General features: G+C 73.8%; 55 protein-coding genes (1 of these 55 cut by a window edge). 32 read left to right on the plus strand and 23 right to left on the minus strand.

Annotation, left to right across the window (positions count from 1 at the left end):
• The 5 genes from C1I92_RS12400 to C1I92_RS12420 all read left to right on the plus strand — a co-directional run.
• Positions 1–1,563, plus strand: a 1,563-nt coding sequence (locus tag C1I92_RS12400; protein WP_111254973.1) for a sensor histidine kinase, incomplete at its 5' end; no start/stop codon positions are given.
• Complete coding sequence (locus tag C1I92_RS12405; protein ID WP_111254974.1) at positions 1,560–2,276, plus strand: response regulator transcription factor; 717 nt, start codon at positions 1,560–1,562, stop codon at positions 2,274–2,276. The genes C1I92_RS12400 and C1I92_RS12405, both read left to right, overlap by 4 nt.
• A 75-nt stretch (positions 2,277–2,351) precedes the next feature.
• A complete protein-coding gene (locus C1I92_RS12410) occupies positions 2,352–2,771 on the plus strand; it encodes a response regulator (protein WP_111254975.1) in 420 nt (139 codons plus the stop codon).
• 52 nt (positions 2,772–2,823) lie between these two features.
• Positions 2,824–4,500 (plus strand): ABC-F family ATP-binding cassette domain-containing protein, encoded by a 1,677-nt coding sequence (locus C1I92_RS35595; protein WP_111254976.1) that lies wholly within the window; start codon positions 2,824–2,826, stop codon positions 4,498–4,500.
• Positions 4,500–5,351 (plus strand): GNAT family N-acetyltransferase, encoded by an 852-nt coding sequence (locus C1I92_RS12420; RefSeq protein ID WP_111254977.1) that lies wholly within the window; start codon positions 4,500–4,502, stop codon positions 5,349–5,351. The genes C1I92_RS35595 and C1I92_RS12420 overlap by 1 nt, the downstream gene beginning before the upstream one ends.
• On the opposite strand, the gene C1I92_RS12425 is transcribed toward C1I92_RS12420, so the two are convergent.
• Genes C1I92_RS12425 through C1I92_RS12435 form a run of 3 tightly spaced genes read right to left on the minus strand, consistent with a single transcriptional unit; the run spans position 5,336 to position 7,128 of the window.
• Positions 5,336–5,734: a type II toxin-antitoxin system VapC family toxin gene (locus C1I92_RS12425; protein WP_111254978.1), complete on the minus strand. Its 399-nt coding sequence runs from the start codon at positions 5,732–5,734 to the stop codon at positions 5,336–5,338. The genes C1I92_RS12420 and C1I92_RS12425 overlap by 16 nt on opposite strands.
• A complete protein-coding gene (locus C1I92_RS12430) occupies positions 5,735–5,968 on the minus strand; it encodes a hypothetical protein (protein ID WP_146605116.1) in 234 nt (77 codons plus the stop codon).
• Between the two features lie 50 nt (positions 5,969–6,018).
• Entirely contained in the window at positions 6,019–7,128 is a 1,110-nt protein-coding gene (locus C1I92_RS12435; RefSeq protein ID WP_111254980.1) for an NAD(P)/FAD-dependent oxidoreductase, read from the minus strand.
• Positions 7,129–7,216: 88 nt separating this feature from the next.
• Between C1I92_RS12435 and C1I92_RS12440 the strand changes: the two genes are divergently transcribed.
• On the plus strand, positions 7,217–7,579 hold the full coding sequence (locus C1I92_RS12440) for a winged helix-turn-helix transcriptional regulator (RefSeq protein WP_111254981.1): 363 nt from the start codon (positions 7,217–7,219) through the stop codon (positions 7,577–7,579).
• Here the strand turns inward: C1I92_RS12440 and C1I92_RS12445 are convergent.
• Complete coding sequence (locus C1I92_RS12445; RefSeq protein ID WP_111254982.1) at positions 7,568–8,815, minus strand: citrate synthase; 1,248 nt, start codon at positions 8,813–8,815, stop codon at positions 7,568–7,570. The two genes, C1I92_RS12440 and C1I92_RS12445, sit on opposite strands and share 12 nt — an antisense overlap.
• 70 nt (positions 8,816–8,885) lie before the next feature.
• Between C1I92_RS12445 and C1I92_RS12450 the strand changes: the two genes are divergently transcribed.
• Entirely contained in the window at positions 8,886–10,037 is a 1,152-nt protein-coding gene (locus C1I92_RS12450) for a citrate synthase (RefSeq protein WP_111254983.1), read from the plus strand.
• 13 nt (positions 10,038–10,050) lie between these two features.
• Here C1I92_RS12450 and C1I92_RS12455 read toward each other — a convergent pair whose 3' ends face one another.
• Positions 10,051–10,614 carry a hypothetical protein gene (locus tag C1I92_RS12455; RefSeq protein ID WP_111254984.1) on the minus strand — a complete coding sequence of 188 codons (564 nt, stop codon included), beginning with the start codon at positions 10,612–10,614 and terminating at the stop codon, positions 10,051–10,053.
• A gap of 142 nt (positions 10,615–10,756) precedes the next feature.
• Between C1I92_RS12455 and pulA the strand changes: the two genes are divergently transcribed.
• Positions 10,757–16,513, plus strand: coding sequence for a pullulanase-type alpha-1,6-glucosidase (gene pulA / locus C1I92_RS12460; protein WP_111254985.1), 5,757 nt, complete (start codon positions 10,757–10,759; stop codon positions 16,511–16,513).
• On the opposite strand, the gene C1I92_RS12465 is transcribed toward pulA, so the two are convergent.
• Positions 16,470–17,594 carry a flavin-containing monooxygenase gene (locus tag C1I92_RS12465; protein ID WP_111254986.1) on the minus strand — a complete coding sequence of 375 codons (1,125 nt, stop codon included), beginning with the start codon at positions 17,592–17,594 and terminating at the stop codon, positions 16,470–16,472. The two genes, pulA and C1I92_RS12465, sit on opposite strands and share 44 nt — an antisense overlap.
• A 509-nt stretch (positions 17,595–18,103) precedes the next feature.
• A complete protein-coding gene (locus C1I92_RS12470; protein WP_111254987.1) occupies positions 18,104–19,744 on the minus strand; it encodes a helix-turn-helix domain-containing protein in 1,641 nt (546 codons plus the stop codon).
• A 64-nt stretch (positions 19,745–19,808) separates the two neighbouring features.
• Here C1I92_RS12470 and C1I92_RS12475 point away from each other — a divergent pair, with 64 nt between their 5' ends.
• The 4 genes from C1I92_RS12475 (at position 19,809) to glmM (ending at position 23,194) form a co-directional block, all read left to right on the plus strand.
• On the plus strand, positions 19,809–20,669 hold the full coding sequence (locus tag C1I92_RS12475; protein WP_158564102.1) for a GNAT family N-acetyltransferase: 861 nt from the start codon (positions 19,809–19,811) through the stop codon (positions 20,667–20,669).
• 140 nt (positions 20,670–20,809) lie between these two features.
• Positions 20,810–21,253, plus strand: coding sequence for a 50S ribosomal protein L13 (gene rplM / locus C1I92_RS12480; protein WP_111254989.1), 444 nt, complete (start codon positions 20,810–20,812; stop codon positions 21,251–21,253).
• An 8-nt stretch (positions 21,254–21,261) separates the two neighbouring features.
• Positions 21,262–21,741 (plus strand): 30S ribosomal protein S9, encoded by a 480-nt coding sequence (gene rpsI, locus C1I92_RS12485; RefSeq protein WP_111254990.1) that lies wholly within the window; start codon positions 21,262–21,264, stop codon positions 21,739–21,741.
• A 103-nt stretch (positions 21,742–21,844) separates the two neighbouring features.
• A complete protein-coding gene (gene glmM, locus C1I92_RS12490; RefSeq protein WP_111254991.1) occupies positions 21,845–23,194 on the plus strand; it encodes a phosphoglucosamine mutase in 1,350 nt (449 codons plus the stop codon).
• Positions 23,195–23,243: 49 nt separating this feature from the next.
• Here the strand turns inward: glmM and C1I92_RS12495 are convergent, their stop codons facing one another.
• Positions 23,244–23,534, minus strand: a complete 291-nt coding sequence (locus tag C1I92_RS12495) for a hypothetical protein (protein WP_111254992.1) — start codon at positions 23,532–23,534, stop codon at positions 23,244–23,246.
• A gap of 116 nt (positions 23,535–23,650) precedes the next feature.
• Between C1I92_RS12495 and C1I92_RS12500 the strand changes: the two genes are divergently transcribed.
• Entirely contained in the window at positions 23,651–24,643 is a 993-nt protein-coding gene (locus C1I92_RS12500) for a GNAT family N-acetyltransferase (RefSeq protein ID WP_158564103.1), read from the plus strand.
• A gap of 19 nt (positions 24,644–24,662) precedes the next feature.
• Positions 24,663–25,661, plus strand: coding sequence for a GNAT family N-acetyltransferase (locus C1I92_RS12505; protein ID WP_158564104.1), 999 nt, complete (start codon positions 24,663–24,665; stop codon positions 25,659–25,661).
• On the opposite strand, the gene coaA is transcribed toward C1I92_RS12505, so the two are convergent.
• Positions 25,658–26,605 (minus strand): type I pantothenate kinase, encoded by a 948-nt coding sequence (gene coaA / locus C1I92_RS12510; protein ID WP_233506944.1) that lies wholly within the window; start codon positions 26,603–26,605, stop codon positions 25,658–25,660. The two genes, C1I92_RS12505 and coaA, sit on opposite strands and share 4 nt — an antisense overlap.
• 72 nt (positions 26,606–26,677) lie before the next feature.
• Here coaA and glmS point away from each other — a divergent pair, with 72 nt between their 5' ends.
• Positions 26,678–28,525, plus strand: a complete 1,848-nt coding sequence (gene glmS / locus C1I92_RS12515; protein ID WP_111255034.1) for a glutamine--fructose-6-phosphate transaminase (isomerizing) — start codon at positions 26,678–26,680, stop codon at positions 28,523–28,525.
• A 53-nt stretch (positions 28,526–28,578) separates the two neighbouring features.
• Here the strand turns inward: glmS and C1I92_RS12520 are convergent, their stop codons facing one another.
• The gene (locus tag C1I92_RS12520; protein WP_111254996.1) at positions 28,579–29,070 is read right to left on the minus strand and encodes a GNAT family N-acetyltransferase; all 492 of its coding nucleotides are present in this window, start codon (positions 29,068–29,070) and stop codon (positions 28,579–28,581) included.
• A 75-nt stretch (positions 29,071–29,145) separates the two neighbouring features.
• Here C1I92_RS12520 and C1I92_RS12525 point away from each other — a divergent pair, with 75 nt between their 5' ends.
• From C1I92_RS12525 to C1I92_RS12550, 6 genes are read left to right on the plus strand one after another with little or no spacing between them, the layout of a single operon-like run.
• On the plus strand, positions 29,146–29,505 hold the full coding sequence (locus C1I92_RS12525; protein WP_111254997.1) for a holo-ACP synthase: 360 nt from the start codon (positions 29,146–29,148) through the stop codon (positions 29,503–29,505).
• The gene (locus tag C1I92_RS12530; protein WP_199521172.1) at positions 29,502–30,956 is read left to right on the plus strand and encodes an NAD(P)H-hydrate dehydratase; all 1,455 of its coding nucleotides are present in this window, start codon (positions 29,502–29,504) and stop codon (positions 30,954–30,956) included. Before C1I92_RS12525 ends, C1I92_RS12530 begins: the two co-directional genes overlap by 4 nt.
• A 13-nt stretch (positions 30,957–30,969) precedes the next feature.
• Complete coding sequence (alr, locus tag C1I92_RS12535) at positions 30,970–32,145, plus strand: alanine racemase (RefSeq protein ID WP_233506946.1); 1,176 nt, start codon at positions 30,970–30,972, stop codon at positions 32,143–32,145.
• Positions 32,142–33,272 (plus strand): alpha/beta fold hydrolase, encoded by a 1,131-nt coding sequence (locus tag C1I92_RS12540; protein WP_199521173.1) that lies wholly within the window; start codon positions 32,142–32,144, stop codon positions 33,270–33,272. The genes alr and C1I92_RS12540 overlap by 4 nt, the downstream gene beginning before the upstream one ends.
• Complete coding sequence (gene tsaE, locus C1I92_RS12545; RefSeq protein ID WP_233506949.1) at positions 33,269–33,748, plus strand: tRNA (adenosine(37)-N6)-threonylcarbamoyltransferase complex ATPase subunit type 1 TsaE; 480 nt, start codon at positions 33,269–33,271, stop codon at positions 33,746–33,748. Before C1I92_RS12540 ends, tsaE begins: the two co-directional genes overlap by 4 nt.
• On the plus strand, positions 33,745–34,479 hold the full coding sequence (locus C1I92_RS12550) for a pentapeptide repeat-containing protein (RefSeq protein WP_111254998.1): 735 nt from the start codon (positions 33,745–33,747) through the stop codon (positions 34,477–34,479). The genes tsaE and C1I92_RS12550 overlap by 4 nt, the downstream gene beginning before the upstream one ends.
• Positions 34,480–34,485: 6 nt before the next feature.
• Here the strand turns inward: C1I92_RS12550 and C1I92_RS12555 are convergent, their stop codons facing one another.
• Both C1I92_RS12555 and C1I92_RS12560 read right to left on the minus strand, forming a co-directional pair.
• Complete coding sequence (locus C1I92_RS12555) at positions 34,486–34,926, minus strand: PIN domain-containing protein (RefSeq protein ID WP_111254999.1); 441 nt, start codon at positions 34,924–34,926, stop codon at positions 34,486–34,488.
• Complete coding sequence (locus C1I92_RS12560) at positions 34,916–35,149, minus strand: FitA-like ribbon-helix-helix domain-containing protein (protein WP_111255000.1); 234 nt, start codon at positions 35,147–35,149, stop codon at positions 34,916–34,918. Before C1I92_RS12560 ends, C1I92_RS12555 begins: the two co-directional genes overlap by 11 nt.
• Positions 35,150–35,232: 83 nt before the next feature.
• On the opposite strand from C1I92_RS12560, the gene tsaB reads away from it, so the two are divergent.
• Genes tsaB through tsaD form a run of 3 tightly spaced genes read left to right on the plus strand, consistent with a single transcriptional unit; the run spans position 35,233 to position 37,420 of the window.
• A complete protein-coding gene (gene tsaB, locus C1I92_RS12565; RefSeq protein ID WP_111255001.1) occupies positions 35,233–35,883 on the plus strand; it encodes a tRNA (adenosine(37)-N6)-threonylcarbamoyltransferase complex dimerization subunit type 1 TsaB in 651 nt (216 codons plus the stop codon).
• Positions 35,880–36,362 carry a ribosomal protein S18-alanine N-acetyltransferase gene (gene rimI, locus C1I92_RS12570; RefSeq protein WP_233506951.1) on the plus strand — a complete coding sequence of 161 codons (483 nt, stop codon included), beginning with the start codon at positions 35,880–35,882 and terminating at the stop codon, positions 36,360–36,362. The genes tsaB and rimI overlap by 4 nt, the downstream gene beginning before the upstream one ends.
• An 8-nt stretch (positions 36,363–36,370) precedes the next feature.
• A complete protein-coding gene (gene tsaD / locus C1I92_RS12575; protein ID WP_111255002.1) occupies positions 36,371–37,420 on the plus strand; it encodes a tRNA (adenosine(37)-N6)-threonylcarbamoyltransferase complex transferase subunit TsaD in 1,050 nt (349 codons plus the stop codon).
• Here tsaD and C1I92_RS12580 read toward each other — a convergent pair.
• From C1I92_RS12580 to C1I92_RS12595, 4 genes are all read right to left on the minus strand, one after another.
• Positions 37,417–38,064, minus strand: a complete 648-nt coding sequence (locus C1I92_RS12580) for an HAD family hydrolase (RefSeq protein ID WP_111255003.1) — start codon at positions 38,062–38,064, stop codon at positions 37,417–37,419. The two genes, tsaD and C1I92_RS12580, sit on opposite strands and share 4 nt — an antisense overlap.
• A 10-nt stretch (positions 38,065–38,074) precedes the next feature.
• Positions 38,075–38,647: a nucleotidyl transferase AbiEii/AbiGii toxin family protein gene (locus C1I92_RS12585; RefSeq protein WP_199521174.1), complete on the minus strand. Its 573-nt coding sequence runs from the start codon at positions 38,645–38,647 to the stop codon at positions 38,075–38,077.
• Between the two features lie 2 nt (positions 38,648–38,649).
• Positions 38,650–39,207 (minus strand): hypothetical protein, encoded by a 558-nt coding sequence (locus C1I92_RS12590; RefSeq protein ID WP_199521175.1) that lies wholly within the window; start codon positions 39,205–39,207, stop codon positions 38,650–38,652.
• Between the two features lie 128 nt (positions 39,208–39,335).
• Positions 39,336–40,622, minus strand: coding sequence for a cytochrome P450 (locus C1I92_RS12595; RefSeq protein ID WP_111255005.1), 1,287 nt, complete (start codon positions 40,620–40,622; stop codon positions 39,336–39,338).
• Between the two features lie 81 nt (positions 40,623–40,703).
• On the opposite strand from C1I92_RS12595, the gene C1I92_RS12600 reads away from it, so the two are divergent.
• Positions 40,704–42,323, plus strand: coding sequence for a glycoside hydrolase family 3 protein (locus C1I92_RS12600; RefSeq protein ID WP_199521176.1), 1,620 nt, complete (start codon positions 40,704–40,706; stop codon positions 42,321–42,323).
• Here the strand turns inward: C1I92_RS12600 and C1I92_RS12605 are convergent.
• The gene (locus C1I92_RS12605; protein ID WP_233506952.1) at positions 42,320–43,492 is read right to left on the minus strand and encodes an amidohydrolase; all 1,173 of its coding nucleotides are present in this window, start codon (positions 43,490–43,492) and stop codon (positions 42,320–42,322) included. The two genes, C1I92_RS12600 and C1I92_RS12605, sit on opposite strands and share 4 nt — an antisense overlap.
• Positions 43,493–43,496: 4 nt before the next feature.
• Positions 43,497–44,627, minus strand: coding sequence for a glutamate--cysteine ligase (locus tag C1I92_RS12610; protein WP_111255006.1), 1,131 nt, complete (start codon positions 44,625–44,627; stop codon positions 43,497–43,499).
• Between the two features lie 269 nt (positions 44,628–44,896).
• Here C1I92_RS12610 and C1I92_RS12615 point away from each other — a divergent pair, with 269 nt between their 5' ends.
• On the plus strand, positions 44,897–45,595 hold the full coding sequence (locus C1I92_RS12615; protein WP_111255007.1) for a glycerophosphodiester phosphodiesterase: 699 nt from the start codon (positions 44,897–44,899) through the stop codon (positions 45,593–45,595).
• Here the strand turns inward: C1I92_RS12615 and C1I92_RS12620 are convergent.
• Positions 45,588–46,052, minus strand: a complete 465-nt coding sequence (locus C1I92_RS12620; protein WP_111255008.1) for an NUDIX hydrolase — start codon at positions 46,050–46,052, stop codon at positions 45,588–45,590. The two genes, C1I92_RS12615 and C1I92_RS12620, sit on opposite strands and share 8 nt — an antisense overlap.
• Positions 46,053–46,065: 13 nt before the next feature.
• Positions 46,066–47,238: a class I SAM-dependent methyltransferase gene (locus C1I92_RS12625; protein WP_199521177.1), complete on the minus strand. Its 1,173-nt coding sequence runs from the start codon at positions 47,236–47,238 to the stop codon at positions 46,066–46,068.
• Between the two features lie 181 nt (positions 47,239–47,419).
• On the opposite strand from C1I92_RS12625, the gene groES reads away from it, so the two are divergent.
• From groES to C1I92_RS12645, 4 genes are all read left to right on the plus strand, one after another.
• Positions 47,420–47,719, plus strand: coding sequence for a co-chaperone GroES (gene groES / locus C1I92_RS12630; RefSeq protein ID WP_111255010.1), 300 nt, complete (start codon positions 47,420–47,422; stop codon positions 47,717–47,719).
• Between the two features lie 91 nt (positions 47,720–47,810).
• Positions 47,811–49,424, plus strand: a complete 1,614-nt coding sequence (gene groL / locus C1I92_RS12635) for a chaperonin GroEL (RefSeq protein WP_111255011.1) — start codon at positions 47,811–47,813, stop codon at positions 49,422–49,424.
• A 77-nt stretch (positions 49,425–49,501) separates the two neighbouring features.
• Complete coding sequence (locus C1I92_RS12640; protein WP_111255012.1) at positions 49,502–50,023, plus strand: hypothetical protein; 522 nt, start codon at positions 49,502–49,504, stop codon at positions 50,021–50,023.
• The gene (locus tag C1I92_RS12645) at positions 50,020–51,015 is read left to right on the plus strand and encodes a DUF2891 family protein (protein WP_111255013.1); all 996 of its coding nucleotides are present in this window, start codon (positions 50,020–50,022) and stop codon (positions 51,013–51,015) included. Before C1I92_RS12640 ends, C1I92_RS12645 begins: the two co-directional genes overlap by 4 nt.
• A gap of 61 nt (positions 51,016–51,076) precedes the next feature.
• Here the strand turns inward: C1I92_RS12645 and C1I92_RS12650 are convergent, their stop codons facing one another.
• Entirely contained in the window at positions 51,077–52,291 is a 1,215-nt protein-coding gene (locus C1I92_RS12650; protein WP_111255014.1) for a galactose oxidase, read from the minus strand.
• A 96-nt stretch (positions 52,292–52,387) separates the two neighbouring features.
• Here C1I92_RS12650 and C1I92_RS12655 point away from each other — a divergent pair, with 96 nt between their 5' ends.
• Both C1I92_RS12655 and C1I92_RS12660 read left to right on the plus strand, forming a co-directional pair.
• Positions 52,388–54,223, plus strand: coding sequence for a sialidase family protein (locus tag C1I92_RS12655; RefSeq protein WP_111255015.1), 1,836 nt, complete (start codon positions 52,388–52,390; stop codon positions 54,221–54,223).
• A gap of 42 nt (positions 54,224–54,265) precedes the next feature.
• Positions 54,266–55,255 (plus strand): TIGR03557 family F420-dependent LLM class oxidoreductase, encoded by a 990-nt coding sequence (locus tag C1I92_RS12660; protein WP_111255016.1) that lies wholly within the window; start codon positions 54,266–54,268, stop codon positions 55,253–55,255.
• Positions 55,256–55,267: 12 nt separating this feature from the next.
• Here C1I92_RS12660 and C1I92_RS12665 read toward each other — a convergent pair whose 3' ends face one another.
• Both C1I92_RS12665 and C1I92_RS12670 read right to left on the minus strand, forming a co-directional pair.
• Positions 55,268–55,492, minus strand: coding sequence for a hypothetical protein (locus tag C1I92_RS12665; RefSeq protein ID WP_111255017.1), 225 nt, complete (start codon positions 55,490–55,492; stop codon positions 55,268–55,270).
• A protein-coding gene (locus tag C1I92_RS12670; protein ID WP_146605117.1) for a hypothetical protein crosses the window boundary here: on the minus strand, positions 55,489–55,639 show its 3' portion. 50 nt of this gene lie beyond the right edge of the window; 151 of the gene's 201 nt are visible here — the last part of the coding sequence; its start codon lies off the right edge, out of view; its stop codon occupies positions 55,489–55,491. Before C1I92_RS12670 ends, C1I92_RS12665 begins: the two co-directional genes overlap by 4 nt.

Raw genomic sequence — 55,639 nt, forward strand, 5'->3', positions numbered from 1 at the left:
GGGTGGGCGGGCCGGCTGACGGTGGCGGCCGGCGTGCTGAGCGTCGCGCTGGTGCTGGTGGCGCCGGCGAACGCGGAGCCGCCGCTGGCCGAGCTGACGAACCCGCTGGCGCCGTCGGGTGGGTGGACGGACGTGATCGAAGTGGCGCGGGCCGCGGCCGTCGTGGTGACCGGCGCCGGGCTCCTGGCCGCCGCGGCGTCGCTGCTGGTGCGGTTCCGGCGGGCCACGGGGGCGGCGCGGCGGCAGCTGCTCTGGCTGGCGCCCGCGGCGGTGCTGATCCCGGCGCTCGTGGTGGCGTCGTTCGTCGCGGCGTACCTGGACTCGGTGACGGTGCTCGGCGTCGTCGCCGGGCTGTTCGTCGTGCTGCTGCCGATCGCGACGGCGCTGGCGATCACGCAGTACCACCTGTACGACGTCGACCGGATCCTCGGCCGGGCGCTGACGTACGCGCTGCTCACCGCGGTCCTGGCGATCGTGTACGTGGTCGTGGTGGTCGCCGTCGGGGCCGCGGTCGGCGAGTCGCAGCTGTCCGCCGTCATCGCGACGCTGGCCGCGGTGAGCGTCGCCGGGCCGGCCCGCCGGCGGCTGCAGGACGCCGTCGACCGCCGCTTCAACCGGCGCCGGTTCGACGCGGTGCGGCTGGTCCGCGACCACGTCCGCGCGCCCGCGCCGGGCGTGAGCGTCGAGCACGTGCTGCGCAGGGCCCTCGGCGACCCGGACCTGCGGGTCGCCTACTGGGTCGAGGACCGCCGCGAGTGGGTCACCGGCGACGGCCGGCCCGCGGCGCCAGGTGGTGACGACCTCGTGCTGGCCGGCCCGGACCGGCCGATCGCCGCCGTCTTCGCCGCGCCGTCCGTGCCGCGGGAGCTGCTGCGCGCCGTCGTCACGGAGGCCCGGCCCGAGCTGGACAACGCCGGGCTGCGGGCGGCCGTCGCGCTGCAGCTGGTGGAGGTGCGCGAGTCGCGGGCCCGGATCGTCTCCGCCGCCGACGCGTCCCGCCGCGAGATCGAGCGGAACCTGCACGACGGCGCGCAGCAGCGGCTGGTCGCGCTCGCGGTGAAGCTGGGGCTGGCGCGCCGGCTCGCGACCGGCGACTCCGCGGCCGTGCTGGAGGAGCTGCGCACCGACGTGCAGGAGACGCTGGTCGAGCTGCGCGAGCTGGCGCACGGCATCTATCCGCCGCTGCTGCGTGAGCACGGCCTCGGCGAGGCGTTGCGCACTGCCGCCCGGCACGCCGTCCGCCCCACCACCGTCGACGTCACGACGTCGCGCCGGTTCGCGCCGGGTGCGGAGGCCGCCGTCTACTTCTGCTGCCTGGAGGCCATGCAGAACGCCGGCAAGCACGCGGGAGCGGACGCGTCGGTCACGGTGCACGTCGGCGAGAACGGCGGCGGGCTGGAGTTCGAGGTGTGCGACGACGGCGCCGGCTTCGACCTCGTCACGGTCGGCGAGAGCCAGGGATTCGTGAACATGCGCGACCGCCTCGGCGCGCTCGGCGGCCGGCTCACCGTCGACAGCGGGCCGGGCCGCGGCACCGTCGTGCGCGGGAGCCTGCCCGGATGACCGCCTCCCCGCTGGCGACACCCGGTACGCTCCCACCCGTGACCACAGGCGGGCGGGTCCGGGTCGTCGTCGCCGACGACGCCCTGCTGGTGCGCGAGGGCGTCCAGCGCGTCCTCGGCCTGTTCCCCGACCTCGAGGTGGTCGGCGTGGCCGGCGACCTTGACGGCCTGCTGGCCGCGGTCGACGAGCACCGGCCCGACGTCGTCGTCACCGACATCCGGATGCCGCCCACCTCCAGCGACGAAGGCATCCGCGCGGCCACCCAGCTGCGGCGGACCGCGCCGGAGACCGGTGTCGTCGTGCTGTCGCAGTACGCGGCGCCCGCGTACGCGCTGGAACTGCTCTCCGGCGGCTCGCAGCGGCGCGCCTACCTGCTGAAGGAACGCGTCAGCGAGCCCGACCAGCTGGCCGCGGCGGTCCGCGAGGTGGCCCGCGGCGGCAGCGTCGTCGACCCGCGCGTCGTCGAGGTGCTGGTCGCCGGCGCCCGCCCGGCCGGCGACCCGCTGGCCGGGCTGACCCGCCGCGAGCTCGAGGTGCTGGAGCAGATCGCGCAGGGCAAGAGCAACGCCGGCGTCGCCGCCACGCTGGTGCTCACCGAGCGGGCCGTCGAGAAGCACATCAACGCGCTGTTCGCCAAGCTCGGCCTCACCGCCGAGCCCGAGGTGCACCGCCGCGTCAGCGCCGTCCTGCTGTACTTGGCCTCGCTGCGGTGACGGTGGTGCTGGCACCCCCGCGGCACGGGTGTTGACCGGATGGCAATGCGGCGCGGCGGGGACGATGCTGGTGTCATGGCCGGTAGTGCGCAATCCCCCCAGGCCGAGGCCCCGCCAGCGGTCGTCGACGTGCTCGTGGTCGACGACCAGGAGACGTATCTGTCCGTGGCCCGGTTCGTCGTCGGCTCGACACCGGGTTTCCGGGTGGCCGGCGAGGCGACCAGCGGCGAGGACGCGGTGCGGCTCGCGGCGTCGCTGCGGCCCGGGCTGGTGCTGATGGACATCAACCTGCCCGGCATCTCCGGCATCGAGGCCACCCGCCGGGTGGTCGCCGCGCACCCGGACGCCGTCGTGCTGCTGATGTCGACCTATCCGGCGTCGGACCTGCCGCAGGACGCCCGGACCAGCGGCGCGCGCGCCTACGTCCACAAGGAGGACCTCGCGCCGGACGTGCTGGTCGCCGTCATGGCGGGTGAGCTGCCGGCCGGCTTCTGACCGGGCCGGAAAACCCCTCGACCGGTGGCGCCCGTTCGTGCACGCTGGGGCGATGGGCCACGTCGACCTCAACGCCGTCTCCTTCACCCTGCCCGACGGGCGGGTGCTGCTGGACGACGTCTCGTTCCGGGTCGGCGACGGCGCCAAGGTCGCGCTGGTCGGTGCGAACGGGTCGGGCAAGACGACGCTGCTGCGCATCGTCGCCGGCGACATCGCCGCGCACGGCGGCGCCGTCACCCGCAGCGGCGGGCTCGGCGTCATGCGCCAGTTCGTCGCCCGCGACGCGCAGGACGTGCGCGACCTGCTGCTGTCGGTGGCGCCGCCGCGGGTGCGGGCCGCCGCTGCCGCCGTCGACGCCGCCGAGCTGGCCATGATGGACCGCGACGACGAGCCGACCCAGATGCGGTACGCCACGGCGCTGGCCGAGTGGGCCGACGCCGGCGGGTACGAGACCGAGGTGCTGTGGGACGTGTGCACCACGGCCGCGCTGGGCATCCCGTTCGAGCGGTGCCGCTGGCGCGAGGTGTCCACGCTGTCCGGCGGCGAGCAGAAGCGGCTGGTGCTCGAGGCGCTGCTGCGCGGGCCCGACGAGGTGCTGCTGCTGGACGAGCCGGACAACTTCCTCGACGTGCCGGCCAAGCGGTGGCTGGAGGAACGGCTGGTCGAGTCGGCGAAGACGGTGCTCTACGTCAGCCACGACCGTGAGCTGCTGCACCGCACCGCCACCCGCGTGGTCACCGTCGAGCTGGGCGCGGCCGGCAACACCACCTGGGTGCATCCGGGCGGGTTCGGCAGCTACCACGAGGCCCGGCGCGAGCGGTTCGCCAAGCTGGAGGAGCTGCGCCGGCGCTGGGACGAGGAGCACGCGAAGCTCAAGGCGCTGGTGCTGATGTACAAGCAGAAGGCCGCCTACAACGACGGCCTGGCGTCGCGGTACCAGGCGGCGCAGACCCGGCTGCAGAAGTTCGAGGAGGCCGGCCCGCCGCAGGCCATCCCGCGCGAGCAGAACGTCCGCATGCGGCTGCGCGGCGGGCGCACCGGCAAGCGCGCCGTCGTCTGCGAGTCGCTGGAGCTGACCGGGCTGATGAGGCCGTTCGACCTCGAGGTCTGGTACGGCGAGCGGGTCGCCGTGCTCGGCTCCAACGGCTCGGGCAAGTCGCACTTCCTGCGGCTGCTGGCGGCCGGTGGGTCCGACCCGGAGCCCGAGCACGAGCCGGTCGACGACGTGCCGATCGCTCCCGTGGCGCACACCGGCCTGGCCCGGCTGGGCGCGCGGGTGCGGCCGGGCTGGTTCGCCCAGACGCACGACCATCCGGAGCTGGTCGGCCGCACGCTGCTGGAGATCCTGCACCGCGGTGACGGCCACCGGGCCGGGATGCCGCGCGAGGAGGCCAGCCGGGCGCTGGACCGGTACGAGTTGGCGCACGCCGGTGAGCAGGCGTTCGAGTCGCTGTCCGGCGGGCAGCAGGCGCGGCTGCAGATCCTGTTGCTGGAGCTGTCCGGCGCGACGTTGCTGCTGCTGGACGAGCCGACCGACAACCTCGACCTGGTGTCGGCCGAGGCGCTGCAGGACGGGCTGGCCGCGTTCGACGGCACCGTGCTCGCGGTCACCCACGACCGCTGGTTCGCCCGCGACTTCGACCGGTTCCTGGTGTTCGGCGCCAACGGCAGCGTCTACGAGGCGCCCGAGCCGGTCTGGGACGAGGGCCGCGTCACCCGGGTGCGCTGATGGCGTCGGTCTCGATCGGCGCCGACGCCGAGGAGTTCTGGCGGCTGGCGGGTGCGTGGCTGGTCGCCGAGCCGGTGCTGCACTCGGTGCTGCTCACGACCGTCGAGCGGGAACGGCGCGGCGGGTCGGGCGGCGTCTTCGCCCTGCTCACCGAGGACGGAGGCGCCGGCCCGGCCGGCGTCGCGGTGTGGACGCCGCCGTTCCGCGCCTACGTCTCGGCGGCGCCGGCGGACGCGGAGCTGCTCGCGCTGGCGCTGCTGGACTCGTCGCCGGAGATCACCGGCGTCACCGGCGGCAGCGACGAGGCGGCGGCGTTCGCCCGGGCGTGGACCGGCCGCACCGGCGGGACGGCGACGGTGGCGATGAACCAGCGGCTGTTCGAGCTCTCCGCCGTCGTGCCGCCGCCCCGGCCGGCGCCCGGCGTTGCTCGGCTGGCGGGTCCGGGCGACCGGGAGCTCCTGGTGGCATGGACGGTGGCGTTCGAGCAGGAGTCCAACGCCGCGCCCGGCGCCAGCGTCGCCGAGCGCGTCGTCGACCTGATGCTGGCCGACGGGCGCGCCTGGCTCTGGGACGACGACGGCCCGGCCTGTTTCGTCGGCGTCTCACCCACCGTCGCCGCCGTCGCACGGGTGGCGCCGGTCTACACGCCGCCGCAGCGGCGCCGCCGCGGCTACGCGTCGGCGCTGGTGGCGGCGGTCAGTCAGGCGGTGCTCGACGCGGGGGCGCGGCGCTGCGCCCTCTACACCGACCTGGCCAACCCCACCGCGAACCACGTCTACACCGCCCTCGGCTACCGCCCCGTCGCCGACGTGACGGCGTACGAGTTCGGCCCCGCTCAGGGAGTCGGGTAAAGCTCGATCTCCGCCTGGTGGGCGCCCATCAGCTTCGCGTCGCCGGTGAGCAGCGGGCAGGCGAGCAGTTCGGCGAGCGCGATGTAGGCGGCGTCATAGGCCGTGTAGTTGTGGCGGAGCTCCCACATGCGACCGGTCAGAACCGCTCCGGGGAAGCGCTCGATGCGCAGCTCGGCGAAGTCGGCCCTGATGCCGTCGGCCTGAGCCAACGTCAACTTGCCGCCCAGGGTCAGCCCGCGCAGCGCGTTGCCGATCTCGAAGTCGATGAGGTGCGGCGCATGCAGGATCCGTGGTGCGGACAGCCGCTTGCGTAGCACGTCGTCGTGCTGCGCCTCGCTCAGTGCGTAGAGGATCAGCGAAGTGTCGACGACGAGTGCACTCACTCATTCACCTCGCCCGGCGCGGGTCGCCGCGACGATGTCGGCCATCGTCAGACCCGCCGCCGGTCGCTGGGCCGCCCGGGCGAGGACCTCGGCGACCGTGGGCTGCGCCGCCGCCTCGATGACCATCCGGCGCAGATACGCCGCCAGGCTCATGCCTTCGGCAGCGGCGCGCACGCGCATGACGTCGAGCGCGTCGACCGGGACGTCCCGGATCTGAATGGGCTTGGTCTCCATGCATGCGATGCTATCAATCTGCATGCATGGAGACCACCGTGAGTGGAGGATCAGGCCGCCGGCTCGACGTTGAAGAGGTCGTCGTAGGCCTCCATGAGCATCGAGCGGCCCTTGACCTGCGCGATCACGTCCGGTCCGGCCAGGCCCTCGATGCCGGGGAGCTGGCCGGCGCCGCCCTCGGGGCCGAGCGGGATGGCGACCATCGGCGGCAGCTTCTCGTAGCCGGTCACCTCGCCCGCGCCGGTGATCCGCGCGACCAGGTTCGCCGCGACCAGCTGGGCCTGCAGCCGGGCGGTCGCCGCCATGTTGCGGTCGGCGTCGCCGATGTCGCCGATCGCGTACACGTTCTCGTGCCCGACGACCCGCAACTGGTCGTCGACGCGGAGGTAGCCCTGGTCGTCACGGGCGTTTGCGAGGGAGCCGGTCACGAACCCGGTCGCCGGGGTGACGCCGAAGGCGCGGAACCAGATGTCCGCGCTCAGCTCGTCACCGGCCTCGGTCGTGACGGTGACCGGCGCGGCCGTGGCGGCCGGCGTGTCCGGCAGCGCCCGCAGCGGGCTGCCGAGCACCAGCCGCACGCCGAACCCGTCGAGCTGACGGCGCAGCTCGGTGCGCAGCTCCTGGTCGTACGGGCCGGGCAGGATGTCGTCGGCCAGGTCGACCAGCGTGACGTCCTTGTCCGGATAGGCGGTCTTGATCTCGCCGGCCAGCTCCAGCCCGGCTGCGCCGGCGCCGATCACCAGAGCACTGGCCGACGCGTGCAGCGCGTGGTGCGCCGCCAGGAACCGGCTGCGGGCGACGTCGACGTCGGTCTCGTCGGTCTTGGCGGGGAACGGGTACGACGAGCCGGTCGCGAGGATGACGTAGTCGGCGGCCAGCCGCTCGCCGGAGGCCAGCGTGACACCGGTGCCGTCTGCGTCGACGGCGCGGTCGCGGACGAACCGGCCGTGGGCGAGCAGCCGGTCGTACGGCAGGAAGATCCGGTCCAGCCACTCCGGCTGGACCAGCGCGCGCCAGGACGCGAGGTTGTGCAGGAACGTGTCGGACGGGTCGACCAGGGTCACGTCGGCCACCTCGTCGAGCGCCTTCGCCGCGTGGATGCCGGCGAAGCCGCCGCCGACCACCACGACGGAGGGGCGCGAGCCGTTGGTCTCGGTCACTGGATACTCCTTGGAGAGTCGAAGCTACGAGCTGTCTCGAAGCTACTTCGAAAATCGAAGCAACGCGGTTCGCGTTAGTATTCCAGGCATGACCGCGAGCGTCCGCGCCCAGGCCGACGCCGAGGCCTGCGTGCGCACCGACGAGGCGCTCACCCGGGCCTTCGGCATCCTCGGCAAGCGCTGGAACGCGCTGGTCCTGGGCGGTCTGCGGACCGGCCCGGCTGGGTTCCGCGAGCTGTCGCGCGCCATCGGCGGCGTCAGCGACTCCGTCCTCGCCGACCGGCTGGCCGAGCTGACCAAGAATCACCTGGTGCACCGCCAGGTCGACGAGGGCCCGCCGGTCGCCGTCTCCTACGAGCTGACCGACCGCGGCCGCGCGCTGATGCCGGCGCTGGACCAGATCTCCGCCTGGGCCGTCGAGCACCTGCCGCCGGAGCCGTCAGCTCCCTGACGGCAGCGGCTGCGGCGGCGGTGGCCCCTCGTACCGCCCGGTGACCCGCACCCGCAGCGCGCGCTCGTCGTACTCCTCGAGCGCGTGGGCGATCCAGCCCGCCGTCCGCGCCACCGCGAAGATCGTCTCGCCGGCCTCTGGCGGCATCCCGGTCGCGACCGAGAGCGTGGCCAGCGCGAGGTCGACGTTCGCCGGTAGCGGCAGGTGGGTGGCGGCGGTCTCGGTGACGGCGTGCGCGGCGGCCAGCGCGGGCGCCGCCTCCGGTACGGCCTCGAGCAGGTCGAACAGCACCTGGGCACGCGGATCGACGGTGCGGTAGAGCCGGTGTCCGAGGCCGGGCAGCCGCCGGCCGGCCCGCAGGTGCTCGGCGACGACCGGCCCGGCGCCGCGCTCCAGCACGTCGGCGAGCATGCGATGGGCCAGGCCGCTGGCCGCGCCGTGCAGCGGTCCCTCGACGGCGCCGAGCGCGGCGGAGACGACGGCATACGGGTGCGCCCGCGCCGACGCCGCCGCCCGCGCGGTGACGGTGGACGCGGCCAGGCCGTGGTCGATGAGCAGGACCAGCGCCGTGTCCAGCGTCGTGACGGCGTCCGCGTCGGCCGGCCGGGTGGTGAGCCGGGGCCACAGGCGCGCGGCGACGGAGTCGTCCGGCGCGGAGGTCGCGTCGTCGCGACGCGGGAGCGCGTCGACGAAGGTCGCGATGAGGCCGCGAGCGGTCGCCGCGACGGTGCGCGGGCGCAGGTCGAACCGGACCGGATCGACCGCGGCCGCCGCGATCGCCGCCACCCGGAGGCGGTCGACGAGTCCGGCCTCCGGCGGCAGGGCGTCGCCGACGGCCCTGGCCGCGGCCAGCCCGGCCTCCGGCGCGGCGAACGGCGGGCCGGGCCGCTGATCGCCGGTCCAGAGCCACCACGCGACCTGCTCGAACGAGGCCCGCCGGGCCAGCTCGACCGGGTCGACGCCGCGGTAGAAGTACCGGTCGTCCTCGATCAGCGTGACGGCGCTGTAGACCGGGTCGGCGGCGTCCTGCCCGCGGGCCGGCGGCGGGCCGTCGGACCGGCCGCGACGCCGGTGCACGAGCCGCTGCACCTCGTCGGGGTCGAACGTGCTGACCCGCCCGCCGGGACCGCGACGGCTGCCGAGCAGTCCGCGGCTGACGTACGCGTACACCGTCTCAGGCTTGACGCCCAGGCGGGCCGCCACCTGCTGCGTCGTCAGCCGGCGCTTCTCCGCCACCGCTCACCCCAAAGTTGACTGAAATCAACATATCTACCATGCCATCAACCATTGATGCGAGGAGGACGCCATGACTGCACAGGTGCCGCGTGGGCTGGCCGGGGTCGTCGTCACGGAGACGACCTTGGGCGATGTCCGCGGCCGCGAGGGCTTCTACCATTACCGCGAGTACTCCGCCGTCGAGCTGGCCGCGACCCGGAGCTTCGAGGACGTCTGGCACCTGATGATCGAGGGCCGGCTGCCGACGAGCACCGAGAGCGCCGAGTTCGCCCGCCGGGTCGCCGAGCTGCGGACGCTGCCGGACGAGGTGCGCGCAGCGCTGCCGGCGATCGCCCGGGCGAGCGCGTCGGCCGGGCCGGACGCCGGGCCGATGGCCGGGCTGCGCTCGGCGCTGTCGCTGACCGGCGCCGCCGCCGGATTCCGGCCGCTCTACGACCTCACCGCCGACGAGCGCCGCGACGACGCACTGCTGATCAGCGCGGTGGTGCCGACGCTGCTGGCGGCGCTGTACCGGCTCGGCCAGGGGCTGGAGCCGGTCCCGCCGCGCGCCGACCTCGGCCATGCCGCTCACTACCTCTACCTGCTGACCGGCGAGGAGCCCGCGCCGGAGTACGCCCGCGCCGTCGAGCGGTACCTCGTCTCGACGATCGACCACGGCTTCAACGCCTCGACGTTCACAGCCCGGGTGATCGCGTCGACCGGCGCCGACCTCGCCGCGTGCCTGGTCGGCGGCATCGCCGCGCTGTCCGGCCCGCTGCACGGCGGCGCGCCGAGCCGGGCGCTGGACACCCTGGACGAGATCGGCACGCCGGACCGGATCCAGTCGTGGGTACGCGAGCGGGTGCTGGCCGGCGACCGGATCATGGGATTCGGCCACCCGGTCTACCGCACCGAGGACCCGCGCTCACGCATGCTGCGGGAGATCGCGACCGGCTTCGGCGGCCCACTGGCCGAGTTCGCCGTCGAGGTCGAGCGCCAGGTCGAGGCGATCCTGGCCGAGCTCAAGCCGGGCCGCGAGCTGCACACGAACGTCGAGTTCTACGCCGGCGTCGTGATGGAGCAGTGCGGGCTGCCGCGGGCGATGTTCACGCCGACGTTCGCGGTCGCCCGGGTGGTCGGCTGGGCGGCGAACGTGCTGGAGCAGGCCGCCGACAGCAAGATCATCCGGCCCGCGGCGCGCTACGTCGGCCCGCCACCGCCCGTCCCGGTCCCGGCCGCTTGACCCGGGGCTCGCGTCAGCAGGTGATGGTCGCCTCGGTCTGGTCGACCAGCTCGCTGATCAGCCACTGGCCGTCTGCCCGCTCGAGGTCGAACACCCGGGGCTCCGGGCCGTCGAGCTCACGCTCGAAGAGCTCGCCGTGGTAGTACGCGTTCCAGGGGCCCTCGTCGACGCAGCTCTCCAGGCGCGCGGTGTCGCCGTCGACCGTCACCTGGGGCGGGCCGATCACGGGCGCGCCGTCGCGCGTGACGTTGGCGTCGACCATGCCGCGCAGGTCGGCGATCTTGCGCTGCGCGACCAGTTCCGTGGTCACCAGCTTGAGCGCCGCATAGGAGGCGGCCTCGTCCTGGACGTTCTCCATGGCGATGACGGCGTCCCAATACGCCCGGTGCTGGGCCTCGATCGCGGCGACGGCGGCGGCCTCCGGGTCCACGGACGGCGTCGGCGTGGGCGCGGCCGTCGTGGCGGCCGGCTCGGTGGTCTCCAGGGCCGTCGGCTCGTCGGCGTCGCCTGAGCAGGCGGCGAGGGTCAGCGCGGCTCCCGCCGCGACGAGAGCGGACACGACGCGGGCGGGTGTCATGACCCCGGATCCTTCCACAGGTCACACCGCGGCGCCGGGCTCAGCTCAGGTCCTTGAAAGCTTTCTGCAAGTCTTGCAGGATCCGCCGGGGGTGGCTAGCGTCTCGGGCACCGTGACATCGCCGTCCGCCCGGGAGTGACCGATGCCGACCCCGCCGTCCATTCGCCGTCTCGTCGTCGCCGTCGCCTCCCTGGGGCTGGTCGCCGCCGCGGCGGCGACGGCCGCACCACCCGCCGTCGCCGACCACACGCCGCCGCCGAGCCTTGTCACGCTGGCCGGGAGCCTGCAGAGCGAGCTGGGCTGCCCCGGCGACTGGGACCCGGCCTGCGCCGCGACCGAGCTGACGCTCACCGACAGCGGCACCTACGCGCTCGCCGCAGAGCTCGACGCCGGGAGCTACGAGTTCAAGGTCGCGCTGAACGGGGGCTGGGACGAGAACTACGGCGCCGGCGGCGTGGCCAACGGCCCGAACCTGCCGCTGGTGCTCGAGGCGGACGCCGAGGTGACGTTCACCTACGACCACGCGACGCACCGGATCGCCGTCGCGCCGACGCACCCGCAGCCCGGCCTCACCGACGCCGACCGCGAGCTGGCCGGGGACAGCCTGCGGGCCGGGCTGACTGACGAGCGGTTCTACTTCGTCATGGCCGACCGGTTCGACAACGGCGACCCGGCGAACGACACCGGCGGGTACGAAGTGCCGCCGGGGACGGCCGAGCCACGGCTCGTGCACGGCCACGACCCGACTGACAAGGGCTTCTACCACGGCGGCGACCTCGCCGGGATCCTGCGGCGGCTGGACTACATCGAGGATCTCGGCACGACCGCGATCTGGCTGACGCCGTCGTTCATGAACCGGCCGGTGCAGGGCAGCGGCGCCGACGTCAGCGCCGGCTACCACGGCTACTGGATCACCGACTTCACCCGGATCGACCCGCACCTGGGCACGAACGAGCAGCTGCGGCAGCTCATCGACGAGGCGCACGAGCGCGGCATCAAGGTGTTCTTCGACATCATCACCAACCACACCGCTGACGTCGTCGACTACGAGGAGGGCACGTACACGTACGTGCCGAAGTCCGACGTGCCGTACGTCGACGCGGCCGGCAATCCCTTCGACGACTCGGAGTTCGCGGCCGGCGACACGTTCCCCGAGCTCGACCCGGCGACGTCGTTCCCGTACACGCCGTTCTTCCGCACGCCGGAGGACGCCACGGTCAAGGTCCCGGCCTGGCTGAACGACCCGACGCTCTACCACAACCGCGGCAACGCGGCCTTCGACGGCAGCGAGGGCGACCTCTACGGCGACTTCGTCGGGCTGGACGACCTGTTCACCGAGCAGCCGGCGGTCCGCGACGGCATGATCGACATCTACCGGTACTGGGCCGGGTTCGGCGTCGACGGGTTCCGCATCGACACCGTCAAGCACGTCAACATGGAGTTCTGGCAGAAGTTCGCCCCCGAGGTGCTCGACGCCGCGCACGAGTCCGGCGCCGACGACTTCTTCATGTTCGGCGAGGTCTTCGACGCGAACCCGGCCGCGATGTCGCGCTACACGACCGAGGGCGGGCTGCAGGCGACGATCGACTTCGGCTTCCAGGCCCGCGCGCAGGGCTTCGCGACCGGACGGCCGACGACGGAGCTGCGCGACCTGTTCGCCGGCGACGACCACTACACCGACACCGACTCCAACGCGTACTCGCTGCCGACCTTCCTCGGCAATCACGACATGGGCCGGATCGGGATGTTCGTGCAGGACACGGGCGTGGCGCCGGACGAGCAGCTGAGCCGGACGCTGCTCGCGCACGACCTCATGTACCTGACCCGCGGCCAGCCGGTCGTCTACTACGGCGACGAGCAGGGCTTCACCGGCGACGGCGGCGACAAGGACGCTCGCCAGGACATGTTCGAGAGCCAGGTGGCCAGCTACAACGACGACGACCTCATCGGCACCGACGCGACGACGGCGCAGGAGAACTTCGACCCGGACCACCCGGTCTACCGGCGCCTGGCCGAGCTGTCCGCGCTGCGCGACGAGCACCCGGCGCTGGCCGACGGCACGCAGGTCCACCGCTATGCCAGCGACGACGCCGGCGTGTACGCGTTCAGCCGGATCGGCCGCGAGGAGCAGGTCGAGTACGTCGTCGCGACGAACAACTCCACGCAGGCGCAGACGGTGAGCTTCGCGACGTTCAACCCGCGGACGACGTTCCGGCCGGTCTGGCCGGCGTCGTCGGGCTCGGTGCGCTCCGACGCGCAGGGCCGGGTGACGGTCACCGTCCCGCCGCTGTCCGCCGTCGTGTGGCAGGCGCCGAAGGCCTTGAAGAAGTCCGAAGACGCGCCGGCGCTGCACTTCCGCACGCCGGGCCCGGGCGGCACCGTCGGCGGCCGGGCCGAGGTCGGCGTCTCGGTGCCGGCCGGCGGGTTCAACCAGGTCACGCTGGCCTGGCGGCCGCTCGGCACGTCGGAGTGGAACGTCCTGGGCACCGACGACAACGCGCCGTACCGCGTCTTCCACGACGTGACCGGCATGCCGCACGGCACGCTGCTGGAGTACCGCGCGGTGCTGAAGGACCACTCCGGCAACCTCTCCGTCGCGTCGACGTACGGCGTGGTCGGCGAGCCCCAGGACGACGGCGGCGAGGACCCGGGCGGCGGCCCGGTCGAACAGCCGGACCGCGTCACCGTCCCCGGCAGCCTCAACTCCGAGATGGGCTGCGCCGGCGACTGGGACCCGGCGTGCACCCAGGCGAACCTGACGCTGGACGCGGACGACGACGTCTGGAAGGGCACGTTCGCCCTGCCCGCGGGCGACTACGAGTACAAGGTCGCGATCGACGGCTCGTGGGCGGAGAACTACGGGCTGGGCGCCCGCCGCGACGGCCCGAACATCCCGCTCGCCGCTCCCGGCGGTGACGTCACGTTCTACTACGACCACGCGACGCACTGGATCACCAGCGACGCGCAGGATCCGATCGTCACCGTGCCGGGATCGTTCCAGTCCGAGCTGGGCTGTCCTGGCGACTGGGACCCGGCCTGCATGCGATCGTGGCTGAAGGACCCCGACGGCGACGGCGTCTACACGCTGACGACGACGGGCATCGCCGCCGGGACGTACGAGGCCAAGGTGACGCACGGGCTGAGCTGGGACGAGAACTATGGCGCCGGTGGGGTGGCGGGTGGGTCGAACATCGGGCTCACCGTCCCGGCCGGCGCGCGGACGACGTTCAGCTACGACGTCGCGACCCACGTGCTGACGGTGACGTCGTCGGCCGCTGCGTCGCAGGCCGACCTCACCCAGCAGAAGGCGCACTGGCTGGAGCGCGGGCTGCTGGCGTGGGACCTGCCGGCGGCCGCGGCGGACTGGACGTTCCGGCTGCACACGGCCCCGTCCGGCGGGCTGGGGCTGGATGCCGAGGCGGTCACCGGCGGCACGTCGTACCCGTTGGAGCTGACCACGCTGCCGGACTCCGTCAAGGCGGCGTACCCGCACCTGGCCTCGTACGACGGGCTGCGGGCTGACGTGAAGGACATCGAGGAGGTGCTCACCGGGCAGGTCGCCGTCGCCGCGTACGACGACCTCGGCCGGGTGGTCGACGCGACCGGCGTGCAACTGCCCGGCGTGCTCGACGACGTTTACGCCGGGGCCGCGGACCGCGACCTGGGCGTCGTGTGGCACGGACGCCGTCCGGACATCGCCGTATGGGCGCCGACGGCCAAGCACGTCGACCTGCTGCTGACGCCGCCCGGGTCGAGCGCCGAGCAGACCGTCGCGATGCGCCGCGACGGCGACGGGGTCTGGACCGCCCGCGGCATGCCGCGCTGGGCCGGCGCCTCGTACGCGTTCGCCGTGCAGGTGTACGTCCCGGCGACCGGCCAGGTGGAGACGAACGTCGTCACCGATCCGTACAGCGTCGCGCTGACGGCGAACTCGGCGCGGTCGCTGGTGGTGGACCTGACCGACCCGGCCCTCGCTCCACCAGGCTGGGCGGACCTGGGCAAGCCGGAGCTGGCGCAGCCGGAGGACTCGACCATCTACGAGCTGCACGTGCGCGACTTCTCCATCGGCGACACGTCGGTCCCGGCCGAGCATCGCGGCACGTACCGGGCGTTCACCGACGGCGACGGCTCGGGCATGCGGCACCTGTCCGCGCTCGCGGACGCCGGGCTGAACACTGTCCATCTGCTGCCGGTGTTCGACATCGCGACGGTGAACGAGAACCGCGCCGAGCAGGCGACCCCGGACTGCGACCTCGAGGCGCTGACCGCGGCCGACCCGGCCGGCACCGCCCAGCAGGAGTGCACGAGCGCCGTCGCCGCGACGGACGGGTTCAACTGGGGCTACGACCCGCTGCACTACACCGTCCCGGAGGGCTCCTACGCCACGGACCCGGACGGGCCCGGACGGACGCGCGAGTTCCGCGAGATGGTGGCCGCGCTCAACGGCGCCGGGCTGCGCGTCGTCATGGACGTCGTCTACAACCACACGCACGCCGCCGGCCAGGACGACCAGTCGGTGCTCGACCGGATCGTGCCCGGCTACTACCAGCGGCTCTCCGCGACCGGCGTCGTCGAGACGTCCACCTGCTGCGCGAACACCGCGTCCGAGCACGCGATGATGGAGAAGCTGATCGTCGACTCCGTCGTCACCTGGGCGCGCGACTACAAGGTCGACGGGTTCCGGTTCGACCTGATGGGGCACCACAGCCGTTCGACGATGGAGCGGGTCCGCGCCGCGCTGGACGCCTTGACCGTCGCGCGCGACGGCGTCGACGGGTCGTCGGTCTACGTCTACGGCGAGGGCTGGAACTTCGGCGAGGTCGCGGACAACGCCCGGTTCCGGCAGGCCACGCAGCTGGAGCTGTACGGCGCCGGGATCGGGACCTTCAACGACCGGCTGCGCGACGCCGTCCGCGGCGGCGGCCCGTTCGACGACGACCCGCGGCTGCAGGGCTTCGGCAGCGGCCTGTTCACCGACCCGAACGGCGCCGCGGTGAACGGTACGGCGGACGAGCAGCGCGAGCGGCTGCTGCACCTGCAGGACCTGATCAAGGTCGGGCTGACCGGCAACCTGCGCGACTACGGGTTCACCGACGCCACCGGCGCGGCCGTCACGGGTGCGGACGTCGACTACAACGGCTCGCCGGCCGGCTACACCGCCGACCCCGGCGAGGTCATCACCTACGTCGACGCGCACGACAACGAGACGCTCTACGACGCGCTCGCGTACAAGCTGCCGGCGGACACGCCGATGGCCGACCGCGTGCGGATGAACGTGCTCTCGCTGGCCACGACGGCGCTCGGCCAGGGCCCGTCGTTCTGGCACGCGGGCGCGGACCTGCTGCGGTCGAAATCGCTGGACCGCAACTCCTACGATTCCGGCGACTGGTTCAACCGGATCGACTGGACCGGCCAGCAGAGCACGTTCGGTTCCGGGCTCCCGCCGGCGACGGACAACGAGGCGAAGTGGGACTTCATGCGGCCGCTGCTGGCGTCGCCGTCGCTGCGGCCGGGGGCTTCGGACCTCGGGATGGCGACGACGATGGCGCAGGACCTGCTCCGGCTGCGGTTCTCGTCGCCGCTGTTCCGGCTCGGGTCGGCGGAGCTCGTGCAGGAGCGGGTGTCGTTCGGCCCCGGCGGGCCGTCGCAGCCCGCCGGCGTCGTCGTCATGCAGATCGACGACCGGTCCGGGGCCGACCTGGACCCGGACCGCGAGCGGCTGGTCGTCGTCTTCAACGCGACACCTTCGGCTCAGACCGTGACGGTGGACGACGGCGCGAGCCTGCGGCTGCACCCCGTCCAGGCCACCGGCGCCGACCCCGTCGTGCGCGGGTCGACGGCGGCGGCCGGCGGCGTCAGCGTCCCCGCACGGACGGTCGCGGTGTTCGAGCAGCCGTGACGGGGTGCGCGGCGACGAGGTGCCGGACGACGTGCTCCGCGTCGCTCCCGGCGCCGCCGACCAGCATGGAGCTGAACCCGCTCTGGAACGCCAGGCCGGTGAAGTAGAGGCCGGGCGACGACGGCACGACGCCGTGCTCCTCGATCGGCCAGCCGTCGTCGCCCAGGACCGCCGGCAGCCGGATCCAGCCGAAGTCCTGCCGGAAGCCCGTGCACCACACCACCGTCGCGACGTCGAGCACCCGCCCGCCGTCGAGCACCGGCTTCCCGTCGCGCACGCCGGCCACCCGCTCCGTCACCCGTTCGACGCCGGCCGCCGCGAGGTCGTCGGCCCGGACGCGGAGGAGCGGGCCGCCGTGCGTGCGGATCTCCGGGCGCATCTTCCGGCCGATCGGCGTGCGCAGCGTGAACACGCGCCGGGCCAGGAACCAGAGCACCGGGAACGCGGCCCGCGCCCGTCGCGACTCCAGCGGCACGGGCAGCTGCCCGGTGGCCCGGCCGGCGAGGATCGTGGGGTGGTCGCGGGCGACCTCGATCGCGATGTCCGCGCCCGAGTGCGACGCCCCGACGACGAGCACGGGCCCGTCGGGCAGTTGCGCGGGGCGGTGGTACTCGGTGGAGTGCAGCTGGGTGATGGCCGGGTCCAGCTCGGCGGCGAACGCGGGTGTGTGGGCGCGGGTCCCGAACGTCCCCGTCGCGACGATGACATGGTCGGCGGTGAACCTCCGGTCGCCGCAGTCGAGGGCGTACCCGGCGCCGTCGTCGGCGGCCGTCAGGGCCTCGACGCGGACGCCGTGCTCGACCGGCAGCTCGAAGCGGCCGGCGTAGGTCTCCAGATAGTCCGCGACCTGGTCCTTCGTCGGGAACGCGCCGCCCGGTCCCGGGAACGGCATCCCCGGCAGGCCGTCGTAGCGGGCCGGGCTGTACAGACGCAGCGTGTCCCAGTGCCGTCGCCAGTTGTCGCCGGTGCGCTGCCGCTCGTCCAGGATCAGGACCGGCCGGCCACGCCTCTTGAGGTGGTATCCGGCGCTCAGCCCCGCCTGCCCGCCCCCGACGACGATCGTCTCGATGTGCTGGTCCATGACGCCCTCCCCAGGTCAGGCCTCGACGCTAGGGCGGCGGCCCGGCCTCGCGCGTCGGGCGAACCATGCATCTTCCGGCCGCCGGAGATGGGCAGGACTATGTAGGCGCGGTCGGCCCTTGGCACGCCGGAGCGCTCCACAAACGCGGCATTTCCGGCGCGGCAGGTGCCTTTCGGCGAGCCAAGCACGACGCTGGAGCGTGCCAAGGCGTCAGCGCCGAGCAGACGTCGGCCAGCGGACCATGACCGCAGCGGAGCCGGTCGCCGAAGAGCCGCGCAGGAAGGGTGAGAGGCCAGCGGACCTGGAGGAGCGCAGGGCTAGAAGCCGGGCCCATTTCCGGCCGGCCCTGACGCTGCTTTCACGGGGGCGCGGGTGGTCGGGTCAAGCGGTCACCGTCGCGCGAAGCGCCAATAGGTCCGCTTGAGGCGGCCTCCCGCGCCCCCGACAATGGAGTGCAGCAGGGCAGGCCCACGCGGCCAACCCGGCCAACGTGAGCCCGGCCAACCGAATCAGACCAACCCGTGCTCATAGGCATACGCCGTCGCCGCGGCGCGGGACGAGACGTCCAGCTTGGTGAAGATGTTCGCGACGTGGCGCGCCACCGTCTTCTCGCTGAGCACCAGGGCGGCGGCGATCGCCCGGTTGGTGTGGCCGGCGGCGACCAGCCGCAGGACCTCCAGCTCGCGCGCCGTCAGCACACCAGCGCCGCCACCACCGTCGCCGCCCGGCCCGAGGGCGCCGAGCCGGCGCAGCCGGTCCAGGCAGGGCGGCGCCGGGAGCGAACGGAACGTGCGGGCGGCCGCGTCGAACTCCATCCGGGCGGCGTCCTCGTCGCCCAGCTCCCGGCAGGCCAGCCCGACCAGCACCCGCGACCGGGCCGCCTCGTACGGGGACTCCGCCTGCTGCCAGCCGGTCCACGCCGCTCGAGCCGCACCCAGCGCCGCGGGCCCGGCGCCGTCGGCCAGCAGCACCGACGCCGTCGCGTATGCCGACATCGCCGAGAGCGCCGGCACTCGGATCTCGTCGGCGAGCTCGGCGAGCTCACCGCAGACCGTTCGGGCGCCGGCGACGTCGCCGGACGCCAGCAGCGCCTCCGTCAGCGCGGCCAGCAGCTCCGGGCGGGCCAGCGGCCGGGCCGCCTCGTCCACCGCCCGCCGCAGCCCGGCGATCGCCGCCGGCACCCGGCCCTGCGCCAGCCGGAGCAGGCCGAGCCCCGGCTGCGGGTCCTGACCGGTGGCGCCGGCCAGCCGGTACGCGTCCTCGGCGGCGGCGAGCTCGCCCCGCAGCCGGTGCAGCTCGGCCCGCTCGTAGTGGGCGGCGCCGGCGGCCGGCTGGCCGGGCGGATCGGACAGCCTGGCGCACGTGCGGCCGGCCTCGGCCAGCGCGTCCTGCCAGGCGCCCTGCACGGCCATGACATGGACGCGGTGCACCTGGCACTCGCCGCGGAACGGCACCAGGTCCGGCTGCGCCTCGCACCAGCGGGTCAGCGCGTCGGTCCACTCGCGAGCCCGGCGCAGGTCGAACGTCGCCCGGCAGGCGTCGATGACGGTGCAGTAGACGATGCCGGTCAGCATCGGCCCGACCTCGCCGGCGGTGACGGCGACCATCGCCTCGTCGAGCAGGGCGACGCCGTCGGCGACCTTCCCGAGGTGGACGAGGGTCCGGCCGCGGCCCATCCGGGCGAGGACGACCAGCTCGGGATCGTGGTGCCGCTGCCCGACGGCGACCGCCTCGGCGAACATCTCCGCGGCCACCGCCGGATCGTCCGCCGTCAGCTGCCGAGCCCGCGCCGTCAGCAGGTAGCCCGCCTCGGCACAGTCGCGGCCGCACTCGTCGACCAGGCGTTCGGCGCGGGCCAGCCAGCCGGCGGCGCGTGCCTGCTCGCCCGCGTTCGCCAGCACGACGGCCAGCCAGAACGCGCACCGCACGGCCGGCAGGGGCCGCCCGTCGGCCAGCAGCGCGTGGAAGGCCCGCTCTTGCACGGCGACACTCTCCGCGTCGTAACCGGCCAGGAACGCGGCCACGGCCAGCAGCACGAGGTCGTCCGGCGGCAGCGGCGACTCCGCGTCGGCGGCCACGAGCCGCGCGTACGCGTCGGACCAGGCCCGCGCCTCGAACGCGGCCCGAGCTCCGGACTCGATCGTCGCCATGAGCGCCCCCTGTGCGCCGCTGCCGGCCACGCTACTCGCGTCCGGCATGGGTGAGAATCGGCTGATGGCCGAGATCTCCACCCGGGCCGGCGTGCTGACGGCGCGCCCGGTCGCCGCGCTGACGTCGGAGCAGGCGGCCGAGGCGATGACGCGGGCGTTCGAGGGCTACGTCGTGCCGGTGGCGATGGACGGGCCGGGGTTCGAGCGGCGGTTCGGCGCCGAGCACCTGGACCGCTACCTCAGCGAGGTCTACACGGCCGGCGACGAGCTGGCCGGCGTCTGCCTGATCACCCGGCGGGGCGCGACGGCGCGGATCGCGGCGTTCGGGTGCACGCCGGCGTACCGGGGGATGGGCGTGGGCCGGGCGCTGATGGAGCGCGCCGTGATCTGCTGCCTCGAGGCCGGCGCGACCCGGCTGACGCTGGAGGTGATCACGACGAACGCGGCGGCGGTGCGGCTCTACGAGCGGCTCGGCTTCCGGATCGCCCGGACGCTGGTCGGCTACCGCTGGGACCGCCCGGCGGCTGCTGGACGTCCGCTCCGGACCGCGCCCGCGGAGATCGACCCCGCCCGGTTCGCCCGCCGGGTGGCAGCGGGCCTGAGCGCGGCCGCCGAGCCGCCCTGGCAGCTCGCGCCGGAGACGCTGGCCGCCGCCGGCCCGCCGCGCCGGGCGTACGCGCTGGGACCGGCGGCAGCGCTGGTCAGCGCGACCGACACGGCGGCCGTGCTGAGCGCCGTCCACACCGACCCGGCCGGACGGCGGCAGGGCCACGCGCGGGCGCTGCTGGCCTCGTTGCGCGAGGCGTTCCCGGGTCGACGGTGGACCGTTCCGCCGCTGGTTCCGGCGGCCGACGGCGCCGAGTTCTTCCACGCGACCGGCTGGGTTCGCGAGGACCTGGCGCAGTATGAGATGGTGCACGGGTGACCGCCGCCCTGCGGGGAAGATCCACGTTTTGACCGTGTGGCGGCCGCCCGGGTATTCTGTCGTGTCGTTGTGCGTACCGGAGCGCGGCACGCCAGCCACCGACCAGATCCATCCTCTCGACCTAAGCGAAGGCTTACACCGTGCGCACGTACAGCCCCAAGCCCGGCGATGTCCAGCGCCAGTGGCACGTCATCGATGCCACCGACATCGTCCTGGGCAGGCTCGCCAGCCAGACCGCGACGCTGCTCCGCGGCAAGCACAAGCCCGTCTACGCGCCGCACATCGACATGGGCGACTTCGTCATCGTCGTGAACGCCGAGAAGGTCGCGCTCACCGGCAGCAAGCTGGAGCAGAAGCAGGATCACCGGCACTCCGGCCGGCCGGGTGGGCTGCGCTCCACCAGCTACCGGGACCTGCTCGAGAAGAACCCGCGCCGCGCCATCGAGAAGGCCGTCAAGGGGATGCTCCCGCACAACAGCCTCGGGCGGCAGATGCTGTCCAAGCTGAAGGTGTACGCGGGCCCGGAGCACCCGCACCAGGCCCAGCAGCCCGTGCCGTACGAGATCGGCCAGGTCGCGCAGTGAGTGAGGACATGACTGAGATCACCGTCGACGAGGTCGACACCGACGAGGCTCCCATCGAGAGCTACACCTCCGAGTCGGCGCCGTCGCGCCACTCGAACATCGAGGCCGCCGCGGCCACCGGCCGGCGCAAGCAGGCCATCGCCCGCGTCCGGATCACCCCGGGCTCCGGGCAGTGGACCATCAACGGCCGCACGCTCGACAACTACTTCCCGAACAAGGTGCACCAGCAGCTGGTCAGCTCGCCGTTCGTCGAGCTGGAGCTGTCCGACCGCTACGACGTCAACGCCCGCATCGACGGCGGCGGCGTCACCGGTCAGGCCGGCGCGCTCCGGCTGGGCATCGCCCGCGCGCTCAACGCCGCGGACGCCGAGAACAACCGCCCGGCGCTGAAGAAGGCCGGCTTCCTCACCCGCGACGCCCGCGTCACGGAGCGGAAGAAGGCCGGTCTCAAGAAGGCACGCAAGGCGCCGCAGTACAGCAAGCGCTGATTCGCGCAGCTGCGCGTTCCGCGAACGGCCCCGGGGGGTGTATCGACTCCGGGGCCGTTCGCGTTCCTCATATCCTCAGTCCCGACAAGGAGGAGCACCCTCCGTGGCTCGACTCTTCGGCACCGACGGCGTTCGCGGCCTGGCGAACTCCGACCTCACGGCCGAGCTGGCCCTCGACCTGTCCGTCGCCGCCGCCCACGTGCTGGGCGAGATCGGCGCGTTCGGCGCCGGCCGCCGCCCGGTCGCGGTCGTCGGCCGCGACCCGCGGGCGTCCGGTGAGTTCCTCGAGGCGGCCGTGGTGGCCGGCCTGGCCAGCGCCGGCGCCGACGTGCTCAGGGTCGGCGTGCTGCCCACGCCGGCCGTCGCGTTCCTCACCGGCATGCTCGACGCCGACCTCGGCGTGATGCTGTCGGCCAGCCACAACCCGATGCCCGACAACGGCATCAAGTTCTTCGCCAAGGGCGGGCAGAAGCTCGACGACGCGATCGAGGACGCCATCGAGGCGCGGCTGCGCGAGCCGTGGAACCGGCCGACCGGGGCCGAGGTCGGCCGCGTGCACGAGCACCCGGAGGGCCTGGAGACCTACATCTCGCACATCGTCGGCACCGCGCCGGCCCGGCTCGAGGGCCTGCGCGTCGTCGTCGACTGCGCGCACGGCGCCGCCTACCGAGCCGCGCCGGAGGCGCTGCGCCGGCTGGGCGCCGACGTCATCGCGGTCTGCGCCGAGCCCGACGGCCTGAACATCAACCACAACTGCGGCTCCACCCACCTCGACGTCGTCGCGGCCGAGGTGATCGCCGCCGGCGCCGACCTCGGCATCGCGCACGACGGCGACGCCGACCGGTGCCTGGCCGTCGACGCCACCGGCGAGATGGTCGACGGCGACCAGATCCTGGCCGTGCTGGCGCTGGCGATGCGGTCGCAGGGGACGCTGCGCCGCGACTCCGTCGTCTCCACCGTCATGTCCAACGAGGGCTTCCGGCTGGCCATGCGCTCGGAGGGCATCCACGTCATCGACACCGCGGTCGGCGACCGCTACGTGCTCGAGGCGATGAAGGCCGGCGGCTACAACCTCGGCGGCGAGCAGTCCGGCCACGTGGTGATGCTCGACCACGGCACCACCGGCGACGGCGTCCTCACCGCCGTGCACCTGCTCGCCCAGGTCGCCTCCACCGGCGCCTCGCTGGCCGAGCTGGCCGGCGTCGTGCAGCGGCTCCCGCAGGTCCTGATCAACGTCAAGGGCGTCGACAAGAGCCGGGTCACGCTCGACGAGGGCGTCAAGACCGCCCTCGTCGAGGCCGAGACCGAGCTGGGCGACACCGGCCGGGTGCTGCTGCGCCCGTCCGGCACCGAGCCGGTGGTCCGCGTCATGGTCGAGGCCGCCACGTCGGAGCAGGCTGAGGCCGTGGCGCGCCGGCTGGCCGCGACCGTCCAGGCCGAGCTGGCCCTCTAGGGTCGCCCGCCACCTGGTGAGCCCTGCTTGCGCTCTGGCAAGGCGGGGCTCAGGTGAGTTCGACCCATTCGCAGTCCTCGCCTGCGGCGGCGGCGACCTGGCGGGTGACCTGCTCGACCCACGTGTCGGCGCCGGACAGCTCGCCGTCGACCACGACGTGCCAGCCGACGTCCTCGGCCGAGTAGGAGACCACCGCGCTGCCGCATCGCACGCTGTGGTCGCCCCACCCCGGGTCCGGCGCGCAGCCCCAGCCTCGCGGCTGGAGCACCTCGGCCAACCGGTCGTCGTGGAGGGCGGGCCAGGCGTGCCCGGCGACCTTCCGGATCAGGTACTCACGCACAGCCGGCATCATGTCAGGCCGCAGCAGCCGGAGTATTCGGCGGCGGCTGAATGCCCGTCAGACAACCCACCGAAAACCTGTTGCGCCCTCCGGGCGGCTCGGGCGACGCTCGACGGGTGCGGATCCGACCGATCGAGTCCACCGGCGACGACTTCGCCGCCTGGTACGACGTCTACCTGAGCGCCCGGCTGGCCGACCACCCGGACGGCCCGCAGTGGCTCGAGCACGAGCTGAGCGTCATCTACGAGGGCAACGCCAACCACGGCGTGAAGCTCTGGCTGGCCGACGACCGCGACAAGGCCGTCGGCGCCGCCGTCCTCGGGCTGCCGCTGCGCGATAACCTCACGCTGGCCGAGCCGGAGGTGTACGTCCGGCCGGAGGAGTCCCGCCGCGGCATCGGCGGCACGCTGCTGGCCACGCTCGACGACGCCGCCCGCGAGCTGGGTCGCACCAGCCAGCTGATCTACCTCGAGGGCCCCACCGGCGCCGACCGGACGTCAGGCACGGCGTTCGCCGAGAAGCACGCCTTCACTCGCCGGATCACCGAGATCGCCCGGGTGCAGCGCCCGCCGTTCGACCTCGACGGCATCGCCCGCGCCGAGGAGGCGGCCCGGCCGCTGGCCGAGGGCTACACGATCGTCGGCTGGCGCAACCACGCCCCGGACGAGTACGTCGAGGAGTACGCCCGCCTGGAGGGGCGGCTGAGCACCGACGCCCCGCTCGGCGACCTCGACTACGAGGCCGAGGCCTGGGACGTCACCCGGATCCGGACCGGTGAGGAGCGGCGCGGCCGGATGGGCCGCGACACGTGGACGACGGCTGCGATGGCGCCCGACGGCACCATGGCCGGCGTCACCGTCATCATGCTGGCCCGCGACAGCGACGCCACCGGCTTCCAGGACACCACCGTCGTCGACCCACGGCACCGCGGTCACCGGCTCGGCCTGCTGCTCAAGGCGACCAATCTGCGGCGGGTGCTGGCCGACCGGCCCGGCGTGCAGACGGTGTGGACATGGAACGCCGACTCCAACGCGCACATGATCGCGATCAACGAGGCGCTCGGCTACCGGGTCGCCGGCTGGTCGGCCGGCTACCAGCGGTCGCTCTGAGGCCGCGGCGGTGGCGACGGTGCGGATCAGGCGGCTGGACGGCACCGGCGACCCTGGCTACCCGGCCTGGTTCGCCGCCTACGACGCCGGCCTCGCGCACGACTTCCCGGGCGGGCCGCACTGGCTGGAGCACGAGCTGCGGGTCGTCTACGAGCCGTCCGACATCCACGCCACCGCGCTGTGGGCGGCCGAGGACGCCGACGGCACGGTGGTGGGCGCCGCCGCGGTCGCGCTGCCGTTGAAGGACAACACGTCGCTGGCCGAGGTCGCGCTCGCCGTCCGGCCTGAGGCGCGCGGCCGCGGTGTCGGGTCGGCGTTGCTGGATGCCGTGCACGACGAGGCCCGGCGGCAGGGCCGCAGCCGCTTCCTGGCCGACGTCGAGGGCCCGCTCGGTACGCCGCAGGTGCCTGGCATCCGGTTCGCCGAACGGCACGGCTACACCCGTCGCATGGACGAGGTGCTGCGGGTACAGCGGCCACCGTTCGACCTGGACCGGCTGGCCCGCCTGGAACGCGAGGCCGCCGCGCACGCCGTCGACTACCGGATCCTCACCTGGCGCGACCGCATCCCCGACGAGCACGTCGCCGAGTACGCCCGGCTGGCCGCTCGGCTGAGCACCGACGAGCCCCGCGACCAGCTCGACTACGAGCCCGAGACCTGGGACGTCGCCCGGCTGCGGCTGGTGGAGGAGCGACGGGCCCGGATGCGGCGGCACGCCTGGCAGGCGGCCGCGCTGGCGCCGGACGGCACGATCGCCGGGCAGACCACCGTCGCGCTGCCCGCCATCGGCGACGACACCGGCATGCAGGGCGCGACGATCGTCGACCCACGGCACCGCGGGCATCGGCTCGGGCTGCTGCTGAAGATCGCCAACCTGCGCCGGGTGCTGGCCGACCGGCCCGGCGTGCGGACGCTGTGGACCTGGAACGCCGCCAGCAACACGTACATGATCGCGGTGAACGAGCGGCTCGGCTACGTGCCCGCCGGCTGGGTGGCGCGGTACCAGCTCGACGGCTAGATCTTGCGTAGCCGGATTCGCTGCACCGAGTGGTCCGGGCCCTTCGTCAGGGTCAGCGTCGCGCGCCCGCGGGTCGGCAGGATGTTCTGCGCGAGGTTCGGCCCGTTGATGCTGTCCCACAGTTGCTCGGCCTGGGTGACGGCGGCGTCGTGGTCGAGGTCGCCGTAGCGGCGGAAGTACGACTCCGGCCGCTGGAACGCCGTCTCGCGCAGCCGCAGGAACCGCTCGACGTACCAGCGGCGGACGTCCTTGGGCGAGGCGTCGACGTAGAGGGAGAAGTCGAAGAAGTCGCTGACGGCGAGGCCGGCGACGCCGTCGGCGCGCGGGCGGGCCGGTTGCAGCACGTTCAGCCCCTCGATCAGCAGGATGTCCGGCCGCTCGACGGTGGTCCGCTCGCCCTCGACGATGTCGTAGGTGAGGTGCGAGTACACCGGCGCCGTCACCACCGGCTCGCCCGACTTCACCGCCGTCACGAACCGCAGCAGCGCCCGCCGGTCGTAGGACTCCGGGAAGCCCTTGCGCTGCATGAGCCCACGCTTCTGCAGCTCCGCGTTGGGCAGCAGGAACCCGTCGGTCGTGACCAACGCCACGCGGGGGTGCTCCGCCCAGCGGGCCAGCAGCACCCGCAGCAGCCGCGCCGTCGTCGACTTCCCGACCGCGACGGAGCCGGCGATCCCGATGACGAACGGGGTGCGCTCAGCGAACCCGCCGAGGAACGTCGTCGTCGCCTCGTGCAGCCGCGCCGTAGCCCGGAACCGCAGGTTGAGCAGGCGCGACAGCGGCAGATAGACGTCGCGGACCTCGTCCAGGTCGACGAGATCGCCGAGGCCGCGCAGCTCCTCCAGCTCGGCCGCCGTCAGCGACAACGGCGTCTCGTCGCGCAGCCGCGCCCAGTCGGCGCGGGACAGGTCGACGAACGGTGAGGAGTCGCGGACAACAGTCATGATGGCCCTCATTCTGACCGACATGTCCCGGCGATGCGCGAACCGGGGCCGACTGCGGTTACAGTGACCGCCGTGTGCGGGATCGTGGGATACACAGGACATCGGGTGGCGCTCGACGTGGTCGTCGAGGGGCTGCGGCGGCTCGAGTACCGCGGGTACGACTCCGCCGGTGTCGCCGTCGTCGCCGACGGTGCGCTGGCGTCGGCCAAGCGGGCCGGCAAGCTGGTGAACCTGGAGAAGGCGCTGGAGGAGCGGCCGCTGCCGGTGTCGAACACCGGCCTCGGGCACACCCGCTGGGCCACGCACGGTTCGCCCACCGACCGCAACGCCCACCCGCACCTGGACGAGTCCGGCCGGGTCGCCGTCATCCACAACGGCATCATCGAGAACTTCGCCCGGCTGCGCGCCGAGCTCGAGGACGGCGGCGTCCGGTTCGCCTCCGAGACCGACACCGAGGTGGTGTCGCACCTGCTGGCCGCCGAGGTGGCCGCCGGCTCGGACCTGGCCGACGCCATGCGCGCGGTCTGCCGGCGCCTCGACGGCGCGTTCACGCTGCTCGCCGTCCACGCCGACGCGCCCGAGCGGGTGGTCGCCGCCCGCCGCAACTCGCCGCTGGTCATCGGCGTCGGCGACGGCGAGAACTTCCTCGCCTCCGACGTCTCGGCGTTCATCGCCTACACCCGTGAGGCGCTGGAGATCGGCGACGGCCAGGTCGTCGAGATCACGCCCGACGACGTCACGCTCACCGACTTCGACGGCAACGCCGCGGAGGAGAAGCGCTTCCACGTCGACTGGGACGCGTCGGCCGCCGAGAAGGACGGCTACGACTACTTCATGCTCAAGGAGATCGCCGAGCAGCCCAAGGCGGTCGCCAACACCCTGCTCGGCCGCGTCGGCAAGGACGGCCTGCTCTCGCTGGACGAGATGCGGCTGTCCGACGACGAGCTGCGCGAGGTCGACAAGGTCGTCGTCGTGGCCTGCGGCACCGCCTACCACGCCGGCATGGTCGCCAAGTACGCCATCGAGCACTGGACCCGGCTCCCGTGCGAGGTCGAACTGGCCAGCGAGTTCCGCTACCGCGACCCCGTCGTCGACCGGCAGACGCTGGTCATCGCGATCAGCCAGTCCGGCGAGACGATGGACACGCTGATGGCGCTGCGCTACGCCCGCGAGCAGGGCGCCCGCGTGCTGGCCATCTGCAACACCAACGGCTCCACCATCCCGCGCGAGTCCGACGCCGTCCTCTACACGCACGCCGGCCCCGAGGTCGCCGTCGCGTCCACGAAGGCGTTCCTCACCCAGCTGATCGCCTGCTTCCTCGTCGGCCTCTACCTCGGCCAGGTCCGCGGCACCAAGTGGGGCGACGAGATCCGCTCCGTCGTCCGCGACCTGTCCGACCTGCCGGCCAAGGTCGACCTCGTCCTGGAGACGATGGAGCCGGTCCGCGAACTGGCCCGCAACCTCGCCTCGGCCACGTCGGTGCTGTTCCTCGGCCGCCACGTCGGCTTCCCGGTGGCACTGGAGGGCGCGCTCAAGCTCAAGGAGCTCGCCTACATGCACGCCGAGGGGTTCGCCGCCGGTGAGCTGAAGCACGGCCCGATCGCGCTGGTCGAGGAGGGCACGCCGATCGTCGTCGTCGTGCCGTCGCCGAAGGGCCGCTCGGTCCTGCACGACAAGATCGTCAGCAACATCCAGGAGGTCCGCGCCCGCGGCGCCCGCACCATCGTCGTCGCCGAGGAGGGCGACGAGGACGTCGTGCCGTACGCCGACCACCTGATCCGCGTCCCGGAGTGCCCGGTGCTGCTGCAGCCGGTCGTGTCGACGGTGCCGCTGCAGGTGTTCGCCTGTGAAATGGCAAGTGCTCGCGGTTTCGACGTCGACCAGCCGCGGAACCTCGCCAAGTCGGTCACTGTGGAGTAGGGGCGGGCGCCGTCCTGACCCTCGGCCTTGGCTGTCGGGTGCGGGCTGGTCTCCTATGCGAAGTCGCTCGATAGGAGGTCGAGGACGAGGCCGTCGCGGCCGGTGAGCATGCCGACGGGGCGGAAGCCGACCGCGGCGTAGCAGCGGATGGCCACTTCGTTGGTGGCGGCCGTCTCCACGACGATGCGGTGGTGGTCGCAGTCGTCGAACAGGTGGCGGGCCAGCGTGCCGACGGCGTCGCGGCCCAGGCCACGGCCGTGCAGGTCGGGATCGAGCAGGATCTCCATGCCGGCGTGCCGGTCGCGCGGGTTGTCGACCTCCCAGTACTGGATCAGCCCGGCGATGCGCCGCCCGGCCAGGATCGTGTACCGCGTCGTCGAGCCGTCGGCCAGCAGCCAGCCGTCGGCCAGGCCGGCCGGGTCCCACCACTGCTTGACCGCGGGCGTGCTGATGATGTGCATGAGCATGGGCACGTCATCGGCGGCCACCGGGCGCAGCACCACGTGCTCGCCGGCCAATCCGCCCACGAGTGCCAATTCGCCCATACGCGCGAGTGTAGGTCGAGCGTGGCGTATCGGCATGCGGAACGCCTCGCGGTGTGTGGCGTCTAGGGTGGGACGGTGATCGTGGGCGTGGGCATCGACGTGGTCGACGTGCGGCGGTTCGCGGAGACGCTGGAGCGGACGCCGGGGCTGGCGGTGCGCGTCTTCACCCCCGCCGAGCGGGCCCGGTCGGTAGCGTCGCAGGCGGCCCGGTTCGCCGCCAAGGAGGCGCTGGCCAAGGCGCTCGGCGCCCCGCAGGGACTGCTCTGGCACGACGCCGAGGTGGTCAGCGACGCCGACGGGCGCCCGTGGCTGGAGGTGCGCGGCACCGTCAAGGCCCGCTGCGAGCACCTGAACGTCGAGACGATGCATCTGTCGCTGTCGCACGACGCCGGGGTCGCGTCGGCGATCGTGATCCTGGAGGGTACGACGCGGTGAGGGGCGTCCACACCGTCGCGGAGATCCGGGCCGCCGAGGACGCGCTGATGGCGCGGCTGCCGCCCGGCGCGCTCATGCAGCGAGCGGTCGCCGGGCTGGTGACGGTATGCACCCGCCGGATCCTGCGCAGCGGGGGCTACGGCGCCCGGGTGGTCGTGCTGGCCGGCGCGGGCAACAACGGCGGCGACGCGCTGTGGGCCGGCGCCCGGCTGGCCCGCCGCGGCGCGCACGCCGACGCCGTCCTGCTGAACCCGGAGAAGGCGCATGCGGAGGGGTTGACGGCGTTCCGCGCCGCCGGCGGCAGGGTGGTCGCCGTGGCCGACGCCGGGGAGGCGCTGGCCGGGGCCGACCTCGTGCTCGACGGGATGCTCGGCATCGGCGGACGGGGCGGGCTGCGCGGCGATGCGGCGGCGCTGGCGGAGCTGCTCGCCGCGGGCCGGACCGCGGGCGCCGTCGTCGCCGTCGACCTGCCCAGCGGCGTCGACCCGGACACCGGCGAGACGCCCGGCCCGCACGTCGTCGCCGACCACACCGTGACGTTCGGCACCGGCAAGGCGGCGCTGGCCATCGACCCGGCGGCGGCCGCGGCCGGCGTCGTGCACCACGTCGACATCGGCCTGGCGCCCTACCTGCCGGAGCCGGCGCTGACGGTGCTCGACGACGCCGACGTCGCGGCGCTGCTGCCCGACCCCGGCCGCGAGTCGGACAAGTACTCGCGTGGCGTCGTCGGCGTGCTGGCCGGATCGGCGCAGTTCCCCGGCGCGGCGGTGCTGGCCGTCGGCGGCGCGCTGCACGGCGGCGCCGGCATGGTCCGCTACGCCGGGCCGGACGCCGTCGCCACCGAGGTGCGGCAGCGCTGGCCGGAGGCGATCGCCGGGCCGTCGCCGGACACCGTCGGGCGGGTGCAGGCGTGGACGATCGGGTCCGGGCTCGGCGACGGGCGCGGCGCGGACGTCGAGGCGGCGCTGGCCGCCGGGCTGCCGGTGCTCGTCGACGCCGACGGGCTGCGGTCGCTGCCGTCGCGGTTCGACGGGCCCGCGCTGCTCACGCCGCACGCCGGCGAGCTGGCCCGGCTGCTGGACGTCGAGCGGGCCGAGGTCGAGGCGCGCCGGCTGCACCACGCACGGGAGGCGGCGCAGCGGTGGAACGCGGTCGTGCTGCTCAAGGGGTCGACGACGGTCGTCGCGGCGCCCGACGGGCGGGTCCGGGTCAACCCGACCGGGACGTCGGCGCTGGCCGCCGCCGGCACCGGCGACGTGCTGGCCGGCCTGGCCGGATCGCTGCTGGCCGGCAGGCTCTCGCCGCTCGACGCGGGCAGCGTGGCGGCGTACGCGCACGGCCTGGCGGGGCGGCGGGCCGCGGCGTCCGCCGGGTACCCGAGTGCCGGCGACGTCCTGGCCGAGCTGCCCGCCGTGGTGCGGTCCCTGCGTGGCGCTGTCGGCGCCGGCTGACACAATCGAGGACGTGGTGACCGAGCAGAGCAGCCCCGGGGTCGTGCCGCACGCGCAGGTGCGGGTCGACCTCGCCGCCATCCGCGACAACGTCGCCGAGCTCGCCGTCCGGGCCGCTCCCGCGCAGGTCATGACCGTCGTGAAGGGCGACGCGTACGGCCACGGGCTGGTGCCGGTGGCGCGGGCCGCGCGGGCCGGCGGCGCGTCCTGGCTGGGCACCGCGACCATGGCCGAGGCGCTGGCGCTGCGCGCTGCCGGGGTCGGCGGCCGGCTCCTGGCCTGGCTGAACGCGCCGGGTGAGCGCTGGGCCGACGCGCTGGCCTCCGACGTCGACGTGTCCGCGTCGGCGCCGTGGGCGGTCGCCGAGATCGCCGCCGCGGCCCGTGAGACCGGCCGCACCGCGCGGCTGCACCTCAAGGCCGACACCGGAATGGGCCGGGCCGGCGCGCCGCTGGCCGACTGGCCCACGCTGGTCGACGACGCGCTCAAGGCGCAGGCCGAGGGGCTGGTCGAGGTCGTCGGGGTGTGGTCGCACCTGGCCCGCGCCGACGAGCCGGGCGAGCCGGCCAACGCCCACCAGCTGGCGGCGTTCCGCGCCGCCGTCGACCTGGCCGAGGCACGCGGCGTGCGGCCCGAGGTCCGGCACCTGGCCAACTCCGCCGCCACGCTGACCATGCGCGACGCGCACTTCGACCTCGTCCGCCCCGGCCTGGCCACGTACGGGCTGTCGCCGGTGCCGGACCAGGCCGGGCCGGCCGACGTCGGGCTGCGCCCGGCCATGTCGGTGCGCGCCCGGCTGGCGCTGGTCAAGCGCGTCCCGGCCGGTCAGGGCGTGTCGTACGGGCACGCCTATGTCACCGACCGCGAGACCACGCTCGGGCTGGTTCCGCTCGGCTACGCCGACGGCGTGCCGCGCCATGCGTCCGGCGGCGCGGCCGGTCCCGGCGCGCCGGTGCTGATCGGCGGCGTCACCCGGCGCATCGCCGGCCGCGTCTGCATGGACCAGTTCGTCGTCGACCTGCGCGACGACGACGTCCGGGCCGGCGACGAGGTCGTGCTGTTCGGCGACGCCGCCGCCGGCGAGCCGACGGCGCAGGACTGGGCCGACGCCGCGGGCACCATCTCGTGGGAGATCGTCACCCGGTTCGCGCCGCGGCTGCCCCGCGTCTACCTCAACGCAGAGCCGTGAGCAGGCTGGTCGCGGCCGGGCGGACGGCCGGCCTGATCGGCGCCTGGGTGGGCGTGGCCACCGCCGGCGCCGCCGTCGGGTTCGCCACCGAGCGCTACGTCATGGGCCGGTCGATGAAGAAGGACGACCCGTACGCCGACGAGCCGTTCGGCTCGCTGCGCGGCGCCGCGCGCACCGTCACCACCGACGACGGCGTCGCGCTGTACGTCGAGGTCGACGACGGACCGGCCGGCGCGCCGACCGTGGTGTTCTGCCACGGCTTCGCGCTCACCATGGACGCCTGGCACTTCCAGCGCCGCGACCTGCGCGGCAGTGCCCGGCTGGTGTTCTGGGACCAGCGCGGGCACGGCCGGTCCGGCCCGCTGCCCGACAACGACGACGAGCTGTCCTTCCAGCAGCTCGGCGCCGATCTCGGCCGGGTGATCGACGAGGTGGCGCCGAAGGGGCCGATCGTGCTGGCCGGCCACTCGATGGGCGGCATGACGGTGCAGGCGCTGGCCGAGGCCCGGCCGGAGCTGTTCGGCAAGCGCGTCACCGGCGTCGCGCTGATCGCGACCAGCGGCCAGAAGCTGGACGTGTCCGGGCTGGGCCTGCCCGGCTACCTCGGCCGGCTGGCCGGTCGCGCCGCGCCGGCCGCCGTCTCGATCCTGGCCCGCAAGCCCGAGCTGGTCGAGCACGGCCGCAAGATGGGCAGTGACCTCGCCTACGTTCTGACCAGGCGGTACGCGTTCGCCGAGGGCGGCTCGCCGAAGCTGGTCGAGTTCACCGCGATCATGAACGCCGCCGTCCCGATCGACGTCGTCGCGCGGTTCTTCCCGCTCTTCGGCGAGCTCGACGCGACCGCCGCGGTCCCGGTCCTGGCGAAGATCCCGGCGCTGGTCATCGGCGGCGAGCGGGACCAGATGACGCCGGTGCAGCACAGCCGCGACCTCGCGGACGCGCTGGTCGACGTCGAGTACATCGAGGCCACCGACGCCGGGCACATGGTGCTGCTGGAACGGCACGAGGTGGTCACCGAGGCGCTGCGGGCGCTGCTGGAGCGGTCCCGCCGCGGCGGGCGTCCCCGGCGGCTGAGCAGCCGGATCGCGTCCGTCCGCCGGCGGCGCAACGAGGAGGACAAGCGGTGATCGACCTCGACGTCCCGGACGCCGAGTCCATGACGGCGCTGGGGGAGCGGCTGGCGGCGGTGCTGCGGGCCGGCGACCTCGTGCTGCTCGGCGGCGACCTGGGGGCCGGCAAGACGACGCTCGCGCAGGGCGTCGGCGCCGGGCTGGGCGTGCGCGGCCCGGTCACGTCGCCGACGTTCGTCATCGCGCGGGTGCACCCGTCGTTGGTCGACGGGCCGCCGCTGGTGCACGTCGACGCGTACCGGCTGGGCGGCTGGGACGAGCTGGAGGACATCGACCTCGAGGCGACGCTGGACGAGGCGGTCACGCTGGTCGAGTGGGGCGAGGGCGTCGCCGAGGGACTGGCCGGCGACCGGCTGGAGATCCACATCGACCGCTCGCACGGCGCTGATCTGGGTGACGTGCGGCACGTGCGCGTCCGCGCCGTCGGGGGCCGCTGGGACGAGGCCGCGCTGGTCGCCGCGGTCGCGCCATGACCGCGCGGCAGGCGCTGACCGACGACGAGCTGGCCGCGCTGCTGACGTCCGGCGCCGAGGTCTGCGACGCCGACCTCGCCGAGCGCGACCTCACCGAGCTGCTGGACGTGGCCGGGCCGGCGCCGCGGGTGTTCCGCCGCTGCGACCTCACCGACGCGCGGTTCACGCGGGCCGTGCTGATCGGCGCGACGTTCGAGTCCTGCACGATGGACGGCGCCGGGTTCGGCCGGGCCGACCTCGACGGCTCGGTGTGGTCCGGCGGCGGCGCGCCGAACGCCGACTTCTCCCGCGCCGACCTCTCCGACGCCCGCTTCGACGGCGTCGACCTCGCCAACACGAGCTGGCGCGACACGCTGATCGCCGGCGCGGCGTTCACCGGCTGCCGCATGGTCGGCGCCCGGTTCGACGAGTCCCGCGGCCTCGGCGCGACGTTCAATCGGTGCAACCTCATGCTGGCCGGGATGTCCGGGATCAGTCTGCGCGGTCAGGAGCTCGACGGCCTGCGTATGGACGACGCCGTGCTGGCCGGCGCCGACCTGCGCGACACCGTCTGGTCGGACTCGCGGCTGCGCGGCGCCGTGCTGCGCGGCGCCGAGCTCGACGGCGCCGACCTGCGCGGCGCCGACCTCGGCGACTTCTCCTGGCAGGAGGCGCACCTGCTCACCGGCGCGACGATCTCCGCCGAGCAGGCGTCGCGGCTGCTCGGCCAGCTCGGCATCGTCGTCGACTGACGCCGTTCAGCCGGCGAACGGGTTGACCACGCGGATGCCACCGAAGTCCGTCCCGGCGTGCAGATCCTCCGTCAGCAACACCTCGCAGCCGCCACGGCGTGCGGCCTCGACCACGAGCGCGTCCCAGAGCGACAGCTGCGATCGCTGCGACCGGAGCACACCGGCGGCCACCAGGCCGGCGTCGACCGGCACGACCTCCAGTTGGCCGAGAACCTCGACCGCCTCCCGGGTGTGGGCCTCGTCCAATGGCCGGGCCAGCTTGCGGGTGACCGTGACCACGAACTCGTTCAGCACCTGGGCGCTCAGCACGACCCGCTCCGCGCCGATCCCGTCGAGCGTCCGGGACGCCACCTGCTGCTTGTGCGGCTCGTCGTTGTCGTAGACGTAGACCAGGACGTTGGTGTCGACGAACACTCGGCCGGCGCCGGCCAGCGGGTCAGCGCTCATAGAGGTCGTCTCGGCTCCAGGCCCGGCCCTCTGGACCACTGCCGGTCCGGGTCTCGCCGGCCAGGTCGAGGAACCGGCGCAAGCCCTGGGCGCGTACGTCGCCGCCGGTGAACTCCTCGAGGAAGCGGCGGATGACAGCGTTCATCGAGGTGCCCTGCTCCAGCGCCCGGATGCGGGCCCTGCGCACCAGGTCGTCGTCGAGCTTCAGCGTCACGTTCGCCATCGGTGCCTCCTCGGCACAGGATACGTGCTACACGGGATCCGGGCCAGCTTCGCCCGTCGGGTGCCTCGGCGTAAAGTGGGCGGGTGCTGTTGCTGGCCCTGGACACGTCCACCCCCGCGGTCACCGTCGCCCTGCACGACGGGGAGCGGGTGGTGGCCGACGCGACCACTGTCGACCCGCGCCGGCACACCGAGCTGCTGATGCCGCTGGTGACGTCGGTGCTGGCAGACGCGGGCGCGACCCGCCGCGACCTGACCGAGATCGCCGTCGGCGCCGGGCCGGGTCCGTTCACCGGACTGCGGGTCGGGCTGGCCGCGGCGCGCACGCTGGGCGCCGTCCTCGAGCTGCCGGTGCACGGCGTGTGCAGCCTCGACGTGCTCGCGTACGGCGTGCTGGTCACCGCGGCGCCGGGCGAGCCGTTCGCCGTCGCCACCGACGCGCGCCGTCGCGAGGTGTACTGGGCGACGTACGACGCCGACGGGGCGCGGACCGGCGGCCCGGACGTCGGCCCGGCCGCAGCGCTGGCCGGCCGCCGGCTGCCCGCCGCCGGCGCGGGCGCCCGCCAGTATCCCGACGCGTTCGCCCGGGCGCTGGACCCCGAGTACCCGTCCGCCGCGCACCTCGCCGCGGCCGTCGTCGCGAAGGCGATCCCGATCCTGGCGCCGGACCCGCTCTACCTGCGCCGCCCCGACGCCACGCCGCCGAGCGCGCGCAAGAGCGTCCTCACCAGGTGACGGTCGCGCTGCGGCCGATGGGCGAGCCTGACCTGGACACCGTCGTGTCGCTGGAGCAGGAGCTGTTCGCCGGCGACCCGCCGTGGTCGGAGCGGCAGTTCCGGGCCGAGCTGGCCGGCGTCCCGGACACCCGCTGGTACGTCGTCGCCGAGGACGCCGGCGAGATCGTCGGGTACGCGGGCCTGCTGCTGCCGCCGCTGCCCGGCGACCCGGCCGACGTCATGACGATCGCGGTCGCCGCCGATCGCCAGCGCGGCGGCGTCGGCACCGTGCTGATGACCGCGCTGGAGACCGAGGCGCGCCGGCACCGCGCCGGCGAGATGCTGCTGGAGGTGCGCGCCGACAACGATCCGGCGCTGGCGTTCTACGCGCGGCACGGGTTCGAGCGGATCGCCGTCCGGCGCAAGTACTACGGCGGCGGCCGGGACGGGCTGGTCCTGCGGAAGTGGCTGCGGGCCGGCGCCGCGGCGGAGGGATAATCGGCGACGTGAGCGACCAGCCTCTGATCCTCGGCATCGAGACCTCCTGCGACGAGACCGGCGTCGGCCTGGTGCGCGGCACCACGCTGCTCGCCAACGCCGTCGCCAGCTCCGTCGACGAGCACGTCCGCTTCGGCGGCGTCGTCCCCGAGGTGGCCAGTCGCGCCCACCTCGAGGCGATCGTGCCGACCCTGAACCGGGCGCTCGCCGAGGCCGGGGTCTCGCTCAGCGACGTCGACGCGGTCGCCGTCACCGCCGGGCCGGGGCTGGCCGGCGCGCTGATGGTGGGCGTCTCGGCGGCCAAGGCGCTCGCGGTCGCGCTGGACCGTCCGCTCTACGGCGTCAACCACCTGGTCGGGCACGTGGCGGCGGAGCAGCTGGAGAACGGGCCGCTCACCGAGCCGGTCGTCGCGCTGCTGGTGTCCGGCGGGCACACCGAGATCCTGCTGGTGGAGGACATCGCGACCTCGGCCGAGCTCCTCGGCCAGACGCTGGACGACGCCGCCGGCGAGGCGTTCGACAAGGTCGCCCGGCTGATCGGGCTGAAGTACCCGGGCGGGCCGAACATCCAGCGTGCGGCCGCCGACGGCGACCCGGCCGCGATCCGGTTCCCGCGCGGCCTCACCAGCCAGCGCGACCTGGAGCGGCACCGCTACGACTTCTCCTTCTCCGGCCTCAAGACGGCGGTGGCGCGCTGGGTCGAGACGGCCGAGCGCGCCGGCGAGCCGGTGCCGGTCGCCGACGTCGCGGCCGGCTTCCAGGAGGCGGTGGCCGACGTGCTCACCCGCAAGGCGGTGCTGGCCTGCCAGGAACGCGGCATCTCGACGATGGTGCTGGCCGGCGGCGTGGCGGCGAACGCGCGGCTGCGCGACCTCACCCGCGAGCGCTGCGCGGTGGCCGGCATCGAGCTGCGTCAGCCCCGCTTCTCGCTCTGCACCGACAACGGCGCCATGATCGCCGCCCTCGGCGCCGCCGTCGTCGAGCGCGGCCTGCCCCCGTCGCCCCTCGACTTCCCCTCCGACTCGTCGCTCCCGGTCACCCAGGTGCTGGTCGGCTAGCGCCGTTCCAGGGCGGACGGCAGCTCGTCGATGGTGTTCAGCACGACGGTGGCGGTCTCGGCGAGCACCGCCGGGTCGGGCGGGAAGTGCGGGTTCGGCACCGCGATCACCGTCATGCCGGCGGCGTGCGCCGAGCGCAGCCCGTTGGTGGAGTCCTCGACGGCGGTGGCGCGGCGCGGGTCGACGTCCAGGCGGCGGGCGGCTTCGAGGTAGACGTCGGGGGCGGGCTTGCCGGCCGCGACCTCCTCGCTGGACACCGCCACCGGGACGAGATCGGTGAGGCCGGCGAACGAGAGGAACGACGCGATCAGCGCCGGCGGCGACGAGGACGCGATCGCCACCGGCCCGCGAGCGGCCACCGCCCGCACCACGTCGACGGCGCCGTCGACGACCGGCGGGGCGTCGGCGTAGCGGCGGGCCATCTCCTCGACGACGGCCCGGGCCACCTGGTCCGCCGTCAACGCCGTGCTCAGCTCGTCGACCAGGTAGCGCGCCCACTCGGGCGTGCTCATCCCCTGCATCGCCCGCGTCGCCGCCTCGGTCCACCTGCCGCCGTGCTCGGCGACGACCGCGCGGCGCACCTCGTCCCACGCCTGCTCGGAGTCCACCAGCACGCCGTCGAGGTCGAAGATCACCGCATCCATGCCCGCCACGCTACGGGGTCAGCGCCAGCCAGGCGCCGCGCACCGTGGCTAAGGCGTCGGCCGCGCGGCCCGGTCGATCCAGGCCGCGGTCTTCCAGGCTGCGAAGGACGCCAGCGTCGGCACCGTCAAGGCGGCCGGGCCGGCGTCGGAGTAGCGCTGGACGAGCGCGCGCCGCTCCGTGGGGCCACGATGGATAGCCGGTACGACGCAGAAGTTGGATGCGCACCGTCATGCCGCCCGGGGCGATCAACGACGCCGGTTCCGCTTCTTCGCGAACCTCGCTCAGCGCCGGGCGCCAGCCGCTGCCGGGAAACTCTCGCCGAAGTGCTCGGGGCAGGGCACCGTCGAGATCGGCGGCCAGCTGGGTCCGTGAGCCGAGAGCGATCAGGTCGATGTCTTCGGACAGCCGGCCGTTGGGAACGCGCGTGCGTGACAGTGCCGTGCCGCCGAAGAACAGCAGCCGGTCGGCGAACCGTTCGCTGAGGACCGCCAGCACGTGGGAGATGAGGTGGTCTCGCCGCACCTGACTGGTCGCCACGCCGAAGGCGGAGGCGACGCTGCGCTCTTCGTCCGGGTCCAGCATGCTCAGGCCGTTTCGCGGAGCCGGCGCAGCGTCGCCTGCCGGCGCTGCGCCGTCGCCAGCTCGTCGAGTACCGCCGTGTCCGCGCGGGCCAGCAGGACCCGGGCCGCCGCGTCGGCGTCGTCGCGAAGGCCGCCGAGTTCCGGGCGGGCGGCGAGGTCGAGTACGGTCTGCTCGACCGTCGTGATCCAGCCCTCGCCCAGCTCGTGCGGGTAGCGCTGCACGTCGAGCCGCGTGACGTCGCGGCGGACGAAGAGCACTGTGGCGTCTCGGTCGACGAGGCGCAGCGCGCTGCGATGCCGCTGGGCCGCTACCACGGCGACGCCGAGGGCACGGGGCAGCGCACCATGAACACGCGCGGCCGACAGGCCCATGAGCGCGACCGTGTCGATGCCCTCGTCGGCCGCCGCGATTCCGGACGCGGCCGCTTCCAGGGCGGGCAGCCACGGTTCGCCGACTCGGTCGTCCGGGACCACCGCGTAGTAGCCGGTGGCGAGCCGGTGCAGCGCGCCGGCGCGAACAAGGCGGGCGAACTCCGGACGCGGGTGCGCATACGTTTCCACGGCGTCCTGTGGACGCAGCACCCGTAGGTGCCGTAGCAGCGCAGGAGGCACTCGCGCAGCAGTATGCTCGACCATGACTGTCACCTCCGTAGGCTAAAAGCCTACTCTTATGCCAGTCGCGGTTGGTACTAGCGGGGCTCGGGGATCAGCCAGAGACCGCCACGGGGCCGCAGCGTGATCAGCGGGTCCAGCCGCAGCGGCCGGCCGGGGACGGGGCGCAGCCGCCAGCGCCGCACGATGGTCGCGAGCCCGAGTACCGCCTCGGTCCAGGCGAACCCCTCGCCGATGCAGCGCCGCAGCCCGGCTCCGAACGGGAAGAACGCCCACCGCGGCCGGTCCGCGCCCGCAGCGCCGCCGAGCCAGCGCGAAGGGTCGAAGGAGTACGGCTGCGGCCACCATCGCTCGTCGTGGTGGACGATCCACTGGGGGAGGACGACGAGGTCGCCGGGCTCGATGACGTGCGAGCCCACCTGGTGCTGGACCAGTGCCTGGCGGCCCATCATCCACGACGGCGGGAAGAGGCGCAGCGCCTCGGACACGACGGCCCGGCACAGTGGTAACCGGTCGACGTCGTCCGGCCCGGGCTCGCCGAGCCCGTCCACCTCGTCGTGCACCGACGCCTGCACCGACGGGTGGACGGCGAGCAGGTGCAGCGCGAACGCCAGCGTGTTCGCCGTCGTCTCGTGGCCGGCCAGCAGCAGCGTCGTCGCCTCGTCCCGCAGCTCCTGATCGGCCAGCCGGTCATCGGAGAGGACCAGCGCGGACAGCAGGTCGCCGCCGTCGCGCCCGGACGTCGCCCGCTCGGCGACCACCGAGTCGACCAGCCCGTGCAGGCGCTTGCGCCCGCGCTGCAGCCGCCGCAACGGACCCACCGGCAGCCCCTGCAGCTTCTGGCTGAACGGCAGGAACGCCAGCTTGTACGCGCTCAGCAGGTCCGCCAGCGCCCCCTCGACGGTGCCGACGTCCACCGACGCGCCGAGCAGCGTCGTCCCGGCCGTCTCCAGCGTCATCCGGACCGTCGCCGCATGCACGTCCAGCGGTTCCCGCGGCGCCCACGACGCCGACACGGCGGCGGAACGGTCCACCATCACCGACGCGTACCCGGTGATCCGCCGCGAGTGGAACGCCGGCTGCACCAGGTCGCGGTGGTGACGGTGCACGTCGCCCTCCGCGGTGAGCAGCCCGTCGCCGAGCACGACGCGGGCGCGCTGCAGCACCATGCCCTTGCGGTATCCGGCGGCGTCGGTCACCAGGACGGAGCGGACGAGGTCGGGGTGCGCCAGCTGCCACACCGGGAACGGGCCGAGCCGGAACCGGGCGACGTCGCCCTGGTCGCGGTGGGCCGACGTGATGAAGCGGAGGCGATCGGACTGGAACGCGAGCAGGTCACCGACGACCGGCAGCGAGCGGCGCATACCCCGACGCTACGAGCGTCCACCGCCGCCCGCCACCCGTTCGCCCACGGGCCGGACACCCGGCGTGGCAGACTGGCGGAAATGCGGCGACTGCTCCTCCTCCTCGCCGGCGCGCTGCTGCTGGCCTCCTGCAGCGATGGCAACAGCGGCGATGGCGCTTCCGGCGACGACACCCCGGCCACCGAGTCAGGGACGCCGACCATGACACCCACGCCCACCCCGGCGCCTCCGCCGCCGCTGGCCTGGGGACCCACGCAGGACGAGTACGACCAGGCCGCCGCGCTGGTCGCGGCGATGCCGGTGGAGCGGCAGGCCGGTCAGGTCATCGTCGCCAGGTTCGCCGGACCGGAGCCGCCGACGGCGCAGATCCAGGAGCTCGGCCTCGGCGGCGTCATCCTCATGGGCGACAACGTCGAGTCGCCGGAGCAGGTCGAGCAGGCGACCGCCGCGATCCAGCAGGCCGGCGGCGACCGCGGCTACCCCGTCATCATCGGCATCGACCAGGAGGGTGGCACCGTCGCCCGGATCACCGACCCGGCGACGGAGTTCCCGGCCTACATGACGCTGGGCGCGTCCCGCGACGCGACGATGGCCGCGCAGGTCGCCGAGGCCAGCGGCACGGAGCTGCGTGGCATGGGCCTGACCATGGTGTTCGCGCCTGACGCCGACGTCACCACGGGACCGGACGACCCCACGATCGGCACCCGGTCGGCGTCGTCGGACCCGCAGGTGGTCGCCGAGACCGTCCAGGCGTCGCTGCGCGGCTACGCCCAGGCCGGCATCGTCGCGGTGCCCAAGCACTTCCCGGGCCACGGCTCGGTGCCGGCGGACAGCCACGAGGAGCTGCCGGTGCAGACGGCCAGCCTGGATGAGCTGCGCGCCCGCGACCTCGTCCCGTTCCAGGCCGTGGTCGACGCCGGCGCCGAGGCGATCATGGTCGCGCACATCGATGTCGAGGCGGTCGACCCGGGAGTGCCGTCCTCGCTGTCGCCGAAGGTCATCGGCCTGCTGCGGGACGAGCTCGGCTTCGACGGGCTGGTGGTCACCGACGCGCAGGACATGGCCGCGATCAGCGCCGGGTACGGCTCCGGTGCGGCGGCGGTGCGGTCACTGGCCGCCGGCGCGGACATCGTGCTGATGCCGGCCGACGTCGAGTCCGCGCACACCGCGATCGTCGACGCCGTCGCGAGCGGCGAACTGCCCGCGGACCGGCTGGCCGAGGCCGCCACCCGCGGCGTCGCCCTGATGCTGCACGAGGCGGCCGGCCCGGCGCCGGACCCGGCCGCCGTCGGCACCCACGCCGAGCTGTCGTACCAGGAGTCGCTCGGCGGCATCACCGTCGTCGCCGGCGCCTGTTCCGGGCCACTCGTCGAGGGTGTCATCCGCGTCGTCGGCGGCGAGGAGGCCGACCGCATCCGGTTCGACGAAGCGGCCGCGGCCGCCGGCCTCACCACCGACGCGAACGCGCCGACGACCGTCCGGCTGCTCGGCGGGACCGACCCCGGCTCCGGCGACGTCGTCGTCGCGCTGGACCGCCCGTATGCGCTGGGCCGGAGCGACGCGCCGGTCAAGATCGCGCTGTACGGGCGGACGCCGGGCGCGTTCCGCGCGCTGGCCGAGGTGCTGGCCGGCACGTCACCGGCCCGTGGCACCCTGCCGGTCGCCGTCGACGGCGTGGAGCGGCAGGGCTGCCCGTCCTAGCGCGACGCCGTCAGCGCGGCCAGCGCCGTGCTGACGAACACCCGCACGCCGTAGGCCAGCGCCTTCTCGTCGATGTCGAAGTCGCCCTGGTGCAGGTCGCCCATCTTGGCCAGCGCGCTGCCGTGCACGCCGATACGCGCCAGCGCCAGCGGCACGTGCTCGCCGTACCAGGCGAAGTCCTCGCCGCCCATGCTGGTCGACGTGCCGGTGACGGCGTGCGGGCCGAGCTCGGTGGCGACCGCCTGGCGCATCAGCGTGACGCTGGCCTCGTCGTTCACCACCGGCGGGACGCCGCGCTCGTAGTCGATCTCGACCCGGGCGCCGCTGGGGTGCGCGAGGTCGCGGACGACGGCGCGCACGTACTTCTCCGCGTCGGCCCAGGCGGCGTGGTCGAGCACCCGGACGGTGCCGCGCAGCACACCCTCGGACGGGATCGCGTTCGGCGGGCCGCCGGCCTGGATCGACCCCCACACCAGCGAGAACCCGGCGCGGATGTCGATCTGCCTGGCCAGGAGGGCGGGCGCGTCGACGGCGATGCGCGACAGCGTGTCGACGATGTCGACGGTCAGCTGTGGCCGGGCGGTGTGCCCGCCGGGGCCGGAGACGCGGACCTCGACGAGGTCGCAGGCCGCCGTGATCGGGCCGGACCGCATGCCGACCTGGCCGACCGGCAGCCGCGGGTCGCAGTGCAGCGCGAACGCCCGCTCCACGCCCTCGAGCGCGCCGGCCGCGATGACCTCGCGCGCGCCGGCCATGATCTCCTCGGCGGGCTGGAAGATCACCCGCACGCGCCCGGGCAGCTTCGGCACCTTGGCCAGCGCCATCGCGGCGCCGAGCGCCATCACGGTGTGCGCGTCGTGGCCGCAGGCGTGGCAGACGCCGTCGACGGTGGAGCGGTAGGGGACGTCCTTGAGGTCCGGGAGCGGCAGGGCGTCGATGTCGGCGCGCAGCGCGATGGTGCGCGAGCCGGTGCCGACGTCCACGACCACGCCGGTGCCGCGCGGCAGCACCCGCGGCTCGAGGCCGGACATGGTCAGCTGCCGGACGAGGAGTTCGGTGGTCTGGTGCTCGTTCAGGCCGAGCTCGGGCCGGGCGTGCAACATCCGCCGCAGCGCCGTCAGTTCGTCGGTATGAAGATCGAGCCAGCTCGCAAGCCAGTCGTAGGTCACTCGGTCACAACCCCGTAGCCATCTCTTCCAAGAGGCTGTCGACGACCTTGGTCAAATCACCGCCGTTCGCCTCTGCAATTGTCCGCTGCCGCTGATAGCTGGCGCCGCTCGCGACAATGCGCTCGATGCCGGCCAGCTCGGCGGTGCAGGACAGTCTACGGGCAATGGGCATGAGCTCGTCGGCCAAATCGAGCAATGCGCGGCGCACCGGCACGACGGTGTCCTGGTCGTCGACGATGATGTCGGCGTCGAGACCGAACCGGGCCGCGCGCCATTTGTTCTCCCTGACCACCCAGTTCTTCGGCGACGGCAGCTGGTAGCCGCGGTCGATCTCGCGGTCCAGCCGCTCGACGAGGCACTGGGCCAGCGCGGCGATGGTGCCCACCTCGTCGAGCGTGGGCAGTCCGTCGCAGATGCGCAGCTCGACGGTGCCGAAGTCGGGGTGCGGGCGGATGTCCCACCACACCTCGCGGACCGAGTCGATGGTGCGGGTGGAGATCAGCGTGCCCATGTAGCTCTCGAACTGGTCCCAGCCGGACAGCTGGTACGGCAGTCCCGCCGTGGGCAGCGCCTCGAACACCTTGCTGCGCGACGACGCCAGCCCGGTGTCGTGCCCGACCCAGTACGGCGACGACGCCGACAGCGCCAGGAAGTGCGGGACGTAGGACGTCAGCGCGTTGACTATGGGGATGACTTTCTGCGGCGAGCGCACCCCGACGTGCACGTGGACGCCGAAGATCTGCAGCCGGCGGGCCAGCCACTGCAGGTTCTCGACCAGATGCTCGTAGCGCGGCTTCGGGCTGATCTTCTGGCTGTTCCAGTTCGTGATCGGGTGGGTGCCGGCGCACATCAGCGCCAGGCCGCGGCGGTCGGCCGCCTTGGCGACGGTGCGCACGGTCTCGGCGAGGTCGGCCTTGGCCTCGCCGACCGTCTGGCAGACCCCGGTGACGACCTCGACGGTCGACTGCAGCAGCTCGTGCTTGGCCTTGGGGTGCTCCGCGGCGCCGGCCGGCCGGATCTCGTCCAGGATCTCGACGGCGCCGGAGGTCAGCTCGCGGGTCTCGGGGTCGACCAGCTGCAGTTCCCATTCCACGCCCAGGCTGCTGTGGTCGGACGGCGCGAAAGGGATCTGCATGTCCGGAAGTGTTACACGTCGTCCGTTGATTACGGAATGCCCTATCTCACGGCTTTTGCCTCATGAAACGCGCGACACAATTGACAAGAGGCATCGCTTCGCCGACGAGTGCGAGTCACGGACCCAAGGAGGACGACTTGTGTCCGGCGGGGACGGCTCGCACCCGGCGCGGCCAGCGTCGGGCATGGGCGTACGGTGAGCGGGCTGGCTCAAGATCCAATCCTCGCAGCAGGTCCAGGCTCGTGACAAGACTTGAGAGGATGCACCCGATGACCGTCCCGAGGGTCCCGCCGATCCTGTTCGCGCACCGCGGCGCCATGGCGCGCGAGCGCGAGAACACGCTGCCGGCGTTCGTGCTGGCGCTGCGGCTGGGCGCGACCGGCCTGGAGAGCGATGCCTGGGTGACGGCCGACGGCGTCGTCGTGCTGGACCACGACGGCGTCGTGGGGCCGCGGTTCCGGCGCCGGCCGATCGCGCAGGTGCCGCGGTCGGAGCTGCCGGCGCACATCCCGTCGCTGGCCGAGCTGTACGCGTCGTGCGGGAGCGACTTCGAGCTGTCGCTGGACGTCAAGGACCCGGCCGCGTTCGCGCCCGTGGTCGCGGCGGTCCGGGCCGGCGGCGACCCGTCGCGAACCTGGCTCTGTCACTCGTCGCTCCCGGTGGTCACGGGGTGGCGGGCGCAGGCCGGCGACGTCCGGCTGGTCGACTCCACCCGGGTGAGCCGCATGGAGGACGGCATGCGCCGGCGGGCCCGCACGCTGGCCGAGCGCGGCATCGACGCCATCAACCTGCACTGGCTGGACTGGTCCCCGATCTACGTCGACCTCGCCCACGAGGCGGGGGTGCACGCGTTCGGCTGGGACGCCCAGTCGCCGTCGTCCATCGACCGGCTCCTCTCCACCGGCGTCGACGCCCTCTACGGCAACCACGTCGACCGGCTGGTCGCGGCGGCCGCCCGGCTCAGCTGAGCGCGCCGGCCAGGCGGTCCAGGAACGCCGCCTGGGCCTTGACGATCTTCTCCCGGGCGACGTCGAGCGGGAACCACTCCACCCGGTCGACCTCGGGGAACTCCTGCGTCCGGCCCGACCGCGGCGGCCACTCCAGCTCGAACGTGCCGGGGACGACGGCGCCGGGGTCGAGGTCGCCGCGCAGCGCCCACGCCGTCACCGTCTTGCCGCCGGACTGCTTCACCGTGCCGAGCTCGACCAGCTCGCCGTCCGGCACCGGGACGCCCAGCTCCTCGGTGAACTCGCGCCGGGCCGCGTCCTGAGGGGTCTCGGAGTCGTCGTACTCGCCCTTCGGCAGCGACCACGCGCCGGCGTCCTTCTTCGCCCAGAACGGCCCGCCCATGTGCCCGAGCAGCACCTCGACGCCGTCCGCGCCGGACCGGTGGAGCAGGATGCCCGCGCTCTGCTTGCCCGCCATGCCCGCCAGGATGTCAGAGCGGGTCGGCGACGATGACGGTCGCCGCGCCGGCGATCCGGGTGACGACGAACGTCGCGGCCCGCTCGCCGCGGGGCCGGACCGCCGCCCGCAGCCTCTCCGGCTCGACGCCGACGCCGCGCTTCTTCACCGTCAGCACCCCGATGTCCTGCGCACGGACGTAGCGGCGCAGCGCCTTCACGTCGTACGGCAGCGTGTCGACGACGCGGTAGCCGCGGGCGAACGGGGTGCCGACGGCCGCGTCCGCCGTCACGTAGGCGATCGACGGGTCCAGCAGCCCGCCGCCGACCAGCGCGGCCGCCGCCGTCACCAGGCCGGCCCGGATCACGGCGCCGTCGGGCTCGTAGAGGTACCCGCCCAGCGGACGCACCGACGGACCTGGGTCGTCGCGGTCGGTCAGCGTCGCGCCCGACGGCAGCAGCGTCGCCCGTCGCTCGACGCCGTCGCGCGCCAGTCCGCCGGACCAGAGCGCCGCCTCCTTGACCTCGCCGCGCTCGGACACCCACTCCGCCTCGACGCCGGCCGGGATCCGCTCGTGCGGCAGCCCGGGCGCGACCTTGACGCACGCCGTCTCCGCCAGCAGCGACAGCACGAACGACCACGGCGGCCGGTACGCGTCGGGGTCGAACACCCGGCCCCGGCCGCCGCGGCGGGCCGGGTCGCAGACCACCGCCGCGTACGCCGCCCGGTCCACTGTCGTCGCGTCGCCGTGCACGACCCGCGCGTCCACCTCCAGCGCGGCGACGTTGGCGGCCGCGACGGCGGCCGTCAGCTCGTCCGCCTCGACGCCGGTCACCGTCAGCCCGGCCCGGGCCAGCTCGACCAGGTCGCCGCCGATGCCGCAGCACAGGTCGGCCACCGCCGCGCCGGCGCCCAGGGTCGCGGCCAGGCGGGACGCCCGGTGCCGGGCGACCGCGACCCGGGTGGCCTGCTCGTAGCCGTCGACGGTGAAGAACATCCGCTCCGCGTCGGCCGGGTCGAACTTGTCCGCCGCGCGGGCGCGCAGGCGTGCCTGCGTCAGCGCCGCCGCGACCAGATCCGGCTCGTGGTCGCGCCGCAGCCGGGTGCCCAGCGCGAACTCGTCCTCTCGTCCGTGCGCCGCCGTGGCCTGGGCCAGCAGCGCGGCGCCGGCCGCCGACCGGAGCGCGTCGAACGTGGCCGTCTGCACGTCCGTCAGCCTCTCACCCGGCCGCGGACTAGCACTCATCTCGACCGAGTGCTAACTTGAGGACTGGCACCCTCACCATGAGAGTGCCAACGGTCGAGTCGCCGGCACCCGCGACGACGGCGGCATGCGACCGGTCCACCAGCAAGCATCGTGACATCCCGCGAAAGGGGAGGTCAGACAAGTGTCGGTCTCCATCAAGCCACTCGAGGACCGCATCGTGGTCAAGCCGCTGGAAGCGGAGCAGACCACGGCGTCCGGGCTCGTCATCCCTGACACCGCCAAGGAGAAGCCCCAGGAGGGCGAGGTCGTCGCCGTCGGCGAGGGCCGCTGGGACGACGAGGGCGAGAAGCGCATCCCGCTCGACGTCAAGGTCGGCGACGTTGTGCTCTACTCGAAGTACGGCGGCACCGAGGTGAAGTACGGCGGCGAGGAGCTGCTCATCCTCTCCGGCCGCGACGTTCTGGCGATCGTCCAGAAGTGACGCGCTGACGCCCTGACCCGACCCCGTTCCGCGGTGTCGGGCCGGGGCGTCTTTCACGTTCTGCAAGACCTCCGAAAGGGACCGGTTCCCCATGCCCAAGATCCTCGAGTTCGACGAGGAAGCCCGCCGGCGCCTGGAGCGCGGTGTCGACGCCCTCGCGAACACCGTCAAGGTGACGCTCGGCCCCAAGGGCCGCAATGTCGTCCTTGACAAGAAGTTCGGTTCTCCCACCATCACCAACGACGGCGTCACCATCGCCCGCGAGGTGGAGCTGGAGGACCCGTACGAGAACCTCGGCGCGCAGCTCGCCAAGGAAGTCGCCACGAAGACCAACGACGTCGCCGGTGACGGCACCACCACCGCGACGGTGCTCGCGCAGGCCATGGTGCACCGCGGGCTGAAGTCCGTCGCCGCCGGCGCCTCGCCGCTGGGCATCAAGCGCGGCATCGACGCGGCCGTCGAGGCCGTCCGCGCCCGGCTGGTCGAGTCGGCCCGCCCGGTCGACGAGAAGTCCGAGATCGCCGCGGTCGCCGCCATCTCCGCGCAGGACCCGACGATCGGCGAGGTCATCGCCGAGGCGTTCGACAAGGTCGGCAAGGACGGCGTCATCACCGTCGACGAGTCGCAGACCTTCGGCACCGAGCTCGAGTTCACCGAGGGCATGCAGTTCGACAAGGGCTACCTCAGCCCGTACTTCGTCACCGACGCCGAGCGGCAGGAAGCCGTCCTCGAGGACGCCTACATCCTGATCCACCAGGCGAAGGTCTCCTCCGTCAGCGACCTGCTGCCGCTGCTGGAGAAGGTCGTGCAGGCCGGCAAGCCGCTGCTGATCGTCGCCGAGGACGTCGAGGGCGAGGCGCTGTCCACGCTGGTCGTCAACAAGATCCGCGGCACGTTCACCTCCGTCGCCGTCAAGGCGCCGGGCTTCGGTGACCGCCGCAAGGCGATCCTGCAGGACCTCGCCATCCTCACCGGCGGCCAGGTCGTCGCCGAGGAGCTGGGCCTCAAGCTCGACCAGGTCGGCCTCGAGGTGCTCGGCACCGCCCGCCGCATCGTCGTCACCAAGGACGCCACCACCGTCGTCGACGGCGGCGGCGCGCAGGCCGACATCGACGGCCGGGTCGGCCAGATCCGCGCGGAGATCGAGAACACCGACTCCGACTGGGACCGCGAGAAGCTGCAGGAGCGGCTGGCCAAGCTGGCCGGCGGCGTCGGCGTCATCAAGGTCGGCGCGGCCACCGAGGTCGAGCTGAAGGAGCGCAAGCACCGCATCGAGGACGCCGTGTCGGCGACGCGCGCGGCCATCGAGGAGGGCATCGTCTCCGGCGGCGGCGCCGCCCTGGTGCACGCCCGGTCCGCCATCGACGGGCTCGAGCTGTCCGGCGACGAGGCCACCGGCGCGTCCATCGTGCGCGGCGCGCTGGTCGAGCCGCTGCGCTGGATCGCCGAGAACGCCGGCGAGAACGGCTACGTCATCGTGGCCAACGTCGAGAACGGCACCCCCGGCCACGGCTACAACGCCGCGACCGGCGAGTACGGCGACCTCATCGCCCAGGGCGTCCTCGACCCCGTCAAGGTGACCCGCTCCGCGGTCGCCAACGCGGCGTCGATCGCCAGCCTGCTGCTCACCACCGAGGTCCTCGTGGTCGACAAGCCCGAGGAGCCGGTCGCCGAGGGTGGCCACGGCCACGGTCACGGCCACTGAGCGCTGTCCACTCGGTTCGTTCGACGGCCCGGTCCCCTGCGTGGGGGCCGGGCCGTCGCTCTTGAGACGATGACGTCGTGAGGTTCCGCTGGCTCGTCGTCCTGCTGCTGCCGTTGCTGGCAGGGTGCGGGTCATCGGAGGCGGCGGACGCGGGCGAACTGGCCGACCGGGCCGCGTCCATCGGGGTCGACCCGGACGTCGTCTACGCGGTCTCGCTGGACGGGTTCGCGCCGGCCTCGCAGTCCACGGGGGTCGTCGGCGACGCCGGATTCGGGGTCGCCTACACGTCGCCGTCCGGTGGTCTCGTGATGCTCAGCACCGATCCGCACGGCGGGGCCGACGCCGGCTGCGTGGCCGCCGGCGGCCAGCAGGAGTGTGTCGCGGTGCACGACGGCGTCGCGGTGCGGCTGACGGCGGCCGCGGACGTCCTCGACGAGGAGACGCTGCGGGCCGCCGTCGAGGACGCACACCCGCCGACGTCGGACGAGCTGGCCGCGCTGTTCGCCGACGCGCCCTCCGGCGGCGCCCCGGTCGAGCGCGACGACCTGCCGCCGTCGGGCGACGGCGCGCCGATCGACCCCGAGGGTGCCGCCGGATGACCGGCCGCCTGGAACTGCTGCACGAGAACGCCGCCGACTACGCTCGGACCGCGCTGACCTGTATCGACCGCGAGTACCCGCATCTGCCGATCATCTACGCCGTCGAGCCCGGGCCATACCCGCGGCACCGCGACCAGCACCCGGCGTTCTACGGGTCGCTGGACTGGCACTCGGCGGTCGAGATGCACTGGGTGCTGGTCCGGCTGCTGCGACTGGCCGGCGCCGCCCTGCCCGCGGGCCTGGCCGACGAGGTCCGGGCCGGACTGGCCGCGCACCTGACCCCGTCGAACCTGGCGCGGGAGGCCGCGTTCTTCTCCGCCGGCCCGGGCAGTCACCGGGAGCGTCCGTACGGCTGGGGCTGGCTGCTGACGCTGGCGCACGAGCTGGCCTCGTGGTCCGACCCGGACGGCGACGCCTGGGCGGCCGCCGTCCGCCCGCTCGCCGACGTGCTGACGGCGAACCTGCTGGCCTGGCTGCCGTCGCAGACCTACCCGGTGCGCGGCGGGCTGCACCCGAACTCGGCGTTCGGGCTGCTGCGCTCCCATGACGGGGCGTCCGCCGAGCTGCGCGACGCGATCGACGACGCGGTGCGGCGCTGGTACCTCGCCGACACGGACTATCCGGCGCACTACGAGCCGTCCGGCAGTGACTTCCTGTCGCCGGCGCTGGCCGAGGCCGAACTGGTCGCGCGGGTGCTGCCGGCGGAGGCGTTCGGCGCCTGGTTCGCCACGTTCCTGCCCGGCGCCGCGTCCTCATCGCCGTCGCAGCTGTTCGGGCCGGTGACCGTCACCGACCCGTCGGACGGGCAGCTGGCGCATCTGGCCGGGCTGAATACCTACAGGCCAAAGCCATCGATGCTGAGCAGGCTACGGGAGCTATGTCAGCACACCGAGATCATCGGGCAGATCCTTCGGGATCTACGGCCGCTGATCATCGGAGCGCTCTCGGTTCTGGGTGTTGCCCTGCACCAGTTCGTCGCGCTGCTGAGGTAGCGAGGCGGGCCGCAGGGAGCGAACGGGGTCGGCGGGAGCCGGCCCCGACGTGCGTCACTCGTCAGAACTCCGCCTGCCAGACCCGCGGGGTGCGGATGCCGGGACCGACCTCCCCGCTCGCGACGATCAGGTCGCCGTCCCAGTTCACGGCGGGTGTGGTGGCCGGCGGCGGGCCGGGGAACCAGCCGTCGACGCTCCAGCGGTCGCGGCGGGTGTCGTAGCGCAGCAGCTCGCCGTTGAAGCCGGTGTGGTGGTCGTAGATCCAGGTCACGACGTTGTTGTGACGCTGCCACTCGGCCGACCCCGGCGGCGCGGCGTTGCGCAGCGCGACGTGGTGCTCGATGAGGTTCCAGCGGCCGATGTCCTTGTCACCGCCGACGACGACCAGCCCGGTCCGGCCGGTGGGGTGGGCGAGGCCGGCCGTCACGCACCACGGCAGGTCGGCGATCCGCGTCCACGACCCATGCCGCGGCGAGTACGCGTACGCGTCCCGATAGAACGTCCACGACTTGTCCGGCTGCTGCGCCCGGCCGCTGAGCAGGTAGAACCGGCCGTCCTGGGCGGCGCCGACGGCGACGGAGCGCGGCTCGCCCGGCCAGCGCGGCAGCGTCGTCCAGCCGCGATCGGGCCGGTCGAGATCGAGCGCGTAGAAGTCGCCGCCCTCGGCGACGTGCACGACGCCGTCGACGATGCCCGCGACGGCATAGGACAGCGGCCGGGGGAGCGGCGGCAGCTCGGTGCGGTCCAGGCGGTGGCCGTCCCAGCGCAGCAGGTAGACGTCGGCGAACTTCTCGGCCGGACGCTGGGCCGTCCCGCCGGGTCCGCCTCGATAGCCCTCACCGCCGATCACCAGCACGCCGTCGTCGGTGCTCAGCGTCGCCGCGTAGCCGACGGCGTCCGGCAGCCGCCCGGCCGGCCGCCACCGGCCGGTGACCCGGGAGTAGACGAACGCGTCGTCCCAGTAGACCTTGCCGAGCGTGTTCGCCCGGGTCGCGGTCAGCGCCGGCTCCGGGAAGTTCGCCCCGCCGGCGACGATGAGGTGGTCGCCGTGCGCACCGGCGATCGGCCCGGCCAGGCCGAGCTGGGTCCAGTACGGCTCACCCACGGGTATCGCGTCGTGCCAGTCCGTCGGGTTCGGCGGGACGTCGGGCAGCCGCCGCCACGTCGTCCCACCGGCCGCCGGTGCGGCCGCCGCCGTCGTCGACGCCGCTGCCCACCCCACCGGTCCGGCCGCCGCTGCCAGGGTGAGCGCCGTGCGCCGCGTGAGATCCGTCATGTCGGATATCCGACCAAAGAGCAGACCGTTCGTCAACGTTCTTGACACATATCCCATATCTGATGTGGGATGGATCTTCCCGACGAAGGAGACCCCATGCGCCGGCCCGTCGTCCTGACACTCACTCTCGCCCTCGCAGCAAGCGTTCTCGCTGCTCAGACCCCGTCCCAGGCGGTCTCGCCGGTCCGGCAGGCGGTGGTGTTCGAGTCCGGCACCGAGGGCTACGACACGTTCCGCATCCCGGCGATCGTCCGTTCCGACGAGGGAACGCTGCTGGCCTTCGCCGAGGGCCGGGTCGGCGGCGGTGGCGACACCGGTGACATCGACCTCGTGCTGCGCCGCTCGTTCGACGAGGGCCGCACCTGGGGCCCGCTCCAGGTCGTCGGCGACAACGGGGCGAACGTCTTCGGCAACCCGACCCCCGTCGTCGACCCCGGGACCGGCGACATCGTCCTGCTCAGCACGCACAACGCCGGCGACGCGGCCGAGGCGGAGATCATGCGCGGCGAGGTGACTGCGGAGCAGAGCCGCCGCGTCTTCGTCCAGCGCAGCACCGACGACGGCGCCAGCTGGTCGCCCGCGCGCGACATCACCGCCACGACCAAGCTGCCGGAGTGGCGCTGGTACGCGACCGGGCCGGTGCACGCGATCGCGCTCGAGCACGGCGAGCACCGCGGCCGGCTGGTCGCGCCGGCGAACCACTCGACCAGCCCGCCGGCCGGCTCGTCCGACACCGGTCAGGAGGCGAAGTATTACGGCGCGCACTCCCTCTACAGCGACGACGGAGGGCTGACCTGGCAGCTCGGCGACATCGACACGCCGCTGACCGGCGTCGTGAACCCGAACGAGAACACCGTCACCGAGCTGGCCGACGGCACCCTCTACTTCAACGCCCGCGACCAGAACGGCACCGGCGCCGGCACCCGCGCGACGACCACCAGCAGCGACGGCGGCGAGACGTTCGACGCGCCGTTCGCGCTGGAGCCGGACATCGTCACGCCGGTCGTGCAGGGGTCCGTGCTGCGGCTGCCGCGCGCCGGCGACCGGCTGGTCTACGCCGGCCCGGCCAACCCAGCGGCGCGGCGGACGCTGCAGCTGCGGTACAGCCTGGACGAGGGCGCGACGTGGACCGGCGGGCTGGTCCTGCACGACGGGCCGGCCGCGTACTCCGACCTGGTCGAGGCCGGCGCCCGGACGCTCGGCGTGCTGTACGAGAACGGCGACGCCGGCACGTACGAGCGGATCACCTTCGCGCGGGTGCCCTTCGCCGCGCTGGATCGAGGGCTGGCGCCCGTCGTGACGACGCCCGACGTGTCGGGCGGCGGGCAGGACGGCGTCGTCGGTGGCGCGCCGGTCGTGGTGCCCGACGGCGTGGTGGGCGGGGCGTTGCGGTTCGCCGCCGGCGACCACGTCGCCGTCCCGCGCAGCGAGCACCTCGACGTCGGCGACGGCTCGTTCACCGCCGCCGGCTGGTTCCGCAGCGGCGTCGCCGCCGATCAGGCGCTGCTGTGGGCGTACAACACCGGCAGCGGACGGTCGCAGTGGTGGATCCGGCTGGAGCCCGGCAGCACCCGGATCCGCGCGCTGGTCGACACCGACCTGGGCGTCGCCACGCTGACGGCGCCGGGCTCGTTCGCCGACGGCGCATGGCACCACGTCGCGCTCACCCGTGGCTCCGGCGGTGTCGCGCTCTATGTCGACGGCGTCCAGGCGGCGTCGGCCGGACCGGTCGCCGGCTCCGTCACCACCGATGCGGCCTTCGGCCTGTACCTCGGCCAGCGCCCCGACACGGCCAACCAGCTCCTCGGCGACCTCGACGACGTCTGGCTGCTCGGCCGTGCCGCATCGGCGGACGAGGTCGCCGCCCTGGCCGCCGGCGAGCCCGGCGCCGACCCGCTGCTGCACCTGCCGCTGGACGAGCTGCGCCGCTGACCTCGTACGCTGGTGTGTCCCTGACACTGAGAGAGGGGCACGATGAGCCGTGCGCGGGTCGGGTACTCCGCGATGCTGGAGCGGTTCGCGCCGTCCGAGGTGGTGCAGCTTGCGGTGGCGGCCGAGGCGGCCGGGTTCGACGGCGTCATGGCCGACGACCACTTCCAGCCGTGGACGCCGCAGCAGGGGCAGGCCGGGTTCGTCTGGAACGTGATGACGGCGATGGCCGAGCGGACCCGCGGGTCGGTCGGCGTCGGCGCGACGTGCCCGTCGTTCCGCTGGCACCCGGCCGTCGTCGCACAGGCGGCGGCGACGCTGGAGCAGCTGTACCCGGGCCGGCACTGGCTGGGCATCGGGTCCGGCGAGGCGATCAGCGAGCACGTCGTCGGCGGGTACTGGCCGGAGGCGCCGCAGCGGATCGCCCGCATGTTCGAGGCGGTCGAGATCATCCAGAAGCTCTTCACCGGCCGCGACGTCCGCCACGACGGCCGCTTCTTCACCCTCGAGCGGACCCGGTTGTGGACGATGCCGGACACCCCGCCGCCGGTCTACATCGCGACGTCCGGCCCGATCACCGCGCGCCGGGCCGGAGCCTCCTGCGACGGCATGATCACCGTCGCGAGCACGCCGGACAAGGTCGCGGCCCTGTTCGGCCGGTTCGACGAGGGCGCCCGCTCGGCCGGCAAGGACCCGTCGACGCTGGCGAAGATCGTGCAGGTGCACCTGTCCTGGGCGCCGGACGAGGACGAGGCCGCCGCCCAGGCGCTGCGCGAGTGGCCGAACGGCGCGATGCGCTTCTCGAAGGCCGACATCCGCTCCCCCTACGACGTCGACCAGATCGCCCGCCTCGTCCGGGTCGAGGACTTCGACGGCCGGGTCACGATCTCCGCCGACCTCGACGTGCACCGGCAGGCGATCCAGCACTACCTCGACATCGGCGCCACGCACGTCTACCTGCACGACGCCGGCCCGGATCAGCGCACCTGGATCGACGTCTTCGGCCGCGAGGTGCTGCCCAAGCTCACCGCCTGAGCGAGGACGGCGTCAGCCTCCGTCCCGCCGTGGTCGCCGACGCGGACCGGCCCGATGGCGCCGTGCGAGCACGAGCATGTAGACGGCGGTGCCGACGATGGTGAAGCCGAGGGCGACGAATGAGCCGACCCTGTCGTCGCCCAGAGGGACGCCGAGGGCGTCGAGCCCCGCGAATACTGGGCCGATGACGACGGCGGCGACCAGGACGACGACGAGTCTCTCTCGGAGCTCGCTCACGAGGCGACGCGAGCTCGTTCGCGCGCGGGGCGGCGGAGCCGGCGGAAGGTGATGAACTCGGCGACGCCGACCACGAGGATGATCAGCAGTAGCTCGTATTGGCCGATCGGGCCGAACTGACTCAGCACGATCGCGAGCAGACTCACG

Origin of the sequence: Jiangella anatolica (assembly GCF_003236295.1) — a bacterium.
Lineage (GTDB): Bacteria > Actinomycetota > Actinomycetes > Jiangellales > Jiangellaceae > Jiangella > Jiangella anatolica.

Bases quoted from the DNA above. Each gene is read 5' to 3' on its own strand.
- C1I92_RS12405 (WP_111254974.1), top strand. From the start codon at position 1,560: ATGACCGCCTCCCCGCTGGCGACACCCGGTACGCTCCCACCCGTGACC.
- C1I92_RS12410 (WP_111254975.1), top strand. From the start codon at position 2,352: ATGGCCGGTAGTGCGCAATCCCCCCAGGCCGAGGCCCCGCCAGCGGTC.
- C1I92_RS35595 (WP_111254976.1), top strand. From the start codon at position 2,824: ATGGGCCACGTCGACCTCAACGCCGTCTCCTTCACCCTGCCCGACGGG.
- C1I92_RS12420 (WP_111254977.1), top strand. From the start codon at position 4,500: ATGGCGTCGGTCTCGATCGGCGCCGACGCCGAGGAGTTCTGGCGGCTG.
- C1I92_RS12430 (WP_146605116.1), bottom strand. From the start codon at position 5,968: ATGGAGACCAAGCCCATTCAGATCCGGGACGTCCCGGTCGACGCGCTC.
- C1I92_RS12440 (WP_111254981.1), top strand. From the start codon at position 7,217: ATGACCGCGAGCGTCCGCGCCCAGGCCGACGCCGAGGCCTGCGTGCGC.
- C1I92_RS12450 (WP_111254983.1), top strand. From the start codon at position 8,886: ATGACTGCACAGGTGCCGCGTGGGCTGGCCGGGGTCGTCGTCACGGAG.
- C1I92_RS12455 (WP_111254984.1), bottom strand. From the start codon at position 10,614: ATGACACCCGCCCGCGTCGTGTCCGCTCTCGTCGCGGCGGGAGCCGCG.
- pulA (WP_111254985.1), top strand. From the start codon at position 10,757: ATGCCGACCCCGCCGTCCATTCGCCGTCTCGTCGTCGCCGTCGCCTCC.
- C1I92_RS12465 (WP_111254986.1), bottom strand. From the start codon at position 17,594: ATGGACCAGCACATCGAGACGATCGTCGTCGGGGGCGGGCAGGCGGGG.
- C1I92_RS12470 (WP_111254987.1), bottom strand. From the start codon at position 19,744: ATGGCGACGATCGAGTCCGGAGCTCGGGCCGCGTTCGAGGCGCGGGCC.
- C1I92_RS12475 (WP_158564102.1), top strand. From the start codon at position 19,809: ATGGCCGAGATCTCCACCCGGGCCGGCGTGCTGACGGCGCGCCCGGTC.
- rpsI (WP_111254990.1), top strand. From the start codon at position 21,262: ATGACTGAGATCACCGTCGACGAGGTCGACACCGACGAGGCTCCCATC.
- coaA (WP_233506944.1), bottom strand. From the start codon at position 26,605: ATGACTGTTGTCCGCGACTCCTCACCGTTCGTCGACCTGTCCCGCGCC.
- C1I92_RS12520 (WP_111254996.1), bottom strand. From the start codon at position 29,070: ATGGGCGAATTGGCACTCGTGGGCGGATTGGCCGGCGAGCACGTGGTG.
- C1I92_RS12550 (WP_111254998.1), top strand. From the start codon at position 33,745: ATGACCGCGCGGCAGGCGCTGACCGACGACGAGCTGGCCGCGCTGCTG.
- C1I92_RS12555 (WP_111254999.1), bottom strand. From the start codon at position 34,926: ATGAGCGCTGACCCGCTGGCCGGCGCCGGCCGAGTGTTCGTCGACACC.
- C1I92_RS12560 (WP_111255000.1), bottom strand. From the start codon at position 35,149: ATGGCGAACGTGACGCTGAAGCTCGACGACGACCTGGTGCGCAGGGCC.
- C1I92_RS12580 (WP_111255003.1), bottom strand. From the start codon at position 38,064: ATGGATGCGGTGATCTTCGACCTCGACGGCGTGCTGGTGGACTCCGAG.
- C1I92_RS12585 (WP_199521174.1), bottom strand. From the start codon at position 38,647: ATGCTGGACCCGGACGAAGAGCGCAGCGTCGCCTCCGCCTTCGGCGTG.
- C1I92_RS12595 (WP_111255005.1), bottom strand. From the start codon at position 40,622: ATGCGCCGCTCGCTGCCGGTCGTCGGTGACCTGCTCGCGTTCCAGTCC.
- C1I92_RS12600 (WP_199521176.1), top strand. From the start codon at position 40,704: ATGCGGCGACTGCTCCTCCTCCTCGCCGGCGCGCTGCTGCTGGCCTCC.
- C1I92_RS12610 (WP_111255006.1), bottom strand. From the start codon at position 44,627: ATGCAGATCCCTTTCGCGCCGTCCGACCACAGCAGCCTGGGCGTGGAA.
- C1I92_RS12615 (WP_111255007.1), top strand. From the start codon at position 44,897: ATGACCGTCCCGAGGGTCCCGCCGATCCTGTTCGCGCACCGCGGCGCC.
- C1I92_RS12620 (WP_111255008.1), bottom strand. From the start codon at position 46,052: ATGGCGGGCAAGCAGAGCGCGGGCATCCTGCTCCACCGGTCCGGCGCG.
- groL (WP_111255011.1), top strand. From the start codon at position 47,811: ATGCCCAAGATCCTCGAGTTCGACGAGGAAGCCCGCCGGCGCCTGGAG.
- C1I92_RS12645 (WP_111255013.1), top strand. From the start codon at position 50,020: ATGACCGGCCGCCTGGAACTGCTGCACGAGAACGCCGCCGACTACGCT.
- C1I92_RS12650 (WP_111255014.1), bottom strand. From the start codon at position 52,291: ATGACGGATCTCACGCGGCGCACGGCGCTCACCCTGGCAGCGGCGGCC.
- C1I92_RS12655 (WP_111255015.1), top strand. From the start codon at position 52,388: ATGCGCCGGCCCGTCGTCCTGACACTCACTCTCGCCCTCGCAGCAAGC.
- C1I92_RS12660 (WP_111255016.1), top strand. From the start codon at position 54,266: ATGAGCCGTGCGCGGGTCGGGTACTCCGCGATGCTGGAGCGGTTCGCG.